Annotated in this window: 47 protein-coding genes (1 of these 47 running past the window's edge); 22 read left to right on the top strand and 25 right to left on the bottom strand. The window is 65.0% G+C overall.

Annotated elements, in window-relative coordinates; all coding sequences use genetic code 11:
- Positions 1-269: the 3' portion of a YjjA family protein gene (locus VSO01S_RS06815; protein ID WP_068641042.1), read on the top strand. Its footprint begins 184 nt before the window's first position; 269 of the gene's 453 nt are visible here — the last part of the coding sequence; its start codon lies beyond the left edge, outside the window; the stop codon is at positions 267-269.
- Position 270: 1 nt separating this feature from the next.
- On the opposite strand, the gene katG is transcribed toward VSO01S_RS06815, so the two are convergent.
- Together katG and slmA are read right to left on the bottom strand one after the other, a co-directional pair.
- Positions 271-2,517: a catalase/peroxidase HPI gene (gene katG / locus VSO01S_RS06810; protein WP_068641041.1), complete on the bottom strand. Its 2,247-nt coding sequence runs from the start codon at positions 2,515-2,517 to the stop codon at positions 271-273.
- 134 nt (positions 2,518-2,651) lie between these two features.
- Entirely contained in the window at positions 2,652-3,323 is a 672-nt protein-coding gene (gene slmA / locus VSO01S_RS06805) for a nucleoid occlusion factor SlmA (protein WP_084241724.1), read from the bottom strand.
- A gap of 126 nt (positions 3,324-3,449) precedes the next feature.
- On the opposite strand from slmA, the gene galE reads away from it, so the two are divergent.
- Positions 3,450-4,469 (top strand): UDP-glucose 4-epimerase GalE, encoded by a 1,020-nt coding sequence (galE, locus tag VSO01S_RS06800; RefSeq protein ID WP_068641040.1) that lies wholly within the window; start codon positions 3,450-3,452, stop codon positions 4,467-4,469.
- Positions 4,470-4,535: 66 nt separating this feature from the next.
- Here galE and argB read toward each other — a convergent pair whose 3' ends face one another.
- Both argB and VSO01S_RS06790 read right to left on the bottom strand, forming a co-directional pair.
- Entirely contained in the window at positions 4,536-5,429 is an 894-nt protein-coding gene (argB, locus tag VSO01S_RS06795) for an acetylglutamate kinase (protein ID WP_068641039.1), read from the bottom strand.
- Positions 5,430-5,464: 35 nt separating this feature from the next.
- Positions 5,465-6,574, bottom strand: coding sequence for an MraY family glycosyltransferase (locus VSO01S_RS06790; RefSeq protein ID WP_068641038.1), 1,110 nt, complete (start codon positions 6,572-6,574; stop codon positions 5,465-5,467).
- Positions 6,575-6,623: 49 nt separating this feature from the next.
- On the opposite strand from VSO01S_RS06790, the gene VSO01S_RS06785 reads away from it, so the two are divergent.
- Entirely contained in the window at positions 6,624-7,394 is a 771-nt protein-coding gene (locus VSO01S_RS06785) for a glycosyltransferase (protein ID WP_068641037.1), read from the top strand.
- Positions 7,395-7,409: 15 nt separating this feature from the next.
- Here the strand turns inward: VSO01S_RS06785 and VSO01S_RS06780 are convergent, their stop codons facing one another.
- Positions 7,410-8,390 carry a glycosyltransferase family 2 protein gene (locus VSO01S_RS06780; protein ID WP_245684134.1) on the bottom strand — a complete coding sequence of 327 codons (981 nt, stop codon included), beginning with the start codon at positions 8,388-8,390 and terminating at the stop codon, positions 7,410-7,412.
- A 47-nt stretch (positions 8,391-8,437) separates the two neighbouring features.
- Positions 8,438-11,023, bottom strand: a complete 2,586-nt coding sequence (locus VSO01S_RS06775) for a glycosyltransferase family 4 protein (RefSeq protein ID WP_245684133.1) — start codon at positions 11,021-11,023, stop codon at positions 8,438-8,440.
- On the opposite strand from VSO01S_RS06775, the gene VSO01S_RS06765 reads away from it, so the two are divergent.
- The 4 genes from VSO01S_RS06765 to VSO01S_RS06750 all read left to right on the top strand — a co-directional run bounded on the left by VSO01S_RS06765 (position 11,000) and on the right by VSO01S_RS06750 (position 17,723).
- Positions 11,000-14,695 (top strand): glycosyltransferase, encoded by a 3,696-nt coding sequence (locus tag VSO01S_RS06765; protein WP_068641035.1) that lies wholly within the window; start codon positions 11,000-11,002, stop codon positions 14,693-14,695. The two genes, VSO01S_RS06775 and VSO01S_RS06765, sit on opposite strands and share 24 nt — an antisense overlap.
- Positions 14,696-14,789: 94 nt before the next feature.
- The gene (locus VSO01S_RS06760) at positions 14,790-16,208 is read left to right on the top strand and encodes a mannose-1-phosphate guanylyltransferase/mannose-6-phosphate isomerase (RefSeq protein WP_068641034.1); all 1,419 of its coding nucleotides are present in this window, start codon (positions 14,790-14,792) and stop codon (positions 16,206-16,208) included.
- Entirely contained in the window at positions 16,205-17,011 is an 807-nt protein-coding gene (locus VSO01S_RS06755; protein WP_068641033.1) for an ABC transporter permease, read from the top strand. The genes VSO01S_RS06760 and VSO01S_RS06755 overlap by 4 nt, the downstream gene beginning before the upstream one ends.
- A gap of 7 nt (positions 17,012-17,018) precedes the next feature.
- Positions 17,019-17,723 carry an ABC transporter ATP-binding protein gene (locus tag VSO01S_RS06750; protein WP_068641032.1) on the top strand — a complete coding sequence of 235 codons (705 nt, stop codon included), beginning with the start codon at positions 17,019-17,021 and terminating at the stop codon, positions 17,721-17,723.
- A gap of 21 nt (positions 17,724-17,744) precedes the next feature.
- Here VSO01S_RS06750 and VSO01S_RS27965 read toward each other — a convergent pair whose 3' ends face one another.
- Positions 17,745-22,280 carry a glycosyltransferase gene (locus tag VSO01S_RS27965; protein WP_084241723.1) on the bottom strand — a complete coding sequence of 1,512 codons (4,536 nt, stop codon included), beginning with the start codon at positions 22,278-22,280 and terminating at the stop codon, positions 17,745-17,747.
- 198 nt (positions 22,281-22,478) lie between these two features.
- On the opposite strand from VSO01S_RS27965, the gene gmd reads away from it, so the two are divergent.
- From gmd to VSO01S_RS26645, 3 genes are all read left to right on the top strand, one after another.
- Positions 22,479-23,519, top strand: coding sequence for a GDP-mannose 4,6-dehydratase (gmd, locus tag VSO01S_RS06740; RefSeq protein WP_068641031.1), 1,041 nt, complete (start codon positions 22,479-22,481; stop codon positions 23,517-23,519).
- On the top strand, positions 23,516-24,397 hold the full coding sequence (locus VSO01S_RS06735; protein WP_068641030.1) for an NAD-dependent epimerase/dehydratase family protein: 882 nt from the start codon (positions 23,516-23,518) through the stop codon (positions 24,395-24,397). The genes gmd and VSO01S_RS06735 overlap by 4 nt, the downstream gene beginning before the upstream one ends.
- 68 nt (positions 24,398-24,465) lie before the next feature.
- Complete coding sequence (locus VSO01S_RS26645) at positions 24,466-25,590, top strand: class I SAM-dependent methyltransferase (protein ID WP_084241722.1); 1,125 nt, start codon at positions 24,466-24,468, stop codon at positions 25,588-25,590.
- Between the two features lie 181 nt (positions 25,591-25,771).
- Here the strand turns inward: VSO01S_RS26645 and VSO01S_RS26640 are convergent, their stop codons facing one another.
- The 11 genes from VSO01S_RS26640 to rfbB form a co-directional block, all read right to left on the bottom strand.
- The gene (locus VSO01S_RS26640; RefSeq protein WP_084241721.1) at positions 25,772-26,701 is read right to left on the bottom strand and encodes an NAD-dependent epimerase/dehydratase family protein; all 930 of its coding nucleotides are present in this window, start codon (positions 26,699-26,701) and stop codon (positions 25,772-25,774) included.
- Complete coding sequence (gene rfbC, locus VSO01S_RS06725) at positions 26,698-27,264, bottom strand: dTDP-4-dehydrorhamnose 3,5-epimerase (protein ID WP_068641029.1); 567 nt, start codon at positions 27,262-27,264, stop codon at positions 26,698-26,700. The genes VSO01S_RS26640 and rfbC (VSO01S_RS06725) overlap by 4 nt, the downstream gene beginning before the upstream one ends.
- Positions 27,265-27,283: 19 nt before the next feature.
- Entirely contained in the window at positions 27,284-28,333 is a 1,050-nt protein-coding gene (locus VSO01S_RS06720; RefSeq protein WP_068641028.1) for an NAD-dependent epimerase/dehydratase family protein, read from the bottom strand.
- A 13-nt stretch (positions 28,334-28,346) separates the two neighbouring features.
- On the bottom strand, positions 28,347-29,120 hold the full coding sequence (rfbF, locus tag VSO01S_RS06715; RefSeq protein ID WP_068641027.1) for a glucose-1-phosphate cytidylyltransferase: 774 nt from the start codon (positions 29,118-29,120) through the stop codon (positions 28,347-28,349).
- 64 nt (positions 29,121-29,184) lie between these two features.
- Positions 29,185-30,066 carry a hypothetical protein gene (locus tag VSO01S_RS06710; protein ID WP_068641026.1) on the bottom strand — a complete coding sequence of 294 codons (882 nt, stop codon included), beginning with the start codon at positions 30,064-30,066 and terminating at the stop codon, positions 29,185-29,187.
- Positions 30,063-32,012 carry a glycosyltransferase gene (locus VSO01S_RS26635; RefSeq protein WP_161944419.1) on the bottom strand — a complete coding sequence of 650 codons (1,950 nt, stop codon included), beginning with the start codon at positions 32,010-32,012 and terminating at the stop codon, positions 30,063-30,065. Before VSO01S_RS26635 ends, VSO01S_RS06710 begins: the two co-directional genes overlap by 4 nt.
- Positions 31,996-33,768: a glycosyltransferase family 4 protein gene (locus VSO01S_RS06700; protein WP_084241719.1), complete on the bottom strand. Its 1,773-nt coding sequence runs from the start codon at positions 33,766-33,768 to the stop codon at positions 31,996-31,998. Before VSO01S_RS06700 ends, VSO01S_RS26635 begins: the two co-directional genes overlap by 17 nt.
- Before the next feature lie 76 nt (positions 33,769-33,844).
- Positions 33,845-34,393: a dTDP-4-dehydrorhamnose 3,5-epimerase gene (gene rfbC, locus VSO01S_RS06695; protein WP_068641023.1), complete on the bottom strand. Its 549-nt coding sequence runs from the start codon at positions 34,391-34,393 to the stop codon at positions 33,845-33,847.
- On the bottom strand, positions 34,390-35,283 hold the full coding sequence (rfbA, locus tag VSO01S_RS06690; RefSeq protein WP_068641022.1) for a glucose-1-phosphate thymidylyltransferase RfbA: 894 nt from the start codon (positions 35,281-35,283) through the stop codon (positions 34,390-34,392). The genes rfbC (VSO01S_RS06695) and rfbA overlap by 4 nt, the downstream gene beginning before the upstream one ends.
- Positions 35,280-36,191: a dTDP-4-dehydrorhamnose reductase gene (gene rfbD, locus VSO01S_RS06685; RefSeq protein ID WP_068641021.1), complete on the bottom strand. Its 912-nt coding sequence runs from the start codon at positions 36,189-36,191 to the stop codon at positions 35,280-35,282. Before rfbD ends, rfbA begins: the two co-directional genes overlap by 4 nt.
- The gene (gene rfbB / locus VSO01S_RS06680; RefSeq protein ID WP_068641020.1) at positions 36,188-37,267 is read right to left on the bottom strand and encodes a dTDP-glucose 4,6-dehydratase; all 1,080 of its coding nucleotides are present in this window, start codon (positions 37,265-37,267) and stop codon (positions 36,188-36,190) included. The genes rfbD and rfbB overlap by 4 nt, the downstream gene beginning before the upstream one ends.
- Positions 37,268-37,420: 153 nt before the next feature.
- On the opposite strand from rfbB, the gene VSO01S_RS06675 reads away from it, so the two are divergent.
- The 4 genes from VSO01S_RS06675 (at position 37,421) to VSO01S_RS06660 (ending at position 40,043) form a co-directional block, all read left to right on the top strand.
- Positions 37,421-37,957: a phasin family protein gene (locus VSO01S_RS06675; protein ID WP_068641019.1), complete on the top strand. Its 537-nt coding sequence runs from the start codon at positions 37,421-37,423 to the stop codon at positions 37,955-37,957.
- Positions 37,958-38,129: 172 nt separating this feature from the next.
- A complete protein-coding gene (locus VSO01S_RS06670) occupies positions 38,130-38,879 on the top strand; it encodes a TetR/AcrR family transcriptional regulator (protein WP_068641018.1) in 750 nt (249 codons plus the stop codon).
- Between the two features lie 10 nt (positions 38,880-38,889).
- Positions 38,890-39,741 (top strand): tetratricopeptide repeat protein, encoded by an 852-nt coding sequence (locus VSO01S_RS06665; RefSeq protein ID WP_245684132.1) that lies wholly within the window; start codon positions 38,890-38,892, stop codon positions 39,739-39,741.
- 44 nt (positions 39,742-39,785) lie between these two features.
- Complete coding sequence (locus tag VSO01S_RS06660; RefSeq protein ID WP_068641017.1) at positions 39,786-40,043, top strand: acyl-CoA-binding protein; 258 nt, start codon at positions 39,786-39,788, stop codon at positions 40,041-40,043.
- 7 nt (positions 40,044-40,050) lie between these two features.
- On the opposite strand, the gene VSO01S_RS06655 is transcribed toward VSO01S_RS06660, so the two are convergent.
- From VSO01S_RS06655 to VSO01S_RS06645, 3 genes are read right to left on the bottom strand one after another with little or no spacing between them, the layout of a single operon-like run.
- Complete coding sequence (locus VSO01S_RS06655) at positions 40,051-41,280, bottom strand: CaiB/BaiF CoA transferase family protein (RefSeq protein ID WP_245684131.1); 1,230 nt, start codon at positions 41,278-41,280, stop codon at positions 40,051-40,053.
- 40 nt (positions 41,281-41,320) lie between these two features.
- Entirely contained in the window at positions 41,321-42,475 is a 1,155-nt protein-coding gene (locus VSO01S_RS06650) for an aminopeptidase (RefSeq protein WP_084241718.1), read from the bottom strand.
- A gap of 4 nt (positions 42,476-42,479) precedes the next feature.
- Positions 42,480-44,561, bottom strand: coding sequence for a molybdopterin-containing oxidoreductase family protein (locus VSO01S_RS06645; RefSeq protein ID WP_068641015.1), 2,082 nt, complete (start codon positions 44,559-44,561; stop codon positions 42,480-42,482).
- Positions 44,562-44,615: 54 nt separating this feature from the next.
- Here VSO01S_RS06645 and VSO01S_RS06640 point away from each other — a divergent pair, with 54 nt between their 5' ends.
- On the top strand, positions 44,616-45,743 hold the full coding sequence (locus VSO01S_RS06640; protein WP_068641014.1) for an ABC transporter substrate-binding protein: 1,128 nt from the start codon (positions 44,616-44,618) through the stop codon (positions 45,741-45,743).
- A gap of 9 nt (positions 45,744-45,752) precedes the next feature.
- Here the strand turns inward: VSO01S_RS06640 and VSO01S_RS06635 are convergent, their stop codons facing one another.
- Complete coding sequence (locus tag VSO01S_RS06635) at positions 45,753-47,021, bottom strand: DUF445 domain-containing protein (RefSeq protein WP_245684130.1); 1,269 nt, start codon at positions 47,019-47,021, stop codon at positions 45,753-45,755.
- Positions 47,022-47,038: 17 nt separating this feature from the next.
- The gene (argE, locus tag VSO01S_RS06630; protein WP_068641058.1) at positions 47,039-48,250 is read right to left on the bottom strand and encodes an acetylornithine deacetylase; all 1,212 of its coding nucleotides are present in this window, start codon (positions 48,248-48,250) and stop codon (positions 47,039-47,041) included.
- 55 nt (positions 48,251-48,305) lie between these two features.
- Between argE and VSO01S_RS06625 the strand changes: the two genes are divergently transcribed.
- Together VSO01S_RS06625 and VSO01S_RS06620 are read left to right on the top strand one after the other, a co-directional pair.
- Positions 48,306-49,511: a M20 aminoacylase family protein gene (locus VSO01S_RS06625; RefSeq protein ID WP_068641013.1), complete on the top strand. Its 1,206-nt coding sequence runs from the start codon at positions 48,306-48,308 to the stop codon at positions 49,509-49,511.
- Positions 49,508-50,605 (top strand): M14 family metallopeptidase, encoded by a 1,098-nt coding sequence (locus VSO01S_RS06620; RefSeq protein WP_068641012.1) that lies wholly within the window; start codon positions 49,508-49,510, stop codon positions 50,603-50,605. Before VSO01S_RS06625 ends, VSO01S_RS06620 begins: the two co-directional genes overlap by 4 nt.
- Here the strand turns inward: VSO01S_RS06620 and VSO01S_RS06615 are convergent.
- Positions 50,602-51,372, bottom strand: coding sequence for a type III pantothenate kinase (locus tag VSO01S_RS06615; protein ID WP_068641057.1), 771 nt, complete (start codon positions 51,370-51,372; stop codon positions 50,602-50,604). The genes VSO01S_RS06620 and VSO01S_RS06615 overlap by 4 nt on opposite strands.
- A gap of 159 nt (positions 51,373-51,531) precedes the next feature.
- Between VSO01S_RS06615 and lysM the strand changes: the two genes are divergently transcribed.
- A complete protein-coding gene (gene lysM, locus VSO01S_RS06610) occupies positions 51,532-52,008 on the top strand; it encodes a peptidoglycan-binding protein LysM (RefSeq protein WP_068641011.1) in 477 nt (158 codons plus the stop codon).
- Between the two features lie 55 nt (positions 52,009-52,063).
- On the opposite strand, the gene VSO01S_RS06605 is transcribed toward lysM, so the two are convergent.
- Positions 52,064-52,507 (bottom strand): rhodanese-like domain-containing protein, encoded by a 444-nt coding sequence (locus VSO01S_RS06605; protein ID WP_068641010.1) that lies wholly within the window; start codon positions 52,505-52,507, stop codon positions 52,064-52,066.
- Positions 52,508-52,683: 176 nt separating this feature from the next.
- Here VSO01S_RS06605 and VSO01S_RS06600 point away from each other — a divergent pair, with 176 nt between their 5' ends.
- From VSO01S_RS06600 to VSO01S_RS06585, 4 genes are all read left to right on the top strand, one after another.
- Positions 52,684-53,799: a TRAP transporter substrate-binding protein gene (locus VSO01S_RS06600; protein ID WP_068641009.1), complete on the top strand. Its 1,116-nt coding sequence runs from the start codon at positions 52,684-52,686 to the stop codon at positions 53,797-53,799.
- Positions 53,800-53,891: 92 nt separating this feature from the next.
- Complete coding sequence (locus VSO01S_RS06595) at positions 53,892-54,512, top strand: TRAP transporter small permease subunit (protein ID WP_068641008.1); 621 nt, start codon at positions 53,892-53,894, stop codon at positions 54,510-54,512.
- Positions 54,509-56,473, top strand: coding sequence for a TRAP transporter large permease (locus VSO01S_RS06590; RefSeq protein WP_068641007.1), 1,965 nt, complete (start codon positions 54,509-54,511; stop codon positions 56,471-56,473). The genes VSO01S_RS06595 and VSO01S_RS06590 overlap by 4 nt, the downstream gene beginning before the upstream one ends.
- Before the next feature lie 106 nt (positions 56,474-56,579).
- The coding region (locus VSO01S_RS06585; protein WP_373282879.1) for a DUF6600 domain-containing protein at positions 56,580-57,671 on the top strand (1,092 nt) is incomplete at its 3' end.

Below are 57,671 nucleotides of genomic sequence, written 5' to 3'. Positions count from 1 at the left end.
GCATGAGCAACGCCGCCGGCATCATCGAGTACTGCCTGAAGAACAAGTACCTGAGCGGCTCGGGCGTGTCGCAGGTCAAGGACGGCCTCTTGGGCAAGATGCCCGGCGGGCAGGCCGCTGCCCAGAAGGACAGCGGTTATCTCGACGGCGCCAAAGGCCTGATCACCGGCAGCGACGGCAAGAAGACCGACCTGACCAGCGGGCTGACCGACCCCATCAAGAAGCAAGCCTGCGAGCTTGTCCTCAAACAGGGCCAGTCGTTCCTTTAGCCTAGAACCTTCCGAGGTTCATCACCTTGGTCCAGGCGGCGGCGAAGTCGTTCACCAGCTTCTGCTGCCCGTCGGCGCTGCCGTAGACCTCGGCCAGCGCGCGCAGTTGCGAGTTGGAGCCGAACACCAGGTCGACGCGGGTGGCCGTCCACCGGGGTGCGCCGGTCTTGCGGTCCTTGCCTTCGAACAGGTTGCTGCTGCCTGCGGTCGGCTTCCACTCCGTGCCCATGTCGAGCAGGTTGACGAAGAAGTCGTTCGACAGCGTGTGCTCCTTGTTGGTGAACACGCCATGCTTGGAGCCGCCGGTGTTCGCGCCCAGCACGCGCAGGCCGCCCACCAGCGCCGTCATCTCGGGCGCGGTGAGGGTCAGCAGCTGGGCCTTGTCCACCAGCAGCGCCTCGGCGGGCACCGCGTAGTCGGCCTTCAGGTAGTTGCGGAAACCGTCGGCCTTGGGCTCGAGCACCGCCTGGCCTTCCACGTCGGTCTGGTCCTGCGAGGCATCCGCCCGGCCCGGCGTGAAAGGCAGGCTCAGGCTGGCGCCGGCGTTCTTGGCCGCCTGCTCCACGCCCGCGTTGCCGGCCAGCACGATCAGGTCGGCCATCGACACCTTCTTGCCGCCCGCCTGCCCGCCGTTGAACTCGGCCTGGATGCCTTCCAGCTTCTTGAGCACCTTGCCCAACTGCTCGGGCTGATTGGCCTGCCAGTCCTTCTGCGGCGCCAGGCGCACGCGAGCGCCATCGGCGCCCCCGCGCATGTCGGAGCCGCGGTAGGTGGAGGCCGACGCCCATGCCGTGGAGACCAGCTCGGACACCGTCAGGCCCGAGGACAGCACCTTGTCCTTCAAGGCGGCGGCATCCTTGTCGTCGATCAGCGGATGGGTCACCTTGGGGATCGGGTCCTGCCAGAGCAGCTCTTCGCTCGGCACCTCGGGGCCGAGGTAGCGCGAGATCGGCCCCATGTCCCGGTGCGTCAGCTTGAACCAGGCGCGGGCGAAGGCGTCGGCGAACTGGTCCGGGTTCTCCATGAAGCGGCGCGAGATCTTCTCGTAGGCCGGGTCGAAGCGCAGCGACAGGTCGGTGGTGAGCATGGTCGGCGGCAGCTTCTTGCTGGGGTCGTGCGCATGCGGAATGGTCGGGCCCGCGCCCTTGGCCACCCACTGCTGCGCGCCCGCGGGGCTCTTGGTCAGCTCATACTCGTAGCCGAACAGGTTCCAGAAGAAGTTGTTGCTCCACTTGGTGGGCGTGGTGGTCCAGGTGACTTCGAGGCCGCTGGTGATGGTGTCGGCGCCCTTGCCGGTGCCGAACTTGTTGCGCCAGCCCAGGCCCTGCAGCTCGATCTCGGCCCCTTCGGGCTCCGATTCCACATTGGTCGCCGGCGCGGCGCCGTGGGTCTTGCCGAAGGTGTGGCCGCCGGCGATGAGCGCCACGGTTTCCTCGTCGTTCATGGCCATGCGGCCGAAGGTGTCGCGGATGTCCTTGGCCGCGGCGATCGGGTCGGGGTTGCCGTCCGGGCCTTCCGGGTTGACGTAGATCAGGCCCATCTGCACGGCCGCCAGCGGATTCTCGAGGTTGCGCGAGTGCATCTTGCTGTTGTCGTCGGAAACGAGCACCGCCTCGTCCTTGCCTTTTTCGACGCCCTCGGAGCCCACGGCGTAGCGCGCGTCGCCGCCCAGCCAGGTGGTCTCGCGGCCCCAGTACACATCGTGGTCGGGCTCCCAGGTGTCGGGCCGGCCGCCGCCGAAGCCGAAGGTCTTGAAGCCCATCGATTCGAGTGCGACGTTGCCGGCGAGGATCATCAGGTCGGCCCAGGAGATCTTGCGGCCGTACTTCTGCTTGACCGGCCACAGCAGGCGCCGTGCCTTGTCGAGGCTGACGTTGTCGGGCCAGCTGTTCAAGGGGGCGAAGCGTTGCTGGCCGCGGCCGCCGCCTCCGCGTCCGTCACCGATGCGGTAGGTGCCGGCGCTGTGCCATGCCATGCGGATGAAGAGCGGCCCGTAGTGGCCGAAGTCGGCTGGCCACCAGTCCTGCGAATCGGTCATCAGCGCGTGCAGGTCCTTCTTCAGGCCCGCGAAGTCCAGGGTCTTGAACTCCTCCGCATAGTCGAAGTCCTCGCCCATCGGGTTGGACTTGGCCGAGTGCTGGTGCAACAGGTCCAGCCGCAACTGGTTCGGCCACCAGTCGAGGTTGGTGGTTCCGCGGCCGGTGGTGTGATGGAAGGGGCATTTTCCTTCCGTCTTCTCATTGCTCATGACACGGCTCCTTTCGTGGTTGGAACCGGCCATTTTGTAGGCACGTGCGCGAAATGAGAATGACGTTTGGCTATGCCTTGCATAGCCTAGTGCCGTGGATACCGGGGCCGCCCGCCGAGGCAGGCCCGGCGCGCTCAGAGCATGAGCGCGACCGATGCGTCGAGGTGCTCCGAGGGCAGGCGCTTGAAGCCCGAGCGGGCAAAGCGCTGCAGCCGGCCCACGGCAAAGGCGGTGAGCGCGGAGGCCCGCACCTGGGCATCGACCGTGGGCGTGGCCGAACCGTCGGCCGCCGCCACCTCGCGCAGGCACTGGCGCAAGGTGGCCTCGACCTTGTCGAAGAACTGGTTCATGCGCTGCTGCAGGCGTTCGTTCTCGAACACCAGCGCATCGCCCACCATCACCCGGGTCATGCCGGGGTTCTTCTCGGCGAACTGCAGCAGCATGGCGATGATGCGTGCCGCCTGGCCGGCCCCTACGGCGCGGGCATCGGCGCTCGGATCGGCGGGAGGCTGTTCCAGGATCTGGTTGATGAGGCTGAACACGCTCTGTTCGATGAAGTCGATGAGACCTTCGAACATCTGGGCCTTGCTGGCGAAGTGCCGGTACAGGGCGGCCTCGCTCACTTCGAGGCGCGCGGCCAGCGCGGCCGTGGTGACGCGCTCGGCGCCAGGCTGCTCCAGCATGGCCGCCAGGGCCTGCAGGATCTGCACGCGGCGTTCACCCGGCTTGGGACGCTTGCGGACCACGGGCGGCGGCGCGTCCGCGGCAGCCGGGGTCGAGACGGGGGCGCTAGTCTGATCGTTCATGGGCGACCACAAAATGTAATTAAATGATTCTCGCATGGCGCAGTGAGCACGCGCCTTTCGGGTCAACCCCGTGACAACATTCGCGCAGAATCTTCTTCTTTTTTGGCAAGGGCGCCAGATCGAATCATGACAAATTGCGTTTTGGTGACAGGCGGGGCCGGCTACATCGGGAGCCACACCTGCGTGGCGCTGGCAGCGGCGGGCTTCGAGCCGCTCATTCTGGACAACTACGTGAACAGCAGCCCCAAGGTGCTGGAGCGGCTGGCCCGCATCAGCGGCGGCGCGGCGCCGCGGGCCGTGCAGGGCGACGTGCGCGACCGGGCGCTGCTGGATCGCCTGTTTGCCGAGCATTCGGTGAGTGCGGTCATTCACTTCGCGGGACTCAAGGCGGTCGGCGATTCGGTGGCGGATCCGTTGTCTTATTACGACAACAATGTCAACGGCAGCCTGGTCCTGGCCGCGGCCATGAAGGTCGCCGGGGTGCGCACTTTGATTTTTTCGTCATCGGCCACGGTGTACGGGGAGCCGGACCATTCGCCCATTCCGGAAGACGCCCCCAACCGTCCCGCCAACCCGTATGGACGCTCCAAGCTGATGGTGGAAGAGGCCTACGGCGACCTGTACCGGTCGGAGCCCGGCTGGCGGATTGCCCTGCTGCGCTACTTCAACCCGGTGGGCGCGCACGAGAGCGGCCTGATCGGCGAGCACCCGCAAGGCAAGCCCAACAACCTGATGCCCTTCGTGAGCCAGGTGGCGGTCGGCCAGCGCCCGAGCCTGACGGTGCATGGGGGCGACTACCCCACGCCGGACGGAACCGGCGTGCGCGACTACGTGCATGTGATGGACCTGGCCGAGGGCCATGTGGCGGCCTTGCAGCACGCCCTGGCGCACGAAGGCCTGCTGACCCTGAACCTGGGCACCGGGCGCGGCTCTTCGGTGCTGGAAGTGGTGACGGCCTTCGAGCGCGCCAGCGGCAAGCCCGTCGCGCGGGTGATCGGCCCGCGCCGACCGGGGGACGTGCCGGCGTACTGGGCTGATCCTTCGGCCGCCAAGGCCGTGCTGGGCTGGCAAGCCCGCCGCAGCCTGGATCAGATGTGCGCTGACAGCTGGCGCTGGCAGAACGGCAACCCCAACGGCTACCAGTAGCCCGCCCCGGGGTGACACCAGCGGCCTGGCAAGCCAGTTCCGCGGTGTCCCTGCCCGAGCTTGGTACTACCTCGCGCGGATCATCGTGCCGTAGGCCTGATCGGAGAGGATTTCGAGCAGCATCGCGTGCGGCACGCGGCCGTCGATGATGTGCACCGCATTCACGCCGCTCTTGGCGGCGTCCAGCGCCCCCTCGATCTTGGGCAGCATGCCGCCGGAGATGGTGCCGTCGGCGAACAGGTCATCGATCTCGCGGGCCGACAGGTTGGTCAGCAGCTTGCCGTTCTTGTCCAGCACGCCGGGCGTGTTGGTCAGCAGCATGAGCTTCTCGGCCTTGAGCACCGTGGCCAGCTTGCCGGCCACCACATCGGCGTTGATGTTGTAGCTCTCGTTCTGTTCGCCGAAGCCGATGGGGCTGACCACCGGAATGAACGCGTCGTCCTGCAGCGCCTTGACCACGCCCGGGTCGATGGAAACGATGTCGCCCACCTGGCCCACGTCGTGCTCGATGGACGGGTCGTTGCGGTCGGCCATCTTGAGCTTTTGTGCACGGATGAGCCCGCCGTCGCGGCCCGTGAGGCCCACCGCCTTGCCGCCGGCCTGGTTGATCAGGCCCACGATGTCCTGCTGCACCTCGCCGGCCAGCACCCATTCGACCACTTCCATGGTCTCGGCATCGGTCACCCGCATGCCCTGGATGAAGCTGCCCTTCTTGCCCAGGCGGTTCAGCGCCGCCTCGATCTGCGGGCCGCCGCCGTGCACCACCACCGGGTTCATGCCCACCAGCTTGAGCAGCACCACGTCTTCGGCGAAGTCCGCCTGCAGGGCCGGGTCGGTCATGGCATTGCCGCCGTACTTGATGACGATGGTCTTGCCGTGGAACTTGCGGATGTAGGGCAGCGCCTGCGCCAGGATCTCGGCCTTGTCGCGGGGCGGGATGTGGGAGACGGGGTCGGTCATGGGCTGTAGGTCGGGTTGGGAAGGAGGAAGGTCGTTCAGTCGAAGGCGTTCGCCAGGTCGCGCAGCCATCGCGGCACCTTGAAGCGCACGATCATGAGGTACGCCGCCACGTACGTGGCGATGAACAGCAAGGTAAAGAGCATCAGCCAGTAGGTCCGGTTCCAGAACAGGACGGCCGGCACCACCGAAAGCCCCGCCAGCGCCCACAGGTAGGGCGAGGTGCGATTGTTGCGCGCCAGCAGCTGGCGGGCCTCGTTGTCATGAATCACCACGCGCACGATGCGGCGGAAGATGAGCTGGTGGAAGTGCAGCGCATCCGCCATGCCGGGCGACTGGCCGCGGGCCAGCTTGCGGTAGATGGAGAACAGCGTTTCCCACACCGGGTAGATGAGCAGCAGCATGGGAAACCACGGCGACACCGTGCCATGGCGCTTGACCAGCGTGACGCAGGCCAGCGCGATCACCATGCCCCAGACATAGGCCCCGCCGTCGCCGGCAAAGATCTTGCCGCGGGGGTAGTTCCACATGAGGAAGCCGGCAGTGGCGCCGAGCAGGCAGAGGACCATGGCGGCGAGCTGGCGGTCGCCGAGTTGCAGCGAGACGTGGGAAATGGCCAGGCACACCAGTACGGCGACCGTGCCGGCCAGGCCGTTGTAGCCGTCGATGATGTTGAACGCGTGCGGCAGTCCGCCGATGGCAAACGCCGCGAACAGCATGCCGGCATAAGGGATGGCCCGCATCCAGCCGTCCACCAAGGGAACGCCAGTGCGCTCCAGGCTCAGGTCCAGCACATAGCACAGCAACACCGCAGACCCGATCGTCAGGCCCAGGCGCCAACGCACGGCCACACGCTGCGTGACGTCTTCCAGAATACCGCCGATTACCGCTGGCGCCAGGCACAGCAACGTCAGGGCAGATGCCTTGACGGGCCAGTACACGTTGACCTGATCGATGACTCCGGCAGCCAGCCACGCCGCCCCCATGCCCAGAAAAATGCCGGCACCGCCCAGGCGCGGCACATGGCCGGCATGAAAGCGTTGCGGCATGTCCTTGCCGTAGCGGCGAGCGTGGCGGCGGGCGCGGCGCATGAAGCCGAGCACGGCGATGGCGGCAACGAGAAAGCTGATGACGATCAGGGCAAGCATGAAAGGGGGTTGCGGCGGATATCCCTAGAATTTCGGGCGAAATTAGACCATGCAAAGCAGTAACCCCGTCCGCAGCGCCAAGCCAGTCACCGTATCGATCGTCAGTCATGGCCAGCTGGACATGATCCTGCCCCTGCTGGAGCAGTTGAGCCAGTTCAGCGCACCGCTGCTGGAGCAGGTGATACTCACCCACAACCTGCCCGAGCCCGATTTGCTGGCGGGCCGGCGCTTCGGCTTCGAGCTGCAGCGCATTCACAACTCGGCGCCTCTTGGTTTTGGCGCCAACAACAACCAGGCTTTCAAGCATTGCCAGTCGGAGTGGTTCCTGGTGCTCAATCCGGATATTCGCTTCGACGGCGATGTGCTGGGGCCGCTGATCGGCCAAGCGGCTGCGCGCGCCGGCCTGATGGCGCCAAGGATCCTGGAGCCCGGCAAGACTGAACCGGAGCAGCACCGCCGCATCATCACACCGCTGGAGATCCTTACCAGGCGCAGGCCGGGCTATCCGATTCCGGAGGCCCCGGACTGGATTCCGGGGCTGTTCATGCTGTTTCGAAGCGAGGCGTTTCGGGACATCGGCGGCTTCGATGAGCGGCGCTACTTCATGTATGGCGAGGACTTCGACATCTGTGCGCGATTGCAACTGGCCGGATGGCAGCTGCAGATCGGCGAGCAGTTGCGCGTGCGCCACGAGGCGCAGCGGGCCAGCCGGACGAGCTGGCGGCACCTGTACTGGCATGTGACGAGCTTGTTGAAGCTGTGGGGTTCGGGGCCGTTCTGGCGGCTCAAATGCTCTCAGGGCTCGAAGGGCGCCCGATGAAGATCTGGCGTTGCGCTATGGCGCCGCCAAAACGTCCCGAATGACGCCCTGGACGCCATAGTCGTAGCTCGCGTAGCGGCCCGAAGCCCACTCCCTCGCAATGGGGAACAGCCGCGCCACCCTCGAGCGCGGAAGCGCCGCCCGACGCAACTGGTGCAGCAGCTTCATGCGCGCCTTCTCCACCATGGGGCCCGGGACTGCCATGACCTCCAGCCTTTCGACCAGCAGTTGGGCCCGGACGCTTCGGCGCGCGGCGTCGTCCCCGCGCGGCGCCAGCGCCTTGCGCACCATGCCGGGCAGGCCTAGCTTTCCCGCGCCGACCTGGTTGGCCCCATGCTGGCGGTAGTCGATGCAGCACCACTCGAGCAGGTCGACCCCGCCCCGCGCGGCAGCCACAAGGCCCACCCACTCGTCGTGCAGCCAATCGGCTGGAAAGGGCAGCGCATACTCAAGCAGCGAGCGACGGAACACGGTCGTCGCCCCCGTCACTAGATTGCGGCGCAGGAGCACGTCGAAGGCATGGCCCCGGTGGACTTGGTCGAACTCGGCCCGGGACACTGCCAGCGAGCCAAAGAGCGTCGCGCCCAAGGGCCGCCCCTGCGAATCGACGAGCCGCGCATCCGCGTGAACTAGGCTGGGCCGGCGGCCGGACTGCAGCGCGCCGACCAGGCGGGCCAGTTTCTCCGGGTGCCAGACGTCATCCTGATCGCACAGCGCGATGTAGTCGCCTTCGCACGCCTTGATCGCCTGCTCGAAATTGCGGGTGACGCCCAGAGCAGTCTGGTTCTGCAGGACACGCAGCCTGATCTCGGATACCCTCTGCCCGCTCGATGCAACGCACGCCTCGTGCGCCCGCCGCGCGACGGCAACGCAATCGTCACTTGAGCCGTCGTCCGACAGGACGATCTCGTGGGGCGGCAGCGTCTGCGCGCAGATGCTGCGAATCTGCTCCTCGACGAAGCGGGCGCCGTTATAGGTGCAAAGCGCCACGGACACCTGGGGGCGTCCGCCGGCGCGCGAGTGGTCACCGCCCGGTCGCTGGATCAAGGACGCTGCCCCCAGGAAAGCGAACGAATCTCCGTCAGCCGCGCAGCGAAGCGCTTGCCTGCGGCCTCGAGCGACAGCGAGGCCTCCGCGCTGGCCTTGCCGCGCAAGCCCAGTTCACGCGCCCAGGCCTGGTTGTCGTACAGCCGCCGCATGTGCTCCGCCGCATGGTCGACGGAGGGCTCGGCCCATTCGAGGTGCGCGTCGTAGGGCGGGATGGGCCAGCCCAGCTTCTTCAACTCGTAGTCGACGAGCAGGCTGTTGCTCTCGTCCATGAAGTCGACGTTGCCCGAGAAGTTGGTGGCAACGACCGGCTTGCCCAGCAGCATGGCCTCGGCCATGGTCAGGCCCAGGCCCTCGCTGCGATGCAGGGAGACGTAGGCATCGCAGGCATCGATTAGGGCCAGCACCGCCTCGGGGCTGTACACCTCGTCGATGACGCGGATGTTGGCGCCTTCCGCCGCCTCGCGAAGCTCGTGGATCTGCGCGGGATAGCGCTCGCCGTAGGAGGTCTTGAGCACCAGGCAGGCTGCGTCCTCGGGCTTGAACGCCTTCTTGAACGCGCGGATGAGGCCGAGCGGATTCTTGCGCTCCATCACGCTCATCATGTGGAAGGTGAAGAGGAAGGTGTAGGGCTCCTCCGCCAGACCGAAGGACGACTTGCCGAGCTTTTCGAACGGTGCGAGCTTGACGCCGGGGAACAAGGTTCGCACCGGCACCTTCAGGCGCTCGCGCAGCCCCTTGGCGACGAACTCGGTGGCGGCCCAGACCTCGTCGACCTGCCTGGCCTTGGCGACCCACAGGTCGGGAATCGACGCGAACTCCCAGTACCAGTAGGCGATCCTGTAGGTGCGCGCCTGCCGCGGCGCGAGCTGCGCGCGCTCGAAGGCCGAGTCGAAATAGGGCTCGGGCTGCACATGGATGATGGTCGTGTCGTAGACCTCGGTGCCGCGGAACTGTGCGTGGTGCGGGTCGTCCTTCGCGTCCGTCACCATGTCCCTCTTAGAGATCGGCGTGCCGGCAATGCGCATCGAATCGGCCATCGACTCGATGGAGATGCGTAGGCCGGACGGATAGCAGAAATGGCCGACGAGGTTGAAGCCGGGCTGGGCCAGCTCGCAGGAAACGGCTTGCGCGTCGATCTCGGCGCACCAGCGGCGCGTCGGCTCCGGCAATCCAGTCTCTGCCGAGGCGAGCCAGGCCAGCAGAGCGGCAGCGGCCGCGGGATCGTCCAGCGCGCGCGGGTGTGCCTGGCGCCAAGCCGGCCGCGACTGGTAGGCCATGCGCACTTGGAGCCCAGGCGATTCGAACAGCGGCCATTGCACGGGGTCGGTCCAAGGCCCCTCGGCGCCGTATTCCGCGCGGAACCAGGCGGCAAACTCCCAGCAGCCGAAAACGGTGGCGCCATCCGGATGGCTGGCCTGCCAAGCCGGCGCGAAGGCCCAGGCCGTGAGCAGTTCACGCTCCGGATGGGCGGCGGCGTCGAGGAAGAGCCACCAGATCTCCTCGATGCGCAGCCTGGCGTCAGGGATGCCGACTACAACGAACCACTCGAAAAGCGCCGCAGAACCGGCGGGCGTCAGGCCGTGGGGAAGAACCTTCGCCAGCCGGAGGTTGGCGAGGAACGCTTGCCGGGGCCGATCGGCCAGGCGCGCATCCAGCGCCTTGCACAACAAGGCCGTCGTGTCCCCCTCCAGGCCCAGTTCCGTCTGCGCTGCCCCGCTGCGAAGCCATTGGGCGAACGCCCCCGAACCGCCCTCGCTCAAGGCATCGGGGAAGCGGGTGCGAAGATCGGCGTGGCTTCGCCAGATTTGGATCAGGAAGCGTGCGGCCGACCATTGGTCGGTCACATCCTGCGGCTGGACCGCCGGCCAGAAGAGCCGGTCAGCGGATGAGCCGGCCACCCGGCGCACGGCGGCATCGTCGAACCAGTCGACCTGCACGGCAGGCGTGCCCGCTTCGCCGCGGGCGCGTGCCTCGCTTCGCGCGCGCTCCTTCTCGACCCACGGAGCGAGCTTGGCCAGCGATGCGCCTGGTGCATTGCGAATCCGCCGGGCCTGCACCTGCTCTCGCAGCCACCAGGGCGTGAGCATCCAGTACATGCCCTTGGCGAACCAGATGAGCCGGCTTTTCATTTGATATGAACCATTGATTTCTTCTTTGCCTTGCCCGAGGCCGACCCGCCGAGCATCGCCAAATAGCCGCCCCCTAGAATCGGGCGAGGACCCGGGCGCCGCGGAAGACGCGGGGCCGACGACGACAAAATGATACAGACCCCTACCCCACGAGGCGCGCTCGCCGGCCTGAAGACAGCGGCAAAGAACAACGCGAAGGCAGGCATCCGCCTCGCCGCACGGCTCGTTGTCAGGTTCCCGGCACTGAAGAAGTTTCTCATCCGGGCCATCAAGCAGTTTCCGGCGCTCGACCGCCGCATGCGGGCCACGGTGAATCCCTTCGATGCGCTCGGTGCCCGGCGTGCCACCGAGCCCGGCGACCTCTCCCCGGCGGGGCAGGCGGTACTGCGCCGGCTCTACTCCGATGCGCATCGAAAGAGCTGAGAGATGCGCATCGTCATCGACTTGCAAGGCGCACAGTCCAGCAGCAGCCGCAACCGGGGCATCGGGCGATACACCAACGCCTTGACCCTGGGCATCGTGCAGCTCGCGCGCCAGAAACATGAGCTCATCATCGCCCTCAACGGGCAGTTCGACGAGGCCATCGATGAGGTCAAGAAGCGTCTTGCCGGCCTGATTGAGCCCGGCAACTTTCGTGTGTGGCAGCCGCCGGCGCATGGCCAGATCTCGACTGCGGCCGGCAGGCGTGCGACCGGCAAGCTCTACGAGGCCTTCCTGGCCAGCCTGCAGCCGGACGTGGTGCTCATCGCCAGCCTGTTCGAGGGGCTCAGCGACGCCGCCGTGACGAGCGTCGGCACCTTCGCCCGGATGCGCACTGCGACGGTCCTGTACGACCTGATCCCGCTCATCAACGCGAAGCCTTACCTCGACAACGAGACGGTGCGTGAGTGGTACCTGCGCAAGATCGCGGCACTGCGGCGCGCGGACATGTGGTTTGCCATCTCGGAGTCTTCGAGGCAGGAAGGAATCCGCTACCTGGGCCTGGATCCGGAACGCTGCATCAACGTGTCCACCGCGGCGGATCCCCAGTTCCGGGTGGAGGCCGTCTCGACCGAGAGGGAGCAGGAGCTTCGGAATCGCCATGGCCTGCGGCGGCCCTTCGTGATGTACACGGGCGGCATCGACCTGCGAAAGAACATCGAAGGGCTGATCCGCGCATTTGCTCTGCTTCCCGCGAAGCTGCGCAGCGAGTTCCAGCTCGCCATCGTCTGCTCGGCACGCAGCCAGGACAAGCAGGCCCTGCTGGACCTGGCGCGCAACGTGGGGCTGGACGAAGGCGATGTGGTGGTAACCGGCTTCGTGCCGGATGACGAGCTGGTGACGCTGTACAACCTCTGCCACCTCTTCGTGTTCCCTTCGTGGCATGAGGGCTTCGGCCTGCCGGCGCTCGAGGCCATGAACTGCGGCGCAGTCGTCCTCGGGGCCAATACCTCCAGCGTGCCGGAAGTCATCGGCAGAAGCGATGCGCTCTTCGACCCGCACGATCCCCAGGCCATGGCGACCAAGATGGAGCAAGGCCTGACCGACGAAGCTTTCAGGGCCACACTGCGCGAGCATGCCGCCTCGCAGGCGAAGCTCTTCGACTGGAGCAAGTCGGCGCAGCGGGCACTGGCTGGCCTGGAGCGCCTGATCGACGTGCGCATCGAGGCACCCGTGGCGAGCCGCCGAGGCGTACGTCCGCGCCTGGCTTACGTGTCGCCCTTCGCACCCGAGCGCAGTGGAATCGCCAGCTACAGCGCGGAGCTGATTCCCTACCTTGCGCAGCACTACGACATCGAGCTCATCAACGACCTGGAGGCGCTCGAGGATCCCATGCTCGCGGCGAACTTCCCGCTTCGCTCCACGACGTGGTTCCGCGAGCACGCGCAGTCCTTCGATCGCGTGCTCTACCACTTCGGCAACTCCGAGTTCCACCAGCACATGTTCGAGTTGCTGGGCGAGATTCCAGGCGTGGTCGTGCTGCACGACTTCTATCTCAGCGGCCTGCGCTCCTACATGGAGGAAACCGGCAAGGATCGTCTCGCCTGGGTGCAGGCGCTCTATGGCTCGCACGGCTATCCGCCCCTGGCCGAACGTTTCGTGGCCAAAGACACGGCGAAAGTCCTGTTCGCCTACCCCGCCAATTTCGACGTGTTGGCGCAGGCCCAGGGCGTGATCGTCCATTCGCAGCATTCGATCGACCTGGCGCGACGCTGGTTTGTCGAACCGGTGTCTGCAGACTGGACCCTGATCCCGCATCTGCGCGCCCTCAAGCACGAAGACGCGCATGCGCGTCTTCGCATCCGCGAAGAGCTGGGCCTGGCTGCGGACGACTTCATCGTCTGTTCCTTCGGCATCGTCGGATCCACCAAGCTGAGCCTGCGACTGATCGAGACCTGGCTGGCGTCCCCCTTGTCCAGGTCGCCGAAATGCCATCTGGTCTTCGTCGGGCAGAACGATTCGGGCCCCTACGGCGAGCAGGTGACGAAAGCCCTGGCCGCGGCCACGAACATCCGCATCACCGGCTGGGCCAGCACGCAGATGTTCGACCAGTATCTCGCCGCTGCGGACGTGGCGGTGCAACTGCGAACCCAGTCGCGCGGGGAGACCTCGGGAACCGTGCTCGACGCCATGAGCCATGGCCTGCCGACCATCGTCAATGCGAGCGGGTCCATGGCCGACCTGCCGAAGCAGGCGGTGTGGAAGCTGCCCGAGGAGTTTTCCGACGCGCAGCTAATGGAGGCGCTGGTCACCTTGTGGACCAACCCTCAAGCACGCAGCGAACGAACCAGGCAGGCGCGTCATCTAATCGGGACCAACCACGCTCCCGCGGCCTGCGCCCGCCGGTACTTCGAAGCCATCGAAGCCTACGCGGCAGGCGCCGTGAGCGGACGCGATGGCCTGACTGCGGCCATACGCGCCGACTGGAGCGCGACAGCCGAAGCGAGCTCGGCGGGCGACGCACCGCCCGTCGCACAGGCCATTGCCGACAGCCTGCCGCCCCTGGCACCAGCGCGCCAACTCTTCGTCGACATCTCGGAACTCGTGCACCGCGACGCCTCCACCGGCATCCAGCGCGTGGTCAAGGGACTGCTGTGCGAGCTCCTGGCATCCGCGCCACCGGGTTTTCGCATCGAACCGGTCTACGCGACCCATGGAGAGCTGGGCTATCGCTATGCGAGGCAGTTCACGCTCCAGTTCCTCGGTTGTCCCCGCTCGCTGCTCATCGACCTTCCGATCGATGCACGCGCCGGCGATCTGTTCATCGGCCTGGACCTGGAGCCGCGGGTGGTCCTGGCCCAGCGCGCCTTCTATCGGCAGCTTCGCCAACGTGGTATACGGGTTGAGTTCGTCGTGTACGACCTTTTGCCGGTGCTCATGCCGGACCGCTTCATGCAAGGGGCGGAAGAGCTGCACGCGAAATGGCTGGGCGTGGTCGCCGAGAGCGACGGCGCTCTGTGCATCTCCCGCGCGGTGGCCGATGAATTGCGCACCTGGATCGATTCGGACCCTCGTGCCGGCCAGATCCGACCGGCCTTCTCCATCCGCTCATTCCACCTGGGCGTCGACCCGCTGCCCGCATCTTCGGCGGAACACCAGAAGCCGGATCCGAAGTTGCAGGCAGCCATGGCCGGCCGGCCGACCTTCCTGATGGTGGGCACCATCGAGCCGCGCAAGGGCCATGCCTTGGTGCTCGAGGCTTTCGACCGCCTTTGGGCCGACGGGCAGGACGTGAACCTCGTGCTGGTCGGACGGGAGGGCTGGATGATGGACGGGCTGATCAGAACATTGAAGCAGCATCCGAGACTTGGAAAGCAGCTGTTCTGGATCGAGCGTGCGGACGATCAGCGGCTAGATCAGTTGTACGAGGCGTCGTCCTGCTTGATTGCTGCCTCCGAGGGCGAAGGCTTCGGGCTGCCCCTCATCGAGGCGGCGCAGCGCGGGCTGCCCGTCCTGGCCCGCGACATCCCGGTGTTCCGCGAAGTGGGCGGCGAAGGTGCGCAGTACTTTGCCGGCAACCCGCAGGCCCTGGCGACGGCCGTCGCGACATGGCAGCAGAACCGCCAGGCCAAGACAATCTGCTTCCAGTCCTGGCGCGAGAGCGCACAAGAGTTCATGCACGCCCTGATCGCGGGACGATAGGGCGAGCCACACGCGCAGGGCGCACCCGGCGGACATCTCGTTACGAACGCGCCCTCGTAAAATCCCGCGCAGTATTCAGAAAAAGAGGATTCTCATGCGTTTGCTTTCGGTGGTGCTTTCGGGCGGTTCTGGAACCCGGCTGTGGCCTGCATCGCGCCAGACCTTCCCCAAGCCGTTCATGAAGATCGGCGACTCCACCCTGCTGCAGCAGGCCATCGAACGCGGACAGGCCTGCGGCAGCGGCGACCTGATGGTGGTCACCAACAAGGACCACATGTTCCTCACCCGCGACGTGCTGGAACAAATGTCCGACGCGCCCACCGCCACCTTCCTGCTCGAACCCAAAGGCCGCAACACGGCGCCGGCCATCGCCCTGGCTGCACTGGAGTGTGCCGGGCGCTTCGGCGAGGACACCGTGATGCTGGTGCTGCCTGCCGACCAGCTCATCCCGGATGTCGAATCCTTCGTGGCCAGCGCCAGCGAGGCGTTCCGGCTCGCCGAGAAGGGTTCGCTGGTGCTTTTCGGCATCAGCCCCACCGGGCCTGAAACCGGCTTCGGCTATGTCGAGGTCGATCAGGTGTCGCGCGAAAGCCACCCGGTGAAGCGCTTCGTCGAGAAGCCCGACCTGCGCACGGCTCAGTCCTTCCTCGCAACGGGACGCTACTACTGGAACAGCGGGATGTTCGCGTTCACGGCCAAGGCCATTCTTGCCGCGCTGGAGCGCTTTGCCCCCGACGTGCTCAAGGCCGCACGCCACGCCATGGATAGCGCCAAGACGCAAGGCGAGAACATCCACTTCGACGCCCACAGCTTTGGCCTGCAGCCCGACATTAGCATCGACTATGCGGTGCTGGAGCGCGCCGACAATGTCCTGGTGGTTCCCGCCAAGTTCGGCTGGAGCGACGTCGGCTCGTGGCCCGCCGTGGCCGATGCCCAGGTGGCCGATTCGAGCGGCAACACCTTCGACCGCGACGTGATCGCCGTCAATACGACCGGGACGCACGTCCAGGTCGAGAGCCACGGACCCAAGACCGTGGCCACCGTGGGCGTGCGCGACCTGGTGATCGTCGATACGCCCGACGCACTGCTGGTGTGCAGCAAGGAAGCCTCCCAGGACATCAAGCGGGTGGTCAGCGCCCTCAAGTCGCGGCACGCCGAGGTCACCGAGCTGCCGGCGACCGTGCACCGCCCGTGGGGAACCTATGCCTCGCTCAAAGAGGAAGACGGCTACAAGGTCAAGCGCATCACGGTCAAGCCGGGGCAGTCGCTCTCCTTGCAGTACCACCACCAGCGCGCCGAACACTGGGTAGTGGTGCAGGGCAAGGCGCTCGTCCAAATCGGCGAGCAGGAGCATGAAACCCTGCCGGGCCAGTACCGCTACATCCCCCTCAAGGAAAAGCACCGGCTGACGAACATCGGCGATGAAACCCTCGTGCTGATCGAGGTCCAATGCGGCGAGTACCTGGGTGAGGACGACATCGTTCGCCTTGCGGACACCTACGGCCGCGCATGACCGATATCGCCCATTCCAATCTTCACCGCAGCGCGTGGGGCGACTGGTGGGAAGGCACTCGCCGCACCGACATCTGGTGGACTCTCGCCTGGTTCGACATCGTCCTGCGTTACCGGCGCTCCATGCTAGGGCCGCTGTGGCTGACCCTGAGCATGGGCGCCATGGTCGGCGGCATGGGACCGTTGTACAGCGCTCTGTTCGGTACCGAGCTGTCCAAGTTCTTCCCGCACCTGGCGCTGGGCATCATCTTCTGGACCTTCTTCAACAGCATCGTGATGGACTCGTGCAACGCGTTCATCAACTCGGGCAACTACCTGAAGCAGGGCTATTTCCCGATCAGCCTTTTCGTGTGGCGCGCAATGGCGCGCAACATGATCCAGTTTGCGCACCACATCGTGCTGTACATCCCGGTGGCGATCTGGGCCGGCATCTCGCTGAAGATGCATGCGCTGCTGTTCATCCCGGCATTCTTGCTGTTCATCATCAACGCTCACATGCTGGGTCTGGTGCTGGGCCTGATCTGCACGCGCTATCGCGACGTGGCCCAGATCGTGACCAGCGTGATGCAGATGCTGATGTTCCTCACGCCCGTCTTCTGGCTGCCGGAAAGCCTTCCAGGCCGTGGCAAGTACATCCTCTGGAACCCGCTGGCTCAGATGTTGGACTTGCTGCGTGCACCGCTCATGGGCAACGTATCCGACATTCACAACTGGATAGGCATCCTGATCTGGACGGCCATCAACCTGGCTGCCGCCAGCTGGCTCTTCTCGAAGTACCGCCGCCGGGTGGTCTACTGGCTCTGACGCGACCATGGCCTATATCTCCCTGAAGAACGTCGGGGTCAATTTCCCGATCTACGGCGCCGGCGCCAACTCCCTCAAGAAGACACTCGCAGCATCGGTGACCGGCGGCCGCTTCGGAAAGGAAGTCGGCGTCAACGTCGTGCAGGCGCTTTCCGACATCAACCTGGAGCTCAAGGCAGGCGACCGCCTTGGCCTGACCGGGCACAACGGCGCCGGCAAGTCCACTCTGCTGCGCACGCTCGCGGGCGTGTACGAACCGTCGGTGGGCGACTTCACTCGCAGCGGCTCGGTGTCCAGCCTGATCGATCCGTCGCTGGGCATCGAAGGCGATGCCAATGGTGTGGAGAACATCATGCTGCGCGGCCTGGTGATGGGCCTGAGCAAGAAGCAGATCGACGATCTCACGCCGGACATCATCGAGTTCAGCGGCCTGGGCGACTACATCAACATGCCGGTGCGCACCTACTCCACCGGCATGATGATGCGCCTGGCCTTCTCGATCTCCACCAGCGTGAAGGCCGACATCCTGCTGATGGACGAATGGCTGTCGGTGGGCGATGCGGAGTTCACCGAAAAGGCCGAGCAGCGCATGAAGGACGTGGTGTCCGGCGCGGGCATCCTGGTGCTGGCATCGCACTCTCCCGAGCTTATCGCGAAGGAATGCAATCGCGTGATCCATCTCGAACACGGCCGGATCGTCAGCACCTCCTGAAGCCGGCCGCTCGGCCGGCTTTCAGCCCTTGGGCGCAGCGAGCTCGCTGCGGATTTCCTCTAGGCGGCGGGCAACCTTGCGCCCCGCCGTTTCAAGCGACAGGCGCTCCAGGGCACTGGCTTGCGCGCGGCGGCCGAGCTCGCTCGCCCAGGCCTGGTCGTCGAAGACACGCCGCATGGCCTTGGCCGCTTCCTCGATTGACGGTTCGGCCCATTCCGAGTCCGCATCGTAGGGCGGGATCGGCCGGCCCAGCTTCTTGAGGGTGTAGGGCACCAGCAGGCTGTTGCTCTCGTCCATGAAGTCGACGTTGCCGGAGTAGCCCGTCGCAATGACGGGTTTGCCCATCAGCATGGCCTCGGCAAGGGTCAGGCCCAGGCCCTCGCTGCGATGCAGCGACACGTAGGCGTCGCACGAATCCATGAGCGAGAGGACCTCGTCCGGGCTGTAGATCGCATCGATGATCTCGATGTTGTGGCCCTCGGCCGCGCTGCGAAGTTCTTCCAGTTGCGCCGGATGCCGGGCGCCGAACGAAGTCTTGAGCACGAGACTGACCGGTTCCTCGGGACGGAATGCGGCCTCGAAGGCGCGGATCAGTGCGAGCGGATTCTTGCGCTCCATGATGCTCATCATGTGGAAGGTGAAGAGAAAAGTGAAACGCTCAGGCTTCAACCCGAAGTGCTCGCGTGAGCGCCGGGTGTAGCCGTTCAGGCGCACGCCTGGAAAGAGCGTGCGCACCGGCACCGACAGGCGCTCTCGCAGGCCCTTTGCAACGAACTCCGTCGCTGTCCACACCTCATCGACCTCGTCGGCCAGCCGGACCCACGAATTCGGGATCGAATCGAACTCCCAATACCAGTAGGCGATCTTGTAGGTCGCAGGCCGGCGCTCCGCCAGGTCCGCCCGGTCGTACACGATGTCGAAGAACGGTTCGGGCTGGGAATGGATCAGCGACACATCGAACACTTCCGAGCCGTCGAAAGCGGCGTGCAGCGGCTCGTCCATCGGGTCGGTCCGGATGTCCCTCAGGGACATCTGAATGCCTGCGAGCTGCATCCCGCCGACCAGTGCCTCCACCGACACGCGCAAGCCGGAGGGATAACAGAAATGGCCCAGCACATTGATGCCCACGCCCGCCAGTTCGTGGGAAACGGATTGCACCTCGAGCCCTTCGCACCAGCGGCGCGCGGCAGCCGGCAAGCCGGCATCCTCGCTGCGGAGCCAATGGATCAGGTTGGCTGCCTGCTGGGTATCCTGCAGCGCCCTCGGGAAGCGTTCGCGCCAATGCTGGCGGGCGTTGTATGCCTGCCGGATCTGGATAGACGCAGGCGCTTGCAGTGACCACTGCGTCCAGTCCGTCCATGGATCGCTGCACCGATACGCGGCCTTGAACCACGCGGCGAAGGCGGGGGCGCCGAAGACGGTTGGCGCATCCGGATAGAGGCGCTGCCAGGCCGGCGTGAAGTGCCAGGCATTCATCAACTCGAGCGCGGGCTGCTCCGATGCCTGCCACAGCAGCCACCACACTTCCTCCAGTCGCAATCCGACATCCGTGCGCCCGGTGCGCATGAACCAGCGGAAGAGTTGTGCACGGCCCGCAGTCGGCAGCAATCCGTCGGGCAGTTCCTCGCGAAGCTCGGCATTCATGAATGCCTGTCGAGCCCGTACAGCCAGGTCCTCTCCAGCCAGGAGTGCCTCGACGGCCGCCAGCCCCGCGGGGGGCAGTCCTTCCTCACTTGCACCGGACTCTCGCAGCCAGTGGATAAATCCGGCCTGGCCGTCTTTCGTCAGGGCCGCCGGATGGGCCGCGCGAACGTCTGTGCGCCTGCGCAGCAGGTCGAGGCACCAGCGGGTGGCCGACCACTTGTCCAGGACGAGGCGCGCTTCCTGTGGAAGCCAGAGGACCTCTTCCCGCGGACGCCCGGCGACGACGAGGCATTCGTGGTCCGAACGGAGATCGAGGTGCAGCACGGGAGCCTCCAGCGAGCCGAAAGTCTCGACGTTCCATGCCAGCGTTTCGCGAGGATTGGCCCGACCGATGCCGCGCAGGGCCGGTATGGCTTCGTGGCCATCGATCTCCGGGTGCAGGTACGGATCCTCGTCGATGCCCAGCAGGCGGATGTCGTCCGCGATGCGGCGGATGTCGTCTCCCGGATTGCTCTTGCCCCGCGTGGCGCCTTCGTGGTGGATGAGGCGGGCCTGAGGTGCGTAGGCAGTGCGGTGGCCCAATTTCCAGATCTGCAGGCACAAGGCGACATCGCTCATGGCCACGAGATAGGACTCGTCGAATCCGTTCACCCGCTCGAACAGGTCGCGCCGCACGAGCTGGCATGCCCCCATGATCGCCAGCCAGTTTCGTGGATGGTCCGCCGACCCGAGGATGCCCCATTCCCCAGGCTCCGCATTGCGGTACATCAGGGCGCACAGGTGCGGCCCCACGCCGACGCCGCCGTGCTGGAGTTCTCCGGTGGGATAGTCCAGCCGCGTGCCCACCACGCCAACGCCCGGACGCTGCGCATATCGGACCATCTCGGCAAGCCAGCCGCGATCGACCACCTCTATGTCATTGTTCAGGAACAGCAGCAGGTCGCCTCGGGCACAGCTCGCGCCGTAATTGCAGGCCGCCGAGTAGTTGAACCGCTTTTCGAAGTGAACGATCCGGACCTCGGGCCGGGGCGCAAGCTCCTCGTAGTACGCAAGCGTTGCCGCCTCGGTCGAGCCGGTGTCGACGACCACGACTTCGAGGTTGGCGTAGTCCGTCCCTTGGAGCAGCCCCTGAACCGTTGTCCGCAGCAAGTGGACCTTATCTTTGGTAGGAATGACCACGGACACGAGCGGCTGAGTCGCCGAGGCCCAGACCGCCTGCTGGGTGCCGTCCGGGCGAGTGCTTACGGTGGCGTCGAAGCCGTGGCGGCGCCAGTGACGCTGCAAGGCACTACGGTGATCGGCGGCCTCGCTCGAGTCGGCGGCAGGCCGCTCGCTGGCAACGCCTCGGGGGCGATGGCACAGGACCTTCGGAATGCGGACGATCTCCTGCGTCAGGTCGCTGCAGCGCAGGTTCAAGTCCCACTCGAGCGCCGCGCCGGCTTCCGGCTGGATGCCGCCGGCTTGCTCGACGAGTTCCCGCCGGAGGAAGCTCAGGCGGCCGAAGTAATTGAATGCGTACAGCAGGTCGGGAGACCAGCCCGGCTTGAACATAGGCTCCGTGCGGCTGCCGTCCACCTCGAGCGCGTCTTCATCACTGTAGGCCACCTGCGTTCCAGGGTGGCGGGCGAGGACACAAGCGAGTTCATTGACCGCATGCGGGGCCACGACGTCGCCCGCATCGAGGATCGCCAGGAAGGCGCCTCGGGCGCCGAGGGCCGCCCGTTGCAGGGCGGCAGGGCCGGCCTCTTCAATGCGGATACGCGAATCCGACTGCACGAGGCGGCGCAACTCCTGGTCGGCATGACGGATGCCGACTTCCGCATCACAGACGATCAGTTCCCAGTGCTTTTGCGATTGGGCGCGCACCGACTCGGTGGTGCGTCCGAGCGCGTCCAGATTTGCGCCTCCCGCCCGAAGCAGGAAGGTGACCCAGGGCGCGCTGCCCGGCACATTCCATACCTCGCGAGAACGCGCTTCCACTTGAGCGATCCAGGTCGCATAAGGAGTTGGCGAAGTCTCGACAGGCTCGTCCTGCACGACCGGGGCCGGCAACACGGGGGCAGGCCGCTCGCCGCGGGCGCGCAGATAGCGCAGCCGTTCTGCATAGCGATGAGGCGTGACGATCCACCACGCGGCTCTCAGGGCTCGCGTGGCAAGGCGCCGCGCGGGTAGCGGCACCCTGCTCCCCGCGCTCTGAAGGCCGAGCGCAACCCGCCATGCGAGGGAGCCGGCGGGAATCGGGCCGTCAACGACGGGGGCAGGCGCCGCGGCGACCGGCCCAAGCTGCGCCTGCAGTTCGCGAATGCGCGCGTTCGCATGGCGCCGCGTGTCCGATTCGTCCCGCCTTGCCTGCGACAGTTGCGCCCGTAAGACTTCCCTGTCGTCCTGGCCCGCGGAGCGCCTGGACGAAATGATCTCCGCCAGTTGCGCAGCCAAGGCTGGGTGTTCCAGACCCACGTAGATCCACTCCGCACCCCAGGCCCCCGCGAACCCGTAGCCCGCGTCCCGCATTGCCTCATGGGAAGAAAGACTGCCGCCCGCCAGGCTCACGATCCACGGCCGACGCGTTCGCCAATCGATTCCGGACAAGACGTCGTCGAACCGGCCCCGGCACACTCGAAGAAGATGGACGGTTTGCCCGTCCCGAACTAGGGAAGCCCAGGCATCGGCCAGCGACTTTTGCTTGAGCGCCTCCGCCTGCGCAGCCGTCTCATCTTGCGCAGGAGGCAACGCAGCGGCACGCGACACCGCATCTGTGCGCACCCAGAACGCGTCGTTCCTCCCTGACCATACCTGTTGCGCAGCCCCCGCGGCCACGCCGGTTGCCCGGTGATTGCTGACGACCAGCCGGACGAGAGGGTCGCCCCCATGAATGATTTCCAGTGCAAGTTCCTCGATGTACTCAACCGGCATGCGCGCGGGTCCCCCTCTGATTGCTGTGGTGTCGTCACCCCGTTGGGCGATTCAAAAGAGAATTCTCGCCGACTCGGCGGTTACAAATCGTTTGGCCCTGCCGGGCGCGATCCGGTAATCGGGCAAAATCCCAAAGTTTGCGCAACCCTCGTGGGGACGCGCCCTCCAGCATTCAACACTTAGGGATACGAGGACCACATGGCATCGAAGCGCGCGGTTGTGACCGGCATCACTGGACAAGACGGGGCCTATCTGGCCGAGCTTTTGTTGGACAAGGGCTACGTGGTGTATGGCACCTATCGCCGCACCAGTTCCGTCAATTTCTGGCGCATCGAGGAACTAGGGATCCAGAACCACTCGAACCTGCGCTTGGTGGAATATGACCTGACCGATCTGGGCAGCACGCTGAACCTCATTCGGCAAACGACGCCCGACGAAATCTACAACCTGGCAGCTCAGAGCTTCGTCGGAGTGAGCTTTGACCAACCCACCACCACGGCCCAGATCACCGCAATTGGCGCCTTGAACCTCCTGGAGGCGATTCGCCTCGAGAACCCCAGGGTCCGCTTCTACCAAGCCAGCACTTCGGAGATGTTCGGGAAGGTTCAGGCCATTCCCCAGACGGAGGAAACCCCCTTCTATCCGCGAAGCCCGTACGGCGTCGCCAAGCTCTACGCGCACTGGATCACCGTTAACTACCGCGAAAGTCACGGGATCTTTGGATGCAGTGGCATCCTCTTCAATCACGAAAGCCCGTTGCGCGGACGAGAATTTGTCACGCGCAAGATCACGGACAGCGTGGCGAAGATTAAGCTGGGTAAGCTCGAAGTTCTCGAGTTGGGGAACCTGGATGCCAAGCGCGATTGGGGCTATGCCAAGGAGTACGTCGAGGGCATGTGGCGAATGCTGCAAGCCGCCGAGCCCGACACTTACGTGCTGGCGACCAACCGCACGGAGACAGTTCGAGACTTCGTTGCGATGGCCTTTAAGGGTGCGGGCATCAACATCGAGTTCCGTGGATCTGGCGAATCCGAGACCGCCGTGGACCGAGCCACAGGCAAGACGGTGATGCGCATCAACCCGAGGTTTTATCGCCCGGCCGAAGTCGATCTGCTCATAGGTGATCCCGCCAAGGCCGCCACCAAACTGGGGTGGGCACCCTCCACGTCGCTGGAACAGTTGTGCCAGATGATGGTGGAAGCGGACTTGCGTCGCAATCAAGCGGGGTTTTCGTTTTGAGAATTTTGCTCACGGGCGCGGATGGTTTCACGGGGCGCCCATTCGAAGCACTTGCGCGGCGGGCGGGCCACGAGGTCATCGCGCTGCGAGCAGACCTCACGAACGCGCAAGCACTGGCAGCGGAAGTTCTTAGCGTGCGGCCAGAGGCGGTGGTCCACTTGGCAGGAATTGCGTTCGTGGGACACGCGCACGAGGAGGCGTTCTACAACGTGAATGTTGTCGGAACGACGAATCTGTTGGACGCGCTGAGCAATCTCCGGCAGCCGCCGAAAATGGTGCTGCTGGCAAGCAGCGCCAACGTCTACGGGAACTGCGAGCAGTCGCCGATTGTCGAGGAGCAGCCGCTGTCTCCCGTTAATCACTATGCGATGAGCAAGCTCGCCATGGAACTCATGGCGAGGACCTACGCGTCCAAGCTGAGTATTGTCATTACCCGGCCGTTCAACTACACAGGGCCTGGACAGGATGAGGCCTTTGTGGTCCCGAAGCTTGCAAAGCATTTTGCTCTACGCAGTCCAGTTGTAGAGCTCGGGAACCTGCACGTAGAACGGGAGTTCAACGACGTGCGGATGGTTTGCGATGCCTACCTTCATTTGCTCGACATTGGGCAGCCCGGCGAAACGTACAACGTCTGCTCGGGCCGTCCGTACAAGTTGCAGGACGTCATAGACGTCCTATCGCGCCTGTCGGGACACTCCATCAAGACGGTTGTCAACCCAGCATTCGTTCGCAGCAACGAGGTGACACGGTTGTGCGGCAGTCCCGGCAAGCTTTTGGACTTGCTTGCGCGCCACGGCCAATCTATTGAAATGCCGACGCTCGAAGATACGCTTTCGAGAGTGCTCTGCAACGCGGTTTCCGAAATTAACTCGCAATAGACGCTCCGGTCGCTGCGAGCGATGGGGATCGCTGGCTAGATGGCGAGTACAAGTATGGGCGATACGATATGCATCAGTCTGCAATGCTGCACGGTAGGCTCTTCTTTGAGGCCTACATTTCGAGTCAAGTCTCGGTCGATTTCAAAATTGTCGAAATTGGCTCGCAAAACGTGAACGGCAGTTTGCGTGAGGTATGTCCTTCGCCGGTCAATTACATTGGACTTGACTTTGCCCAAGGCGAAGGAGTTGATGTCGTCCTTAACGACCCATATAAATTACCCTTCGACAGCGAAACCGTCGATGCCATTGTCTGCTCCTCCTGCTTCGAGCACTCGGAGTTCTTTTGGCTGGTCTTTCTCGAGGCGCTGCGAATCCTAAAACCAAACGGGCTCTTTTATCTCAATGCGCCGAGCAACGGCTTCTTTCACCGGTGGCCTGTCGATTGCTGGCGTTTCTATCCGGACTCGGCGAACGCATTGGTCCACTGGGCGGAGCGCAACGGAATGCAGCCTGTAGCCCTGGAGTCATTCATTGGCGACAGGTCTGCAGGCACCGTCGCTCAGGGAGGCATGTGGAACGACTTTGTTGCCGTGTTTTTGAAGGATCGCACCAAACTGCATCTTCACCCGCGCCGCATACTTCACTCTCTCCAAAACTACTCAAACGGCCTCATCCATGGCTCGGATCAGACACTCAGATTCAATGAGCGTGAGGCGGATTTTTCGTTGATCCAAAGTCAACTGGAGCAACTCAATTCCTACGCACAAGCGCTGGAGGCAGCGAAGCTCGAAACGGCTGCAGCCGAGAAAAGGAAGGCGGAATTGGAGCTCGCACTTCGCGAGCTCGTTGACTCAGACGCAAAGCGCGAAGCGCAGCTCGACAGAATCTTCGCAATGGTCCGGGCCACCAATGAATCGATCGCAACGCTCGCCAAGGCCACCAACGAATCGATCGCAACGCTCGCCAAGGCCACCAACGAATCGACGGCAACGCTCGCCAAGGCCACCAACGAATCAACGGCAACGCTCGCCAAGGTCAATCACGAAAAGCAGGTCATGGAACGACTGCTCGCCGAAACTAAGGCAAGCCTCAAGTCGGCTAACCGGGAAATTCAAGACATGCAAACTTCCCGCTCCTGGCGCCTGACCAGTCCCTATCGGTGGCTTGGCAGCAAGCTCCGACGTTTGCGGTGAAGGACTCATTCAGTTGCGGTAACAGGTTAGCCGAGAAGTTCTTTGCCGATTCAACTGGAGCCGCGAATTCCCAACTTGTCGATTGCCGAGGCGCTTTGGCGTCAAATCGGCACTTCACCCCAACGACATGGATGAAGCTTGTTGCGCCAACCATCCACGCACAAATCGGAGCCGAGCTAAGCTAGAGCGCTCGATAATAATTCGCCAGTTCATCCCACGCCGCACCCTCATCGAATTCACCGACGTAAGCTAATGCGGGATCTGTATTCACCCGCATTCTCGGCTCGGAAAAATCCGTCTGAAGAGACAGTTCAAGGTCACAACTCAATCCAAGCCGCTTCGCCATCTCGCTTGCAAATCGCTTAGCGAATACACCTTGCGCCTCAACATAGCCGCTCGGATTGATGCGTTGTAATCCGGGCTGATTTCCCAACCCTCCCACAAACACGTGGTAAGCATTCGCCAGCAATCTGACATGAATGTTGTCGCGAATGTAGTCTGGCGTGCGAACACCTGCCCGCAGCCCATTCTTCCAAGTCTTGATCAAATAGCCGCAGAAGCGCGGCTCCTCGTAGGGACCAAATGGATTGGAAATGACGAATTTGCCAAGCGAAATCTGAAGGACGCTGCACCAATAAGTAAAGTACTGCGATGTCAGTCCCTTCGACAATCCGTATGGTGAGAATGCTCGCAATGGCGCCTCCCCGGCGCCTTCGCCTTGTTCAAAGACGCTCCCAGTCAGCACCACTTTGCTCAAGCCCTTGTCCCGCATCAGCCTCAAGACGTGATGGGCATTTCGGGTGTTAGCGGCCAGTGCGCCCGCAACATCAAACTCGGGACTTCGATAGTCACCCACCTGCGCAGCATGGTGACAGAGGACGTCGAATACTTGCTTCGAGACAACATCGACGAATCGCTCGCCACCGAAAGGAGCGCCCCAAACAACGTTCGCATGCTTCTCGAGAAGTCTTACTCGTTCGCCGCGCACGCCGCCTGCGTAGTCGGAAGGCTCCCCACGCAGTGGGGCCACAACCTCATGACCTGCCTCGTTCAGCGCCTTGATGAACCAGAGGCCAGTGAACGAACTCCCGCCAGTGAAAAGTATCCTCAAAGGAGCCCCCGCATACGCTCGATCCCATGGAAATCGGCATCTAGACCCGGCCAGTTCCGATCCTTCTCGGAAACTTCGTGGACAACCGCTGGCCAATGGACTCCGATCTTCGGATCGTCGTACCGCAATCCGCGCTCATTCTCGGGCGAGTAGAAGTCACTGACCAGATATAGCGCCTCGACATGGTCGGTTAAGGTGAGGAAGCCGTGTGCAAAGCCGCGCGGAACATACATCATTGTCTTGTTCTCGGCCGTCAGCTCTGCGCCAAACCACTTACCAAACGTGGCCGAGTCGGGACGCAGATCAACGATCACATCGAACAGAGCGCCCTTGACGCAGCGCACAAGCTTTACTTCGCCCGCAGGCGGAAGCTGGAAATGCATCCCCCGTAACGTGCCCTTCTTTGCGGTGACGGAGTTGTTGACCTGAACAAAGCGATTGACGAGTCCGGCCCGGGCAAACTCGTTCTCGCAGAAGAAGCGCGCGAAGAATCCTCGGTCGTCGCCGCGGCGCTCGAGATCGACGAGATATGCGCCCGGCAGTGGAGTAGGGGTGAACTTCATTTCCTCTTGCCTTCCTTGTTCAGGCGCCGGACCAGCGCAATTGCTCGGTCAAGCGCCCCGAAGCGATGTGATCATCCAACACGCGCAGGCGAACGTTCTTAGAAGCCCTGAAGTTCGAATCGCTGAAATTGATCGCCCGTAATCCATCGCGTAGGCCTTGAACACTTTGCGCCAAAGTTACCGTCGGCTGATGGTTGGGCGCAAGCGACCTGAACAGAGAGAAGTCCACCCGGTAAGACCGCTTGTCAGGCGGTGCATTCGTATTGATGGAAGTGCGAGTTCCAGGGATCTCGGTCGCGACGGCTTCCGCCAGCTCCCCAACCTGATAGTTCCATTGATCCGATCCGGCGTTGACGGCGAGGAATTGCCCGCCATTGACCGATTCGCGACCGATCGCCCATTCGATGGCTCGTGCCATGTCTCGAACATCGATGAGCGGACGCCACGGCGTGCCATCGCTCAAGACGCTGATCTCTTTCGAGGTCAAGGCACCCGCCACGAAATCATTCAGCACCAGATCGAGGCGCAGTCGATCCGACATCCCGCAAGCAGTCGCGAAGCGCAAGCAAGTCGCGTTCATCTGTCCAAGTTCCAGTTCCCGGAGCGCCTTCTCGGTTGCGATCTTCGATCGTGCGTACGCGGTCAGTGGGTTGAGCGGATCCGACTCCTTTCGTGGCCCGCCCTCGGCAAAGCCGTACACGCTGCAGCTCGATGCGAATACGAAATTCTTTACGCCGGCGTCGCGAGCCTTCTTGGCAATCTCTATGCTGCTCCGGAAATTGATCTCGTCAGTCACCTCCTCGAAACGGTTGCCCATCGGGTCGTTGGACACGGCGGCGAGATGCACGACAGCATCGGCACCCTGCAATAAGGAGGCGCCCAGACTGCGGACATCACCAAAGACTTGGAGGCTCAGTTGTGACTCGGGAAAGCGCTCCGCCGTGGTCAGGCAGTGCGCGAACAAGCCACTGTCGAATCCGACTAGCTCGGCCCTAGGGAAGACACGACGGAGATGCTGCGCCAAAACGGGGCCCACATATCCCATGTTTCCAGTGATAACAACCTTCATTGAATAGATCCTATTAGTTCCAAATCTTCCACGGCGCCTTCTTGGAGTCCCACAACCCTTGCAGAAACCTCTTGTCCCGTAGCGTATCCATGGGATGCCAGAAGCCCTTGTGGAAGTAGACCGTCAACTGGTCATCCTTGGCCAGACGCTCCATCGGCTCGCGCTCCCATACGGTCTGGTCCCCTTCGATGTATTTCTCGACACTTGGCGAAACTACGAAAAAGCCACCGTTGATCCAGCCGCCGTCTCCATGCGGCTTTTCCAGGAAGCCGGTAACTCTATTGCCCTGGAACTCAACCGCACCGAACCGACCAGGCGGTTGTGTTGCCGTAACCGTCGCGAGGCGCCCTTCTTTCCGGTGCAGGGCAATCGCTGCTTGGACGTCAATGTTTCCGACGCCGTCTCCATAAGTGAGGCAGAAGCAGTCGTCATCCTTCACATAGGGAAGGACTCGCTTGATGCGACCGCCTATCATCGTCTCCTCCCCGGTGTCCACCAGCGTCACGCGCCAAGGCTCGACTTGCTGCCTGTGAACCAGCACCTCATCGCTTTGCATGTCGATAGTGATATCCGACATGTGAATCGCATAGTTCCTAAAGTACTCCTTGATCACATATCCCTTGTAGCCAAGGCAGATCACAAAGTCGTTGATGCCTTGGGCGCTGTAAATTTTCATGATGTGCCAAAGGATCGGGCGCCCTCCGATCTCGATCATCGGCTTGGGTTTGACATCCGTTTCCTCGGCAAATCGAGTGCCAAGACCCCCCGCAAGTATTACAGCCTTCATTTACTCTCCAATGTCTGAGATCGAATTCAGGGAGCGATCGCTACTCCCAAGATAACGCTACTGTCTAGATGATGATAGAGCGCGGCGCCGGATCGGCGTCTCTTGCTACCAGTTGCACACGCCAATCAGGAATCGCGCCCAAGGGCTCGCCGGGCTTGAGTCTGTTGGACTGGCTCGCCAGCCAAGTTGCATCCACTGGGGAGCAGCCCTTTGCGCGCAGACGATTGCTAAGCATCTGTTCGTTGAAGATGGCAACTGCCTTGGCCTGAAACAGGGGAAGCGTCTGCGCGGACAGGGCGAAGCGCGAATGCCATAGTGTGCCCTGACCGGTTCCTTCACCCGTGAGCCAGCCGATGATGTTCTGCCGGTACCCCTCCGAAACCGGCGCCTCGGCCAGAAAGGGGTTCAGCGGGTCCTCGCTGAAGAAGCGGTCACCTACAGAAACACTGATCAAGGACCCGAGCAATCGAAGCTCGTGCGGCGGCAGAAAGACGAACGAAGTTCGGATCCACGATTGGCAACTCATTCCCAGAAGCGCGACAGGCGAGTTGTAATAGTCAATATGCCCAATCGCTACGGCTCGTCCGCGAACAAGGCCGAGCATTGTGGAGTTGAATCGATCTAGATACGCCACATAGAGCTGTCGAAAGGCAGCCGTCGCCAAGTTCACGAAGTCGTATTCAAGCAAGTCATCGCCCAAGAATTCGATCGCGCTATCCCACGCGGAGAACTCTCGCGCAATCGCTCCCCCGCCGATCAGTGTGGCCCCGCACGAAAGCGACTCGCGATGTCCGATCGGTAGTGCGTTGTCCACGATGAGCATATCGTGTTCAACACCCTGGAATTGCCGCACAAACAACTCCCGAATCTGTGCCGGCGCGTCTGCATACTGCGACGTTCCATGACGCGCCATGATCGTCACTATCCGCATCTTCCTTCCCGTCATGAATGCGCCACTCCGAGGGCATCGTCCCGTTCGCGCCATTTCTCAACAGTGATTCTGCGAAGGCACTGTTCCACAAATGCGATCGATTCCGCCGCACATCTGCGCCAGCCATTCTCGTCACCATTTTCGCGCGCATCGACTTCTCGCTCCGCCGCAGGTGCTTCTAGGACGCTCCCCAGGGCACGCACCAGCGAGACCGTGTCCTCGAACTCGTGAAGCCGTCCGGGCAAGTTGGATCGAGCAATCAGTTCCTGCCAAAGCTCGGATCTTCTTACGATGACCGGTTTGCCATAGGAAAGCGCCTGTACGACCGGCAAGCCGAAGCCTTCGTAAAAGGATGGGTAGACGATCGCCCTGGACGCTGCGACGAGCAGGTGGATCTCCATTTCAGGCAGGCTTCCACTGGGAACAACCTTGACACGAGAGTTCGGATTGTCACGCCCCCCCAACACCACAAAGTCCTGCAAGGGGAAGGCATCGAGAAGCAATGCCAAAGTGCGATCCACATCCTTGTGATCGTACGAATTCCCAAATAGAAGCACGTAGTCTTCCGAAACGGAAGTTCTGTCCGCGCTCGCGAGCCGCACATAGTCCTCGGCGGCCAAGCTCAAGTGGATAACTCGCTCGCTGACTTCCCGACCCACCTGAAAGCGTGTTCTGAATCGATCTCGCGAATACGCCGATATGTAGGCAATACCGTCCGAATGCCTTGCCATGGAGCGCCAGGTCCGGCCGATATCATGGGGCGCCGAATAAACGATGTCCCATCCGATGGTGTCGAGCATATTGAAAACGATGACTGCTGCGTGATTGTGCAACTCCGCGATGCGCTGCATTCCCCATGGTTGATTGGGAACGAAGGCGGCCGCATAGTTTGAACGGACGTCACCATGGACATGTGCGAACTCGGGGTACCGCGTAGTCAGACTGTGAAACTCAGCCGCATTTAGATCGCTTTGTATGTCAACTTTCCACTTGGTCGCTAGTTGGCGCAAGCCGTCCAGCAGGCCCAGAACACACTCGGAAGTTCCGTTGTGGATCGGTGACAAGCCTCGACAATCGATCAAGAGCCGTCGCGACTCGCCACCGTGCGGATAGGCAGCGCTCCAGACTGCCTCGAGGCGCCGCTCGAAACGGTCGTCAAGCCCCCATTCGGCTATCGCATGGTCGGGATACTTGTCGATGATCGCGAAGTACTCTTCATTCGATAGCGGCGGATATGCCAGCTTCCAGTCGTGCAATAGGCCGATCTCGGCCTTGGCTGGAGCGACTGGAAGCGAAACAGTGGCGTGATTCAAAGCAATGCAACGAAATCCGCGGCGACGCGCTTGCACCAGACCAAACGTAAGGGCAGCGCCGGCCGCCGAAGCATCGCAGGTCCATGACCAAGCTTCGACCACTTCCCGGCGCAACAATTGGCAGGCTGCAACCAGTTCCGGAAGAATGGAAACTTGTGGCAGATGCGGCAAGGCGGCCCTGGATGTGAATCCTGCTGCAATAGAGCGCCCGGCCTTTGTCGGGAACGGGCAAATGGAATCGTCCAGCGAACTTGCAAATCGCGGCTGAGCGCTACCGAAATGCGGGTCCCGGCGAAACACGCGGACCAGTTCCATTACTGATTCGTTCGGCGGCAAGACTGATCCAAGCAAGACCAGCAGGTGCCTGCGATGAGTTGCGGCATGCAGCACTGCCCGTGAAAGCGCGGCCGCCGGAGTGACACCCGTCAGCCAGATTTCCGCCTCACTTCCAATTTTGACGTGAGGCGGGGGGACGATGAACACCGCTCCCGCAGCCGCACCGTGTCCGCACCCTGTCAACAGGAACTCGGCATGGCGAAGCAGGGCGTCGGCACCGCCATCCCATTGCGACAGATCTACGAAGACATCGTACGGCTCGATCTCATGAGCGGTTTCGGTCCGAGTCAAGCATTCATCGTTTCTCTTCATTGAGGGCTGCATCAAGTTCCGCATAGATTCGATTCGGTGCGAGCAAGTTCGCAAGCATCCTTCCGTAGCTCTCAGTGTCCGCTTTCGTTGGCGGGACAAGCAGCAGTTGGCTCAAGCGCTTGGAGAATTCGTACCAGTTGGTCACGACATGGCAAAACTGCCGCGCCTCCGGGATGACCCCCTCCACTCCCGCTGGAAAGCACACGATCGGCCGCAATTGAGCCAGCGCTTCGACAGTCTTAATCTTCAGCCCGGTCCCCGCAACCGCCGGATTGATAACTACCTGCGCGTCCGAATATGCCTGGGCAAGATCAGGAATTCTTCCGAGCATGCGAACGCCCGGGGGGACGACTTCGATGGCCGCCCCAACGCTCCCAACGACGCGAAGCTCGGCATCGGCAACCTGATCAAGAACCATGGGCCAGCAAAACCGAAGGAAGTCTCGCAGGCCCTTGACATTCATCGGGTTGCCCGACGCAACCAGCAGCACGACGCGGCTCGGATCTGCCAGTTGGAGCCTTGGCTCAACAGGGAAATCCACGCCTGCAGTGACAACGCGCCGACTCGGCACAAGGCGACGCAGTTCACCAGTCTCTTCAGGCTGGATGCCGATCACCACATCAGACCGCAGCAGGAACTCCGCCTCTTCCGCCGCCTCCATCCGCAATACTTGGTCGATCCCATACGCACGCACCTTTTCTGCCATGGTCGAAAAGACATCGTGAGTGTCGACGATCTTCTGCAGTTCGCGACGAAGAATTGGGAACGGACGTGTCATGAACACGTATTCGGCAAGAAGCGCTTGCGGACGCCAGCTGTCATCAATCGCCTGGAGCAGTTCGACCAATGCGTCTGGACAGTAGGTGCGAGCGATGTTGAGCAGTTCCGCCTGCCGCGCGGTCCGTTCGCCTGTTTCGGAGAGTGCGGTCGGAATGTCGCGTCCGCCACTGGAGACTAGCGCCCCCAATAGCGGAGACTCGTCAGGCAAGTTGTGATGAACCTCGCCCGTTCTGAAACAGACCATCAACTGGGGGAATACGGTGGCCGCCTGAGCCAGCATCGCTGGGGTCGGCTCTTCACCGGGCAAAGGGCAAACAATGACCAACAGGTCGCTGCCGCTCTCTGCGAGCCAGCGCAGCATACGGTAGATGCGGTACTCGTTGCCTGCCCTGACCGGATAAGGCAAGACATGGCCAACGTTCAGGATGCGTCGAGCGCCCCCCTCCCGGCGCAGCCGATCCTCGACTGGTGGCAACTCCCAATCGGCGGACGCAATGCGCACCGGGATGAGCCGGGGGGTTCTTGCACCGGGACCTACCGTCACCGGCAGGGGCTCGGAGCGCGCCCTTTCTCGCAGCTTGTGCCAGATCCACTTTGCGGTCTTACGCAGTCTGCGGTCATCACGCACAAATTGCTTCATACGGCGGACTGCGTTCGGCATCCGTCCAGACATGCGACGCATCGGTGCTGTTACGCGCCAACTAACCGATCTCAACGTTGCATTGAGTTGGGCGCGCACCTGCTGCAGTTCGTTTTGCAGGCGCTCCACGTCTTCCTGGCGTGAAAGCAACGCCTCGTAAGAGGCAGTCACACAAACCAACCGTTCTTCGAGTTCTCGAAGACTGCTCTGCGAAGCCGCGGATTGATCGGACAAGGCCGCTCGCACTCGGGTGAGCTCGACAATGGCCCGCGCCAAGACAACGTCGGCCCCGCCCGCTGCACAGTCCGACGGAGTGTGATCGCTCGCGACCGTCATGTATATCGCCTTCCCTCACATTGCTTGTAGTTCATTAGCAAATTCCGCTTGGTCGAAAAAACACGCGCTGCAACCGTCAATCGAAGATATCCGCCGACGCCAAGGCTGAACCATTCGCGTCCTTCTTTGAAACAATCGCCAGGGACGCAGAGTCCGGCCATTGAATCGCGATCGCCGGGTCGTTCCAAGCGATCACTCGCTCATGCTCCGGCGCGTAGAAATCCGTCGTCTTGTAGAGAAAGTCCGCCGACGCGCTGGTCACTATAAATCCATGCGCGAAACCTTCAGGCACCCACAACTGCCTCTGGTTTTGCGCAGAAAGCTCCACGCCGATCCATTTGCCAAAGTTCGGCGACGACCTGCGGATGTCCACTGCGACATCGAAGACCGCGCCGTGCGTTACTCGCACCAGCTTTCCCTGCGGCTGCTGGATCTGATAGTGCAGGCCGCGCAGTACGCCCTTGACGGAGCGCGAGTGGTTGTCCTGAACGAATTCCACGTGGCGGCCCACGGCGGCGTCGAACACCTTCTGGTTGTAGCTCTCCATGAAGAAGCCGCGCTCGTCGCCGAACAGCTTCGGCTCGAAGATCAGGACGTCGGGGATGGCGGTGGGTGTGACTTTCACGAGTGCAATTCCTCGCCCAGGATACGCATCAGGTACTTGCCGTACCCGTTCTTCTGCAAGGGTTGCGCCAGCCTGCTCATCTGTTCGCTGTCGATATAGCCGTTGCGCCAGGCAATCTCTTCGGGACACGCAATCTTCAGCCCTTGCCGATGCTCCAGCGTGGCAATGAACTGCCCGGCCTCCAGCAAGCTCTCGTGCGTCCCGGTATCGAGCCACGCAAACCCACGCTTCATGATCTGCACCTTGAGCTGGCTCTTTTCCAGGTAGGCCTGGTTCACGGCTGTGATCTCCAGTTCGCCCCGCGCACTCGGCTTGACTGCCTTGGCGATATCCACAACCTGCTTATCGTAGAAATACAGCCCGGTGACGGCGTAGCTGCTCTTGGGATTGAGCGGCTTCTCCTCGATGCTCCTGGCTTGCCCCTGAGCGTCAAACTCCACCACGCCGTAGCGCTCGGGGTCTTGAACGTGGTATGCAAAGACCGTGGCGCCGCTTGGTTCGCCATCCGCAGCCTTCAGTAGCGGCGCGAGGTCATGGCCATAGAAGATATTGTCTCCCAGCACCAGTGCGCTGGGGCTGTTGCCGATGAACTTGTCGCCAATGATGAAGGCCTGCGCTAGCCCATCGGGACTGGGCTGCACCGCGTACTGGACATTGATGCCCCACTGGCTGCCGTCACCTAGCAACTGCTGGAAGCGCGGCGTGTCCTGCGGCGTGCTAATGACGAGGATGTCGCGCATGCCCGCCAGCATGAGGGTGCTGAGCGGATAGTAGATCATCGGCTTGTCGTACACCGGCAAGAGCTGCTTGCTGATGGCCAGCGTTGCCGGATGCAGCCGGGTGCCGGAGCCGCCGGCCAGGATGATGCCCTTGCGTTGTGGATTGCTCATGGTGTCGTCGTGCCGGAGAAAAGCGTTTCGCGCAACATGCGGGCCACGCCTGTCTGCCAGCGCGGCAAGGTCAGGCCGAAGGCTCCCTGCAGCTTGCCCGTATCCAGGCGGGAGTTGTGGGGGCGCCGGGCGGGCGTCGGGAATGCGCTGCTGGGCACCGCCTCGACCGTGTCGGGCGAGGCCTTGAGTTCGACCCCGGCCGCGCGCGCTTGCTCGAGCACGAATCGCGCATATCCATTCCACGTGGTCTCGCCGGCAGCCACCAAATGATAGAGCCCCGCTTTGCCGGCATCATGCAGCACCTCGCGAATCGCATGAGCGGTCACGTCTGCCACCAGGTCGGCACCAGTCGGCGCGCCGAACTGATCGTCAATCACCGTCAGATGATCGCGCTCGCTTCCGAGACGCAGCATGGTCTTGGCGAAATTGCCACCGCGCGCCGCATAGACCCAACTGGTGCGGAAGATCAGGTGGCGTTTGCAGTTGCGTGCGATCAGTTGCTCGCCTTCCAGCTTGGTCTGGCCGTAGACGCTCAAAGGGCCCGTCGAATCCTCTTCGCGCCAGGGCCGGCTTCCGCTGCCATCGAAGACATAGTCGGTCGAATAGTGGACCATCCATGCGCCGACTTCGCGGGCCGCGTCCGCAAGCACCCCCGGCGCAGTGGCATTGATCTTGCGCGCCAGCTCAGGCTCGCTTTCGGCCTTGTCGACAGCGGTGTGGGCCGCGGCATTCACGATGACCTGCGGCCGGACCTTGCGCACCGTATCGGCCAGCTCCTCCGGACGGCTGAAATCCGCCTTTAGCCCGGTGCTGTCATGGTCGAGCGCGACCAGTTCGCCAAGCGGCGCCAGGCTACGCTGCAGTTCCCAGCCGATCTGCCCTCCACAGCCCAGCAGCAGCAGCTTCATGCCGCGCCCTTTCCGGCCGACGATGCGTAGTGTTTCTGCACCCACTCGCGATAGGCGCCACTTTGCACGTTGCGCACCCACTCGCCATTGGCCAGGTACCACTCGACTGTCTTTCGAATGCCGGTCTCGAAGGTTTCCTCAGGCTTCCAGCCGAGCTCGCGTTCGAGCTTGCGCGCATCGATGGCATAGCGCCGGTCATGGCCCGGCCGATCCACCACATAGGCGATCTGCTCGGAATACGGTTTCCCGTCCGCTCGCGGCTTGAGTTCGTCGAGCAGTGCGCAAACAGTCCTCACGATCTCAATGTTGGGCTTCTCGTTCCAGCCGCCCACGTTGTAGGTCTCGCCCAGGCGCCCCGCCTCGAGCACCCGACGGATGGCGCTGCAATGGTCCTTCACATAAAGCCAGTCGCGCACCTGCATGCCGTCGCCATACACCGGCAGCGGCTTGCCCGCCAAGGCATTGACGATCATCAGCGGAATCAGCTTCTCCGGGAAGTGATACGGCCCGTAGTTGTTGGAGCAATTGGTCGTGAGAACCGGCAGGCCGTAGGTGTGGTGCCACGCGCGCACGAGGTGATCGCTGGCTGCCTTGCTGGCCGAGTACGGGCTGTTGGGCTCGTACTTGGTCTCCTCGGTGAAAGCCGGCTCGCCGGTCTTGAGCGAGCCATACACCTCGTCGGTCGATACATGCAGGAATCGAAATGCCGCCTTCCGGTCCGCCGGGAGGCCATTCCAGTAGCCGCGCACACTTTCTAGCAGACGGAAGGTGCCCACCACGTTGGTCTGCACGAAGTCTTCCGGACCATGAATGGAACGGTCCACATGCGACTCGGCCGCGAAGTTGACGACGGCGCGCGGCTGGTGCTCAGCCAGCAGCTTGTCGACGAGGGCGCTGTCGCCGATATCACCCCGAACGAAGACATGCGCCTTGACGTCCTTGAGGGTCGCGAGCGTTTCGAGATTCCCGGCATAGGTCAGCTTGTCGAGGTTCACCACCCCCTCCTGCTGCTCGGCAAGCCAATCCAGCACAAAGTTGGCGCCAATGAAGCCTGCACCGCCGGTCACCAGAATCATTTGAGCTCTCTCATCTTTCTCTTTTGAGCCTGCCATCCAGACAGGAAGCGCGGAATTATCACATCGGGCAAAACGTACCAAGATGTAGCCCCTCCCCAGGGACCAGAGGCGCGACTAAAGTAGCAAGTCGACACGATTCACAGAGGACCCGCCATGGCCACCGACAAGGACAAAGACAACCCCACCGACCGCATCAAAGACTCCGCCCAACAAATCTGGCTAGCCGGCCTGGGCGCCTTCGCCAAGATGCAGGAAGAAGGCAGCAAGGCCTTCGAAGCCCTGGTCAAGGACGGTGCCAACGTCCAGAAGAAAACCCAGAAGGCCGCCGAGGAATCGCTGAGCCAGGCCCAGGCCCGCATGGCCGGCTTTGCCACCGAATTCGGCGCCAAGGCCGCCGGCGGCTGGGGCAAGCTGGAGAACATCTTCGAAGAGCGCGTGGCCCGCGCCCTGGAAAAGCTCGGCGTGCCCTCGGCGCAGGAAGTGGCCGCGCTGAAGGCGCGCGTGGCGGCGCTCGAAGCTCAGCTGGAGCATCCGGCCGCGGGAGCGGCGGCGCGGCGCACCGCCACCACCGCCCGCAAGAAGACCACCGCGCACAAGACCACGGCGGCCGCCGAGAGCGCCGCGCTGGTCAAGAAGCCTTCCCGCCGCGCGGCCGCGTCATCGGCCTCCGCCGCCAGGAAGAAGCAGTAGCGGCAGCCGACGCTGCACCCGAGCCCGGGCGCGGGGCACACCCGGCAAGCGGCATGCCCAGCTCCCGCCCGGTTTTCCCCTCGCTCCCCCATTGGGCGCCCTTTGCGCTAGAGTGCCCTGCAGGAGACACCAACAAGGAAAAGGCGCATCACCCGACGCGTGCCCGACAACAATGGCCACCAGGAAGGCACCACGCCGCACCGCGCAACGCATTCTTGAAGCCTCGCTGGACCTGTTCAACCGGTTCGGCGAACCGAACGTCTCCACCACGCTCATCGCGGCCGAGCTGGGCATCAGCCCCGGCAACCTCTACTACCACTACCCCGCCAAGGACGAACTGGTCAATCGCCTCTACGGCGACTACGAGACCGAACTCGGCCAGCTGCTCCAGGCCGCCGGCAGCGTGCAGGACGTGGAAGACGCCTGGTTCTTCATGCACAGCCTGTTCGAGCTGATCTGGCGCTACCGCTTCCTGTATCGCGACCTGAACGACCTGCTGAGCAAGAACCGCCACCTCGAGACCCGGCTGCAGCAGATGCTGGCCGACAAGGCTGGCGCCATTCGCGCGCTGGTGGCCGGCATGAGCCAGGCCGGCCAGCTGTCCATCGACCCGCGCGAGGTCGACGCCCTGGCGCACAGCATGGTGGTGGTGCTCACTTACTGGCTGAACTACGAATACGCCCGCGACCCGCGCAGCGCACTGGAGCCGCAGCAGGCCCAGGGCGCGCTCATGCGCGGCGCCTATCACGCCCTGCGCCTGCTCGCGCCCTACCTGGAACCGGGGCAGCGGCAGCACCTGCTGGCGCTCAGCGAGGCCTACGCAGCCAGCAGCAGCGCGGCCACAAGCAACGATCCGGGGCAGCGCTCTTCGTCTGCCTCGCCACCCTCCTCTCCTTCACCGGCCGCCCTGGCGCCGACCTGAACGAGGCACCATGACCGAACCCAAGATCGGCCCTCTTTCGCTCTTCCAGCAAGGCGCCGACAACAGCGCATCCATCCGGGATTCGAACTGGGCGCGCGTCAACCTGACCGACCTGCCCCGCTTCGACGCGCCCTCCGTGCTGGCCCAATGGCGGCGCTTGCATGCCGGCCAGGGCGACTTCGAGCCGCCCACGGCCAACGCCGACCTGCTGGAAGGCTGGGCCTGCTATCACGGCGGCGATTTCGAGCAGGCTGCCTTCATCGGCCTGCAGCAGGGCGGCCGCGACGGGCTGGCCCTGGCCAACCGGGCCACCGCCATCTATGCCAATTACGTGGAGCCGCGCGAATCCACCCGGCTGATGCTGTTCCGCCAGGTCGCCGACCAGGCGGCCGAGCAGGCCGAGCAAGACCCCGAGGACTGCCAGGCTCACTACTGGCACGCCTACGCCCTGGGCCGCTACAGCCAGGGCGTGAGCGTGGCCAAGGCGCTCGCGCTGGGCCTGGGTGGCAAGGTCAAGGGTGCGCTCGAACGCGTGATTGAGTTGCAGCCCGGCCATGCCGACGCGCACCTGGCGCTGGGCGCCTTCCATGCCGAGGTCATCGACAAGGTCGGCATCCTGGTGGGCCGCATGACCTACGGCGTGCGTCCGGAAGCAGCCATCGAGTTCTTCGAGCGCGGCCTGGCCCTCAATCCGCATGCGGCCAACGGGCTGATGGAGTACGCGCACGGCCTGCAGATGCTGCACGGCGAGTCGCACCACGCGCGGGCCACAAGCCTGTTCGAACAGGCCGCGGCCTTCATTCCGGTCGATGCGCGCGAGCACCTCGAGGTGGCGCTGGCCCGGGCCAGCCTGGCGGACTGAAGGACAATCTGCGCTTTCACCAAGAAGAGAAAGAGAACGCACCCGTGTCCGACCTGCAGAGCCAATTCGAAGCCGCCGAAGCCAACTCCAAGCTGCTGTCCGAGAAGCCCGACAACCCCACCCTGCTGAAGATCTATGGCCTGTACAAGCAGGCCACGCTGGGCGACAACGGCGAGAAGAAGCCCAGCTTCAGCGACTTCGTGGCCCGCGCCAAGTGGGACGCCTGGACGGCCAACAAGGGCCTGAGCCAGGACGAGGCCAAGCAGAAGTACATCGACCTGATCGAGTCGTTGCGCGCCTGATTCATCATCAGGCCACCACGCCGCGCGCCTTGAGCGCGGCAATCTGCGCTTCGCTCAGCCCCACCTCTCGCAGCACCGCATCGGTGTCCTGGCCCAGCGTCGGCGCATTGCGCCGGTGGCTGGCGGGCGTGGCCGAGAGCTTGGGCACGAAGCCCGGCAGCAGCAGCTTGCTGCCATCGGGCCGGTCCATCTCTTGCAGCATGCCGCGCGCCGCGAAGTGCGGGTCGGCGGCAATGTCGGCCACGGTGTAGATCCGGCCTGCCGGCACGTCGGCGGCGGCCAACGCCCCCAGCACCTCGGCTACCGTCCGGCCCGCGGTCCAGTCGCCGATGGCAGCATCGATCATCGCCACCTGCGCCACCCGGCCGGCATTGCCCGCCATCTGCGGATCCTCGGCCAGGTCCGGGCGGCCGATGCAGTTCATCAGCCGCTTGAAGATGCTGTCGCCGTTGCCGGCCACCAGGGCATAGCCGTCGGCGCATCGGTAAGCATTGCTCGGCGCAATGCCCGGCAGCGCGCTGCCGGCCGCCTCGCGCACCACGCCGAAGGCGCTGTATTCAGGCAGCAGGCTTTCCATGCAGTTGAACACCGCCTCGTACAGCGCCACGTCGATCACCTGGCCGCGCCCCCGGGGCGCCTGCTCGCTCACCGTGGCATGGCGATGGTGCAGCGCCATCAGGATGCCGATCACGCCGTGCAGCGAAGCCAGGGTGTCGCCGATCGACACGCCCACGCGCACTGGCACCCGCCCCGGCTCGGCGGTCAGGTGGCGCAGCCCGCCCATGGCTTCGGCCACCACGCCGAAGCCCGGCCGGTCGCGGTACGGGCCGCTTTGCCCATAGCCGCTGATGCGCAGCATGATCAGCCCCGGGTTGGCCGCCTGCAGCACATCCGGCCCCAGGCCCCAGCCCTCCATGGCGCCGGGCCGGAAGTTCTCGATGAGCACGTCCGCCTCCAGCGCCAGTCGCCGCACGATCTCCTGCGCCTCGCGCCCGCGCAGGTCCAGCGCCAGCGAGCGCTTGTTGCGCGACTGCGCCTGCCACCACACCGACGTGCCGTCTGCATCCAGCAGGCGCCATTTGCGCAGCGGGTCGCCGCCGGAGGGCGGCTCGATCTTGATCACTTCCGCGCCGAAATCCGCCAGCGTGCGGGCGGCAAAGGGGCCCGCGATGAGCTGGCCCATCTCGATCACGCGCAGGCCCGCCAAAGGTCCGCTTGCCGATTGCTTGTCTTCCATTCGCATCTTCTTCTCTGCGTCGCGGCAGCGAGCCCGGCCGTCATTCGCCCGTGCTGCCGAGCTCCTTGGCCTTCGGTGCGCTGCCGGGTGCGCCGCCATCGGCGCGCGGCGGCTCGTTGCCCAGCGCCGCGTCGCGCTCGGCCTTGGGCTGCTGCGCCAGCTTCTTGACCTGGGCGTAGAAGCGCGGCCACGGATCGCCGCCGGCCGCCGCCTGCGCCTTGAACAGCGCCTCGAAGCCAGGCACCTTTGAGTCGTAGGCCGCCTGCGCGCCCAGCAGCGCATTGTTGGCACGGGCCACCCAGGCGTCGTAGGCGCCCTGGCGCGGGCCGCTCCAGCCGGCGCGCAGCTGGGCATAGCGCTCGCGGAACTCGTCCATCACGGCCTTCTTGCGCTGCTCCACCACCGCCCAGTCCTGCGCAGCGGCTTCGCTCGACCCATACACCGCCTGCAGCTTCGCGCGCGTGTCCAGCGCCAGCGCGCGGAATGCCCGGCGCTGCGCGTCGAAGCCCAGGTATTCCTCGCGCGCGGCTGGCGTGGCCTGGGTCGCCAGCCAGCGCTCGCCGCCCAGGCGCTCGACCGCCGTGGCAAAGGACTCGTTGAAGGTGGTGTCGTCCGGCACGTACACCACCTGGTGCGCCAGTTCATGGAACAAGAGGCGCGCCAGCTCCCCTTCCGGATAGCCGATGAAGGACGAGAGCAGCGGATCGCCGCCTGCCCAATTGAGCCAGCCCAGCGTCGAATACGCCGGCACCGGATACACCGCCACCTCCAGCCCCTCGGCGCGCAGGCGCTCGGCCTCGGCCTGCGCCTCGGGCAGCGCGTAGTAGCCGCGGTAGCCCACGCACCCGGCTACCGGAAAGCACCAGGTATGGAGCGTCAGCGAGTACTGCGGCGCCGCCACCACATTCCACAGCGCGGCCGGCCGCTTCAGGTCGGCGTAGGCGGTGTAGCTCTTGTTGTCCGGCAGGCCCAGCTCGTCGCTGGCATAACGGCGGATGCGCTGGCTCAGGACCAGTTTGTCCTTCAATGCCTGCGAAGCCGCGGGGTCCGCCAGCCACTCGGGCACGGGCCGCGCGGCGCGCATCAGGTCGGCATGGCCGGTCGCGGCCTGCCAGTAGTAGCCGAGGTTGGTGCAGCCGGTGCAGCCCACCAGCGCAACCGCCGCGGCCGCTGCGGCAACCAGGCGCGGGCTCATTCGATCAGCGCCCGGACGCCGCTGGCGGCGCCGCCTCCACCTGCACCAGGCAGTCGTAGAACGTGGGGCCGCGGCCGATGTCGGTCAGGCGCTGGCTGGTGAGCTGGTTGACGTTGGTACCGTCCAGCCCGAGCTTGCGCCACCAGATGCCCAGGCCGTGCACCACGCCCGGCCGGGCGCGGCGCGACACCTCGGCGCGGCAGCGATGCTCGCCGCGTTCGTTGAACACCCGGACCACCTGCCCGTTCTCGATGCCGCGGCTGGCCGCGTCGTCCGCATGGATCTCCAGCAGCGGCTCGCCCTCGATGTCGCGCAGGCTGGCCACGTTGACGAAGCTGGAGTTGAGGAAGTTGCGCGCCGGCGGCGAGATCATCGCCAGCGGATACGTGGCCGAACTGCCGAAGGCCTCATGGTTGGCCACATGGTCCGGCAGCCCGTCCTGCCCCATGGCGGCCAGGCGCGCGCTGAAGAACTCGCACTTGCCCGAAGGCGTGGGGAAGTTGCCTTGCGCAAACGGCGCCTCGGGCAGGCGCAGGGTGGTGAATCCCTTGGCGTGCAGCTCCTCATGGTCGATGCTGCCGGCGGGAAAGGCGGCCGCCACCAGCGCCTGGTCGTCGTCCGAGAAGCAGGGCTCGGTGAATCCCATGCGCCGGGCCAGTTCGCGGAACACCCAGGTGTTGCTGCGCGCCTGGCCGCGCGGCGCCAGCGCGGGCGTGTTGAGCATCACGTCGGTGTGGCCGTAGCTGAAGTGCACATCCCAGTGCTCCAGCTGCGTGGTGGCCGGCAGCAGGTAGTCGGCATAGTCGGCGGTGTCGGTCTGGAACTGCTCCAGCACCACGGTGAACAGGTCTACGCGCTCAAAGCCCTGCACCACCTGGCCCGAGTCGGGCGCCACCGCCACCGGGTTGCTGTTGTAGACCACCAGCGCCTTGATGGGGTCGGCTTCGTCCAGCAGCGCCTCGCCGATCTTCACCATGTTGATGGTGCGCGGCGTGCGCCCGGCCAGCAGGTCGGGCCGCTGCAGCGCGGCGCGGTCGATGGGGTACTGGCCCGAGCTGCTCAGCAGCACGCCACCGGCCCGGTGCCGCCACGCGCCGGTGAGCGCCGGCAGGCAGGCCACCGCGCGCGCCGCGTTGCCGCCGCCGTGCACGCGCTGCATGCCGTAGTTCAGGCGAATGGCCGCGGGCTTCGTCGTGCCGTAGGCGCGGGCCAGTTCCACGATCTGCGATTCCGGCACGCCGCACACCTGCGCCGCGCGCGAAGGGGGCCATTGCAGCGCACGCGCGCGCAGCTGGTCCCAGCCCAGCGTGTGCTGCGCGATGTAGTCGTGGTCCAGCCAGTCGTGCACGATCAGTTCGTGCATCAGCGCCAGCGCCAGCGCGGCATCGGTGCCGGGCAGCAGGGCCACGTGCTCGTCGCACTTGTCCGCCGTCTCGGTCTTGCGCGGGTCGATGCACACCAGCCGCGCGCCGGCGCGCTTGGCCGCCTGCGCATGGCGCCAGAAGTGCAGGTTGCTGGCAATGGAGTTGCTGCCCCAGATCAGGATCAGCCTGGCCTCGCTGAAGAATTCGACCCGCATCCCCACTTTTCCGCCCAAAGTAAAACCGAAGGCTTCACTCCCCGCGGTGGAGCAGATGGTGCGGTCCAGCAGCGACGCACCGAGCTTGTGGAAAAAGCGACGGTCCATCGACTCGCCCTGCACCAAACCCATGGTTCCGGCGTAGCTGTACGGCACAATTGATTCAGGATTGATACCAGCCAGGCTCTTCAAGCGCGCAGCAATGTCGTCCAGTGCCTCGTCCCAGCTCACCGCTTCGAACCGGCCGCTGCCCTTGGGGCCGCTGCGCCGCATTGGCTGCACCAGCCGGCCCTCGTGGTTGTTGCGCTCGATGTAGCGCGAGACCTTGGTGCACAGCACGCCCGCGGTATGCGAATGCTCCGGATTCCCCTGCAACTTGATCGCGACCCCGTCCTTGACCGTGGTGACCAGGGCGCAGGTGTCGGGGCAGTCGTGCGGGCAGGCGCCGCGCACCGTGTGCACGCCGGCGGCGGATGTCGTCGCGGGTGAGGCCACAGCAGTATCCATGGTGGTTTTCTTGTCAGGTAGCGCGCCCGGGGGAGGCGCAAAGGGGTTTTTACGATGAGGCTGAGTCGCAGGCAATTTTCCATCGCGGCGGGCGCTGCTGCACTGGGAGGGTTTCAGGGCACGGTGAGCGCGCAGGACGGCACCATCGTGCTGGGCCAGTCCGCGCCCTTCACCGGGCCGGCGGCCCAGCTGGGCATCCAGTTCTACCAGGGCGCCAAGCTGCTGTTCGACCAGAACAACGCCCTGCCGGGCGCGCGCCGCGTCGAGATCAAGTTCCTGGACGACGGCTACGAGCCCGACCGCTGCGTGGCCAACACCAGGAAGCTGATCGACGACGACGTGTTCGCCCTGTTCGGCTACATCGGCACGCCCACCAGCCTGGCCGCGCTGCCGCTGGCGGTGAAGGACAAGGTGCCGTTCATCGCCCCCTTCACCGGCGCCATGTCGCTGCGCGAGCCATTCCAGCGCAACGTGTTCCACCTGCGCGCGTCCTACAACGACGAGACGGCGCTCATCGTCAAGCAGCTCACCCACCTGGGCCTGGCGAAGATCGCGGTCTTCTACCAGAACGACGCCTACGGCAAGGCCGGGCTGGACGGCGTCACCCTGGCGCTGGCGCAGCAGAACCTCAAGCCCGTGGCCCAGGCCACGGTGGAGCGCAATTCGGTGGACGTGGCCGCGGCGGTGAAGGCGCTGGTGGCGGCCCGGCCCGACGCGGTGGTGCAGATCAGCGCGTACAAATCTTGCGCCGCCTTCATCCGCGAAGCGCGCAAGGCGGGCTACGGCGGCACCTTCTACAACGTGTCCTTCGTGGGCACGCAGGCGCTGGCCGACGAGCTGGGCAAGGACGGCGCCGGCGTGGTGGTGTCGCAGGTGGTGCCCTCGCCGTACAACTCGGCCAACGCCATCACCCGCGAGTTCTCCGAAGCCGTGCGCAAGGCCGGCGCGGGCAACATCAACTATTCGAGCCTGGAAGGCTACCTGGCCGCCAAGGTGCTGGCCGAAGGGCTGCGCCGGGCGCCGGGCCGCGGCGTCTCGCGCGATGGATTGATCGCGGGGCTGGAGAGCATCGAGCACCAGCAGTTCGGCGGCTTCGACGTTTCCTTCTCTGCCAGGAACCACGTGGCTTCGAAGTTCGTCGAGCTCTCCATGATCACCGGCGACGGCCGCATCCGCGTGTAGCCGCGCCCCTCATCCACGAAGCCACTGCGTGGCCGCATGGATGCCCAGCCCCACCAGCCCGCCCACCAGCGTGCCGTTGATGCGGATGAACTGCAGGTCGCGCCCCACGTTGCGCTCCAGCTCTGCCGTCATCTCGTGGGTGTTCCAGGCATCCACGCGCTCGACGATGTAGCGGCGGATGTCCTCGCGGTAGCGCTCGATGGCCAGCGGCGCCGCGGCGGTGATCTGTTCGTTGATCCAGCGGCGCATGGCGGCGTCGGCCTCCAGCCGCTCGCCCAGTTCCTGCGACAGCGCCGAGATGCGCGCGCCGATGGACGACTCGGGCCGCAGCAAGTCCGCATGCAGCCAGGCCAGCAGCTCGTCCCACAGGCCGTGCAGGTACTTGCCCAGCGCCGGATGGGCCAGCAGGTCGGCCCGCAGCTTCTCGCCGCGCGCATGAAAGGCCGCATCGTGCTGCAGCCTGTCGATGAACTCATGCGTGAAGGCGTCGAAGCGAAGCCGCAGCGGATGGTCCGCCTGCGCCGCCAGGTCGCCGATCGTCTTGGCCACCACCGACACCACCTTGCGCGTGGCCAGCCGCGCCGCCACCTGGTCCAGGCCCACGTAGCGCAGCGCCTTGATCTCGCGGGCGATGGCCTCGGTGATGTGCTCCTGCACCGCCTCGCCCTCCACCAGGCCGGCCACCTGCTGCAGCACGTCGTCCAGCAGCGCCTGGTGGCGCCCGCCTTCGGTGAGCGCCTCCAGCGACTGCCCGGCCAGGCTGGACAGGTCGACCTTGGCCAGCCCGGAGGCGGCGGCATGGCCCAGGAAGGCGCGCACCCGCTCGTCGTCGAAGGCCGACAGCCCGTAGCGCGCCGCCGTCACGCCCAGGCGGCCCAGTTGCTGGCCGTTGCCCGGCCGGGCCAGCCACTGCGCCAGCCGGCCGGCCGGGTCGAACTGCTCCAGCTTGGCCAGCACCTGCTGCGTGGAAAGGAAGTTGTTGCAGATGAAGCCCGCCAGGTTGGCCCCGATGCGCGACTTGTTCTCCGGAATGATCGCCGTGTGCGGAATGGGCAGGCCCAGCGGATGCCTGAAGAGGGCCACCACCGCGAACCAGTCGGCAATCGCGCCCACCATGGCCGCCTCGGCAAAGGCCGCGACATAACCCCAGGCCGCATGCCGGCCCTCCATGGCGGTGGCCAGGGCATACACGCAGGCGGCCAGGCCCAGCAGGCCCAGGGCGATGCGCTTCATGCGCGCCAGGCGCGCGGCCTGCAAGTCCTGCTGCGCCGGCGCCATCCGCTTGCCAGCCGGGTTCAGCCCAGTTCGCGCGCCAGCGCCAGGCCGCGCATGAAGACTTCGCAGCGGGCCAGCTGGTCGAGCGTGACGTATTCGTCCGGCTGGTGCGCCTGGGCAATGCTGCCGGGGCCGCACACCACGGTGGGAATGCCGGCGTTCTTGAACAGGCCCGCCTCGGTGCCGAAGGCCACCAGCGTGGTGCTCTCGTTGCCCGACAGGCGCTGCGCCAGCCGGGTGACCGGGTCGCGCGCCGAGCCCAGAAAGCTGGGAATCTCGCAGATGGTCTCGAAGGCGATGCCGGCATCGGGCGCGACCTTCTTCATGCCGGCTTCGAGCTTGCGCGCATGGGCCAGCACTTCCTTCTGCATGGCCAGCGCATCGGCCGTGGGCAGGTTGCGGAATTCGTAGCGGAACTCCGCGTCGCGCGGCACCACGTTGTCGGCAATGCCGCCGTGGAACTGGCCCACGCTGGCGGTGCTGAACGGCACGTCGAAGCCCTCGTAGCGCGGCTCGTCCCGCTCGAAGCCCTCGGCCATGTCGCGCACCTTGCCGACCATGCGCGCGGCCATCTCGATGGCATTGACCGATTGCGGCGTGAGCGACGAATGCGCCTCTTTGCCGCGCACGCAGCAGCGCCAGCGGTACACGCCCTTGTGGGCAATGGCCGGCACCATGCTGGTGGGCTCGCCCACGATGCAGGCCACCGGCTTGACGCCCGCCTCCTTCATGTCGGCAATGAGCTCGCGCACGCCGAAGCAGCCCACCTCCTCGTCGTAGCTGAAGGCCAGGTGCACCGCAAAGGGCGACTCGCTTTCCAGGAAGCGGTCGGCGTTGGCCAGCGCCACGGCAATGAAGGCCTTCATGTCGGCGCTGCCGCGGCCATACAGGCGCGGGCCGGCCTGCTCCACCTGGCCGCCGGCGACTTCCTCGCCCGGCCAGTCCTGCACGCTGCCCGAGAGCGGATCCACCGTCCAGGCCTGGCCGTCCCACGGCACGGTGTCGGTGTGGCCCGACAGGATGATGCCGGAGGGCTTGCCCGCGCCCAGCGTGGCGAACAGGTTGGCCTTGGTCTTGTCGGCGTTCCAGGTCAGGCGGCTGCGCACGCCCAGGCCATGCAGGTGGTCGCGCGCGTACTCGATGAGCGCCAGGTTGCTGTTGGCGCTCACGGTGTTCATGCGCACCAGGGCCTGGGCCATTTCAAGGGCGCGCTGGGAAAGTTGATGGGGCATGCGGCCCATTGTCGGCCAACTGCCGCAATCGGCACGCTCGTCTAGACTGTCTCCCATGAAACTGATCGACTCGCTCGTCGAGCAGGCGCCGGGCATCGCCGCGCTTCGACGTGAAATCCATGCCCACCCCGAGCTGTGCTACGAAGAAGTGCGTACCGCCGACCTGGTGGCCGCGAAGCTCACCGAATGGGGCATCCCCATCCACCGCGGGATGGGCACCACCGGCGTGGTGGGCATCGTGAAAAACGGGACGAGCCCGCGCGCCGTGGGCCTGCGCGCCGACATGGACGCGCTGCCGGTGACCGAGCTCAACACCTTCGCCCACGCCAGCAAGATCCACGGGAAGATGCATGCCTGCGGCCATGACGGCCACACCGCCATGTTGCTTGCTGCAGCGCAGCATCTGGCCAGGCACCGCAACTTCGACGGCACCGTCTACCTCATCTTCCAGCCGGCGGAAGAAGGCGGCGGCGGCGCCCGCGAAATGATCAAGGACGGCCTGTTCGACAAGTTCCCCATGGAGGCCGTGTTCGGCATGCACAACTGGCCCGGCATGAAGGCCGGCGAGTTCGCCGTGAGCCCCGGGCCGGTGATGGCCTCGAGCAACCAGTTCCACATCACCATCCGCGGCAAGGGCGGCCACGCGGCGCTGCCGCACACCAGCATCGACCCGGTGCCCATCGGCGCGGAGATGGTGCAGGCCTTCCAGACCATCCTCACGCGCAACATGAAGCCCACCGAGGCCGGCGTGATCTCGGTCACCATGTTCCATGCCGGCGAGGCGCCCACTGTCACGCCCGACAACTGCGAGCTCAAGGGCACGGTGCGCACCTTCACGCTGGAGGTGCTCGACCTGATCGAGCGGCGCATGAAGGAAATCGCCGAGGGCATCTGCGCCGCACACGGCGCGCAGCTGGACTTCGAGTTCGTGCGCACCTACCCGCCCACCATCAACACCGAGGCCGAGGCCAACTTCGCCCGCCGCGTGATGGCCGGCATCGTCGGCGAAGCCAACGTGCTGCCGCAGGTGGGCGCCATGACGGCCGAGGACTTCTCCTTCATGCTGCAGGCCAAGCCGGGCGCCTACGCCTGGATCGGCAACGGCGACGGCACGCACCGCGACATGCACCACGGCGCGGGCCCCTGCACGCTGCACAACGCCAGCTACGACTTCAACGACGGCCTGATTCCGCTGGGCGCCACCATGTGGGTCCAGCTGGCCGAGCAGTTCCTCAACACCCCTGCCAAGGACATTGCATGATCGACGTCGCCGCCGCCTTCTCGCCCAGCTATGCGCAGGCGCGCCAGAAATTTCTGCAGGCCTGCATGGCTGCGGGGTTGCGGGCGCAGGCCCATGTGCATCCGCTCAAGGGGCGCGATGGCGAGGCGCTGGCCATGGACGTGGCACTCGACGGCGCGGCCGATGCCAGGCACCTGCTGATCCTCACCAGTGCCTGCCACGGCGTCGAAGGCCATTGCGGCAGCGGCGTGCAGGTGTTCGCGCTGCACGACGAGGAATGGCGGCAGAAGGCGCGCGAGGCCGGCGTGGCGGTGCTGTACGTCCATGCGCTCAATCCGCACGGCTTCTCGCACCGCCGCCGCGTCACGCACGAGAACGTGGACCTGAACCGCAACTTCCTGGACTTCGCGCAGCCGCTGCCGGCGAACCCGGCCTATGCCGAACTGCACGAGCTGCTGCTGCCTCCGGCGTGGCCGCCCACGGCCGAGAACCAGGCGGCCATCGACGCCTGGATGGCAGCGCACGGCATCAAGGCCTACCAGGCCGCCGTCACCGCCGGGCAGTACCAGTTTCCCGACGGCCTGTTCTTCGGCGGCCATTCGCCGACCTGGAGCAACCAGACCTTCCGCCGCGTGCTGCGCGAACACGCACAGCACGCACAGGGCCTGGCGTGGATCGACCTGCACACCGGGCTGGGCCCCAACGGCCACGGCGAGCGAATCTTCGCGTGCAAGGACGACAAGGCCGCCTATGCCCGCGCCAACGCATGGTGGGGCGCGGAGCATGCGGTCACCTCGATCTACGACGGCTCCTCCACCTCGGCGCTGCTCAACGGGCTGATGTGGAATTCGATCTACGAGGAATGCCCGAAGGCCGAGTTCACCGCCATCGCGCTCGAATACGGCACCCTGCCCATGCTGGAGGTGACCGACGCCCTGCGCGCCGACCACTGGATGCACAAGTACCCGGGCAAGGCCTCGCCCGAACTGGCCGCATCCATCCGCGAGAAGATGCTCGAGGCCTTCTACACCGACACCGACGCCTGGAAGGGCCAGATCATCAGCCAGGCCCGCCAGGCGATGTTCCAGGCGGTGGAGGGGCTGACGCGCGCCTAACGTTTCGCGCGGTCTTCGGCGATGACGAGCAAGCCATCCATGATCAGGCTCTCGACCAGCTCGAACTCGCTGGACATGGACGGCGCCATCTTCCAGCCGGCCCCGCCGGTCATGTAGCGCACCGGCTCCATCCCCGTGCGCTCGCGCAGGTGCGCCACCATGCGGTCCACCGCGCCGGCGATGGCGTAGGTGCCGCCGCTGGTGAGCGCATCGCTGGTGTTGGTGGGAAACTCCACCACCTCGCCGGTGGGCACATGCAGCCCGGCGGTGCCCGATTCGAGCGCGCGCAGCATGATGCCGTGGCCCGGCAGGATCAGCCCGCCCAGGAACTTGCCGCTGGCATCCACCGCCTCCACCGTGACGGCCGTGCCGATGAGCACCACCACCATCGGCCGCGCGGGCCCCGCGCCGAGCATGCGGTGGCGCGCGCCGATCATGGCCACCCAGCGGTCCGCGCCCAGGCGGGTCGGATGGTCGTAGCCGTTGGTAATTCCGGCCTCGGCCGTGGTAGGCACCACCCAGCGCGCGGCGCAGTCGAAGCGCTCGTGCAGCTGCTCCTCGGCCCGGCGCCGCACCGCATCGCCGGCCACGACGCAGCCCAGCATGGAGGTGGCGGGCGGCAGGTCCGCCCACGGGCCTTCGGCCAGCCGTTCGATGTGGTCCAGGAATTCGGCGCCATGCGCAAGCAGGGGCGCGCCGGGGTGCGCCGCCTCGAACATGGACCACTTGAGCCGGGTGTTCCCGATGTCGATTGCGAGGAATGCCATGCGCGGCATTATGCAAACGAGCGTAGTCCTTTCGCTCGCGGCCCGGTGCGCCCTTGTCGCATTTGCATTTGCTTGCCTTCTGGCCGGCCCGGCGCAACGCCGCCGGCATGCTGCGCCCGCTACAGTGCCCGCTCCAACCTTCACTCAAGGAGAAATGGCATGGGATTGCTCAGTTTCATCAAGGAAGCCGGCGAGAAGCTCTTCGGTGGTTCGTCGGCGCAAGCTGCCACGCCGGGCGCCAATCCGGCCGATGCCAACGCCGCCGCCTCGGCCGCGATCAAGACCTACATCGACAAGCAGAACCTGGGCATCGGAAACCTGGCGGTGCAGTTCGACGGCGCCGCCGGCAAGGTCACGCTGCAAGGTGATGCGCCCAGCCAGGAGGCCAAGGAGAAAGCATCGCTGGCGGCCGGCAACGTGAGCGGCGTCGTCTCGGTCGAGAACCAGCTGAACGCGCCAGCCGCCGACGAGGCCCAGTACCACGACGTGGCCAAGGGCGACACGCTCTCGGCCATCTCGAAGAAGTACTACGGCGACGCCAACAAATACAACGCCATCTTCGAGGCCAACAAGCCGATGCTCTCGCACCCCGACAAGATCTATCCGGGCCAGAAACTGCGCATCCCCAAGCTGTGACCGCTGCGGTCTTTCGCCGCCACCGGGCGCACTTGCTTCGCGGGTGCGCCCGGCTTCAGTTCTGCTTCCAGGGCAGGCCGCGATAGCGCCAGCCGCCCTTGCGGCCGCGGTGGCCTTCCGCGTCCGCGTCGCCCTCGAACCCTTCGAGGATGTTGTAGGCCTCCAGGCCCAGTTCGGTGGCCCGCCTGGCGGCGGCAATCGAGCGCACGCCGCTGCGGCACAGCATCACCACCTTCGCGCCGGTCGGTACGGCTTCCTGCACGCCGGCCTCGAAGGTCGGGTTCAGCGCCATGCCGGGCCACTGCTTCCAGGGCACGGCGACGGCGCCGGGCACGAAGCCCACCCACTCGCGCTCCGCATCGCTGCGCACATCGACCAGCACCGCCTCGCCCGACGCCACCCAGGCCGCCGCCTGCTCGGGGGTCACGTCGCCGGCATATCCCTCGGCGGGACGCACGCCCAGGCGTTCGGGGTCGATGGCCGATTCCAACTTCGTCATGAGTGCTTTTCCTTCAGTCTTTCAGGGTTTGTGCCAAGGGCTTGGACCGCATTGGTTGCCCTGGCGCCCATTGAATTGTGAGTCCTTCGTGAAAACCCTCTTTGTCACGAATAGACACGCGCCCAAAGATGGCGAACCGGTTTCCTTCAATCTGCTTTCAATAATTGGAGACAGCGATGACAGTGAACAAGTCGACCCGACGGCGCAGTCTGATCAAGGGCGCAGCCGTGGCCGCCGGCGCGATGTCCGCCCCCATGGTGAGCATGGCGCAAACCACCACCCTGCGCTTCCAGAGCACCTGGCCGGCCAAGGACATCTTCCATGAGTACGCGCAGGACTTCGCCAAAAAGGTGAACGACATGGCGGGCAACCGCCTGAAGATCGAGGTGCTGCCGGCCGGCTCGGTGGTGCCGGCCTTCCAGTTGCTGGACGCAGTGGCCAAGGGCACGCTCGACGGCGGCCACGGCGTGGTCGCCTACTGGTATGGCAAGAACTCGGCCCTGGCGCTGTGGGGTTCGGGCCCCGGGTACGGCATGGACGCCAACATGGTGCTGGCGTGGCACTACTACGGCGGCGGCAAGGCGCTGCTGGAGGAGATCTACAAGAGCCTGAACCTCGACGTGATCTCCTACCTGTACGGCCCCATGCCGGTGCAGCCGCTCGGCTGGTTCAAGAAGCCGGTCGCCAAGGCCGAGGAGATCAAGGGCCTGAAGTTCCGCACCGTGGGCCTGGCGGTGGACGTGTTCACCGACATGGGCGCAGCGGTGAACCCGCTGCCCGGTGGCGAGATCGTGCCCGCGCTGGACCGCGGGCTGATCGATGCGGCCGAGTTCAACAACGCCTCCAGCGACAAGGTGCTGGGCTTTCCGGACGTGGCCAAGAACTGCATGCTGCAAAGCTTCCACCAGAGCGGCGAGCAGTTCGAGGTGCTGTTCAACAAGGGCAAGCTCGCCGCGCTGCCGCCGGAGCTCAAGTCGATCATCGACTACGCGGTGCAGGCTTCCAGCGCGGACATGAGCTGGAAGGCGATCCACCGCAATTCCGAGGACTACCTCGAACTGAAGAAGGCGGGTATCAAGTTCTACAAGACGCCCGACGCCATCCTGCGCGCGCAACTGGCGTCGTGGGACAAGACCGTGGCCAAGAAGTCCACGGAGAACCCGATGTTCAAGAAGGTGATGGATTCGCAGAAGGCCTTCGCCCAGCGGGCCGTGCAGTGGCAGAACGACTACACGGTGGACTTCAAGATGGCCGCCAACCACTACTTCGGCGCCGGCGCCAAGAAGACCTGAAGCGCCAGGTCCCGTCTGCTGCGAGGGGCACCCAGGGTGCCCCTTCCTTTATCCGAAGCAAGCGCTCTTTCTCATTTCCGGAACTGGCCAACATGCAATCGTTTCTCTTGGGGGTCGACCGCTTCTCGACCTGGGTCGGCAAGACCTTTGCCTGGTGCGCGGTCCTGCTCACGCTGCTGATCAGCTGGGAGGTGTTCTCGCGCTACGTGCTCAACAACCCGCATGCCTGGGTGCTGGACGCGCAGATCATGCTGTACGGCACCCTGTTCATGACCGCGGGCGCCTACACCCTGAGCAAGAACGGCCACGTGCGCGGCGACGTGCTCTACGGCTTCTTCCAGCCGCGCACGCAGGCCATCATCGACCTGACGCTCTACATCCTGTTCTTCCTGCCTGGCATCGTGGCCCTGACCTATGCGGGCTGGGTCTATGCCGGCGAGTCGCTGTCCATCCGCGAGCAGACCTTCTCGGCCGAACCGCTGCCGCTGTATCCCTTCAAGTACGTCATTCCGCTGGCCGGCTTCACGCTGCTGCTGCAGGGCATCGTGGAGATCGTGCGCTGCGTGCAGTGCATCCGCCAGGGCTACTGGCCCTCGCGCGAGCAGGACGTGGAAGAAGTGGACGTCGACAAGCTCAAGGACATGGTCAACGTCCACGACGAAGACATCCAGGCCCTCGACAAGGTCGTGGTCGCGCAGGAGGCCAAGCGATGAAGATCCGCAAGGAACTGTGGTTCGGCCTGACCTTCATGGCCATCATCGTGTGCGGCGCCGCCTTCGTGCTGCTGCGCGCCGACACCATCACCAACGGCCACCTGGGACTCTTGATGCTGGCGCTGGTGGTGGTGGCCATCATGCTGGGCTTTCCCACCGCCTTCACGCTGATGGGCATGGGCATGATCTTCACCTGGTTCGCCTACGACCGGAACACCACGCACACGCTGGACCTGATGGTGCAGGCGGCCTACAAGACCATGGCCAACGACGTGCTCATCGCGGTGCCCCTGTTCGTCTTCATGGGCTACCTGGTGGAGCGCGCCAACCTCATCGAGACGCTGTTCAAGAGCCTGCACCTGGCCATGGCCCGGCTGCCGGGCGCGCTGGCGGTGGCCACGCTGGTCACGTGCACGGTGTTCGCCACCGCCACGGGCATCGTCGGCGCAGTGGTCACGCTCATGGGCCTGCTGGCCCTGCCGGCCATGCTGCGCGCGGGCTACAGCATTCCGCTGGCGGCCGGCTCCATCACGGCAGGCGGCTGCCTGGGCATCCTGATCCCGCCTTCGGTGCTGCTCATCGTGTACGGTGCCACGGCGGGCGTGTCGGTGGTGCAGCTGTACGCCGGCGCCTTCTTTCCGGGGGTGATGCTGGCCTCGCTGTACGTGATCTACGTGATCCTCATGGCATGGATCAAGCCGGCCTGGGCGCCGCCGCTGTCGCCGGAAGAACGCGCAGTGAAGCTGCCGGCGCTCACGCAGCGCATCACCGCCGACAGCAGCCGGCATGCGCTGGGCAGCCTGCTGGCCGCGCTCAAGGGACGGCGCAACGCGGACGTGCCGACCGCGCACCTGCTCAGGCAGCTGGGCATCGTGCTGCTGCCCGGCGCCCTGTTCGCGCTGGTGGCCATCACGAGCTACGAGGCCGTGACCACGGTGCGCGCGGCCGAACAGTACGACATTCAGGAAATCGGTGCCGCGCGCAGCAGCGTGCCCGAAAGTTCGGGTGGCCTGCAAGAACCTCCTTCGGACAGCGGCGGGCTGCAGGAGCCGCCCTCCGAGGGAAGCGGGCTGAGCGAGCCGCCGGGCGCCGGCGTATCGGAGCCGCCCGGTGCTGGCGCAGTCCAGGAGCCGCCCGGCGCAGCGCCGGCCAAGGCTGCCCCTGAGCCGGGCGCCGCAACTGCGGCCGCCGGCGGCGCCACCAGCATGCCGGCGCCCACCTGGTGGTGGGTGACCTTCGCCGTGATCGGCGCGATCGTGGCCCTGTTCTACCTGTTCCTGTCCTTCGCCCGGCTCGAGATCTTCAAGATGCTGCTGGCGTCCTTCTTCCCGCTCATGATCCTGATCCTGGCGGTGCTGGGCTCGATCGTGCTGGGGCTGGCCACGCCCACCGAGGCGGCGGCCATGGGGGCCCTGGGCGGCTTCCTGCTGGCCGCGGCCTACCGGCGCCTCACGCTGGGCGTGCTCAAGGAATCGGTGTTCCTCACCGCCAAGACCTCGGCCATGGTCTGCTGGCTCTTCGTGGGCTCGGCCATCTTCTCGGCGGCGTTCGCCCTGCTGGGCGGACAGGCGCTGGTGGAGGAATGGGTGCTCAGCATGAACCTGAGCAAGATCCAGTTCCTGGTGCTCAGCCAGGTCATCATCTTCCTGCTGGGCTGGCCGCTGGAATGGACGGAGATCATCGTGATCTTCATGCCGATCTTCATCCCCCTGCTGGACAACTTCGGGGTCGACCCGCTGTTCTTCGGCCTGCTGGTGGCAATGAACCTGCAGACCGCCTTCCTCTCGCCGCCGGTGGCGATGGCCGCCTTCTACCTCAAGGGCGTGAGCCCGCCGCACGTCACGCTCAACCAGATCTTCCTGGGCATGCTTCCGTTCATGGGCATCCAGATCCTGGCCATCGTGCTCCTTTACATGTGGCCGCAAATCGGCCTGTGGCTGCCGCAGCTTCTTTACAAATGAAATGCGCGCTTGCCTTTGGCTGCATAACTTCACCAGCATTCACCTGGCAGTAGGCATCGGCTGACAGCGGAGCGCAGGGCTCGCGCGTTGTGGCATGACCATGATCATGACCATGCCGCGATTTCCCATCCCTGCCTTTGCGCGCCCGCTGGCGCATCTTCTTGCCGTGCTGCTGCTGGCCTGCATGGCAGGGGGCGCCAGCGCACAGGACGCCGACCCGCCCGGCCGCGTGGCCTACCTCAACCACCGGCAGGGCAACCTGAGCGTGTCGCCATCCGGCGACAACAGCTGGTACGAATCCGAACCCAACCGACCGCTCGTGCAGGGCGACCGCCTCTGGACCGACCGCAACGCCCGCGCCGAACTCTATGTGGGCGACATCGCGGTGCGCATGGACGAGCAGACCCAGCTCGAGATCTCCGAACTCGACGACCAGACCCTGCGCCTGACCTTGCAGCAGGGCCGCGCGCAGTTGCGCCTGCGCGGCGATGCCGGCGGCGAGCAGGAACGCGTGGAACTGGGCACGGGCAACGTGGCGGTGGTGCTGCGCGCTCCGGGCGACTACCGCGTGCAGGCCGATCCGCAGGCCGACACGACGCAAGTGATGGTGGCCCACGGCAATGCCACGGTGTATGGCGACGGCGGGCAGTCGCAAGACCTCGGCAGCCGCCAGCAGGCCGTCTACACCGGACGCGACCTCACTGCGGGCGGCGCCCCGCAGCCCCTGCCCGCGGACTTCGACCGCTGGGTGGCGGAGCGCAACCGGCTGGAAGACCAGTCCCAGTCGGCGCGCTACATGTCGCGAGAAATTCCGGGCTACATGCAGCTGGACCAGTACGGCCAGTGGCAGAACGACCCGAACTACGGCGCCGTCTGGTATCCCAGCAACGTCGCCAGCGACTGGTCGCCCTACAGCGACGGCTACTGGGCCGTGGTGGCGCCATGGGGCTACACCTGGATCGACCGCGCGCCCTGGGGTTTTGCGCCCTTCCACTACGGACGCTGGACGCGCATCGGGCCGCGCTGGTGCTGGGTGCCGGGGCATCGCCACGTTCGCCCCGTGTACTCGCCGGCGCTGGTCGCCTTCCTGGGCGGCGGCAGCGCAAGCAACCTGGTGGTGCAGGGCGGCCGGCCGGCCGTCGGCTGGTTCCCGCTCGCGCCCGGCGACCGCTGGCGGCCGCCCTACCGCGCCAGCGAG

It is taken from the genome of Variovorax soli NBRC 106424 (genome assembly GCF_001591385.1).
GTDB lineage: Bacteria > Pseudomonadota > Gammaproteobacteria > Burkholderiales > Burkholderiaceae_C > Variovorax > Variovorax soli.
This window is presented reverse-complemented; position numbering and strand designations above follow the sequence as displayed.

Excerpts from the sequence above, each read along its gene's own strand:
- katG (WP_068641041.1), bottom strand. The coding sequence starts at position 2,517 with ATGAGCAATGAGAAGACGGAAGGAAAATGCCCCTTCCATCACACCACC.
- slmA (WP_084241724.1), bottom strand. The coding sequence starts at position 3,323 with ATGAACGATCAGACTAGCGCCCCCGTCTCGACCCCGGCTGCCGCGGAC.
- galE (WP_068641040.1), top strand. The coding sequence starts at position 3,450 with ATGACAAATTGCGTTTTGGTGACAGGCGGGGCCGGCTACATCGGGAGC.
- argB (WP_068641039.1), bottom strand. The coding sequence starts at position 5,429 with ATGACCGACCCCGTCTCCCACATCCCGCCCCGCGACAAGGCCGAGATC.
- VSO01S_RS06790 (WP_068641038.1), bottom strand. The coding sequence starts at position 6,574 with ATGCTTGCCCTGATCGTCATCAGCTTTCTCGTTGCCGCCATCGCCGTG.
- VSO01S_RS06785 (WP_068641037.1), top strand. The coding sequence starts at position 6,624 with ATGCAAAGCAGTAACCCCGTCCGCAGCGCCAAGCCAGTCACCGTATCG.
- VSO01S_RS06765 (WP_068641035.1), top strand. The coding sequence starts at position 11,000 with ATGCGCATCGTCATCGACTTGCAAGGCGCACAGTCCAGCAGCAGCCGC.
- VSO01S_RS06760 (WP_068641034.1), top strand. The coding sequence starts at position 14,790 with ATGCGTTTGCTTTCGGTGGTGCTTTCGGGCGGTTCTGGAACCCGGCTG.
- VSO01S_RS06755 (WP_068641033.1), top strand. The coding sequence starts at position 16,205 with ATGACCGATATCGCCCATTCCAATCTTCACCGCAGCGCGTGGGGCGAC.
- VSO01S_RS06750 (WP_068641032.1), top strand. The coding sequence starts at position 17,019 with ATGGCCTATATCTCCCTGAAGAACGTCGGGGTCAATTTCCCGATCTAC.
- VSO01S_RS27965 (WP_084241723.1), bottom strand. The coding sequence starts at position 22,280 with ATGCCGGTTGAGTACATCGAGGAACTTGCACTGGAAATCATTCATGGG.
- gmd (WP_068641031.1), top strand. The coding sequence starts at position 22,479 with ATGGCATCGAAGCGCGCGGTTGTGACCGGCATCACTGGACAAGACGGG.
- VSO01S_RS26645 (WP_084241722.1), top strand. The coding sequence starts at position 24,466 with ATGCATCAGTCTGCAATGCTGCACGGTAGGCTCTTCTTTGAGGCCTAC.
- rfbC (WP_068641029.1), bottom strand. The coding sequence starts at position 27,264 with ATGAAGTTCACCCCTACTCCACTGCCGGGCGCATATCTCGTCGATCTC.
- VSO01S_RS06720 (WP_068641028.1), bottom strand. The coding sequence starts at position 28,333 with ATGAAGGTTGTTATCACTGGAAACATGGGATATGTGGGCCCCGTTTTG.
- rfbF (WP_068641027.1), bottom strand. The coding sequence starts at position 29,120 with ATGAAGGCTGTAATACTTGCGGGGGGTCTTGGCACTCGATTTGCCGAG.
- VSO01S_RS06710 (WP_068641026.1), bottom strand. The coding sequence starts at position 30,066 with ATGACGGGAAGGAAGATGCGGATAGTGACGATCATGGCGCGTCATGGA.
- VSO01S_RS26635 (WP_161944419.1), bottom strand. The coding sequence starts at position 32,012 with ATGAAGAGAAACGATGAATGCTTGACTCGGACCGAAACCGCTCATGAG.
- VSO01S_RS06700 (WP_084241719.1), bottom strand. The coding sequence starts at position 33,768 with ATGACGGTCGCGAGCGATCACACTCCGTCGGACTGTGCAGCGGGCGGG.
- rfbA (WP_068641022.1), bottom strand. The coding sequence starts at position 35,283 with ATGAGCAATCCACAACGCAAGGGCATCATCCTGGCCGGCGGCTCCGGC.
- rfbD (WP_068641021.1), bottom strand. The coding sequence starts at position 36,191 with ATGAAGCTGCTGCTGCTGGGCTGTGGAGGGCAGATCGGCTGGGAACTG.
- rfbB (WP_068641020.1), bottom strand. The coding sequence starts at position 37,267 with ATGATTCTGGTGACCGGCGGTGCAGGCTTCATTGGCGCCAACTTTGTG.
- VSO01S_RS06675 (WP_068641019.1), top strand. The coding sequence starts at position 37,421 with ATGGCCACCGACAAGGACAAAGACAACCCCACCGACCGCATCAAAGAC.
- VSO01S_RS06670 (WP_068641018.1), top strand. The coding sequence starts at position 38,130 with ATGGCCACCAGGAAGGCACCACGCCGCACCGCGCAACGCATTCTTGAA.
- VSO01S_RS06665 (WP_245684132.1), top strand. The coding sequence starts at position 38,890 with ATGACCGAACCCAAGATCGGCCCTCTTTCGCTCTTCCAGCAAGGCGCC.
- VSO01S_RS06655 (WP_245684131.1), bottom strand. The coding sequence starts at position 41,280 with ATGGAAGACAAGCAATCGGCAAGCGGACCTTTGGCGGGCCTGCGCGTG.
- VSO01S_RS06650 (WP_084241718.1), bottom strand. The coding sequence starts at position 42,475 with ATGAGCCCGCGCCTGGTTGCCGCAGCGGCCGCGGCGGTTGCGCTGGTG.
- VSO01S_RS06645 (WP_068641015.1), bottom strand. The coding sequence starts at position 44,561 with ATGGATACTGCTGTGGCCTCACCCGCGACGACATCCGCCGCCGGCGTG.
- VSO01S_RS06640 (WP_068641014.1), top strand. The coding sequence starts at position 44,616 with ATGAGGCTGAGTCGCAGGCAATTTTCCATCGCGGCGGGCGCTGCTGCA.
- VSO01S_RS06635 (WP_245684130.1), bottom strand. The coding sequence starts at position 47,021 with ATGGCGCCGGCGCAGCAGGACTTGCAGGCCGCGCGCCTGGCGCGCATG.
- argE (WP_068641058.1), bottom strand. The coding sequence starts at position 48,250 with ATGCCCCATCAACTTTCCCAGCGCGCCCTTGAAATGGCCCAGGCCCTG.
- VSO01S_RS06625 (WP_068641013.1), top strand. The coding sequence starts at position 48,306 with ATGAAACTGATCGACTCGCTCGTCGAGCAGGCGCCGGGCATCGCCGCG.
- VSO01S_RS06620 (WP_068641012.1), top strand. The coding sequence starts at position 49,508 with ATGATCGACGTCGCCGCCGCCTTCTCGCCCAGCTATGCGCAGGCGCGC.
- VSO01S_RS06615 (WP_068641057.1), bottom strand. The coding sequence starts at position 51,372 with ATGGCATTCCTCGCAATCGACATCGGGAACACCCGGCTCAAGTGGTCC.
- lysM (WP_068641011.1), top strand. The coding sequence starts at position 51,532 with ATGGGATTGCTCAGTTTCATCAAGGAAGCCGGCGAGAAGCTCTTCGGT.
- VSO01S_RS06605 (WP_068641010.1), bottom strand. The coding sequence starts at position 52,507 with ATGACGAAGTTGGAATCGGCCATCGACCCCGAACGCCTGGGCGTGCGT.
- VSO01S_RS06600 (WP_068641009.1), top strand. The coding sequence starts at position 52,684 with ATGACAGTGAACAAGTCGACCCGACGGCGCAGTCTGATCAAGGGCGCA.
- VSO01S_RS06595 (WP_068641008.1), top strand. The coding sequence starts at position 53,892 with ATGCAATCGTTTCTCTTGGGGGTCGACCGCTTCTCGACCTGGGTCGGC.
- VSO01S_RS06590 (WP_068641007.1), top strand. The coding sequence starts at position 54,509 with ATGAAGATCCGCAAGGAACTGTGGTTCGGCCTGACCTTCATGGCCATC.